Genomic DNA, 46,544 nt, shown 5'->3' on the forward strand with positions numbered 1-46,544 from the left:
GATTCGATCTGGTCCTTGGTGACCCGATCGACGCTGAAGTAACGCGACTCGGGGTGAGCGAAATACAGTCCGCTGACGGCCGCACCCGGCGTCATCGCAAAACTCTCGGTCAGTGAAACGCCCGTTGTGTTTTCTGCATCGAGCAGATCGAACAACGTTCGTTTCTCCGTGTGATCCGGGCACGCCGGATAACCCGCCGCCGGACGAATGCCGCGATAGGCTTCCGCGATCAGTTCCTCTCGCGTCAAGCTTTCTTCGGATCCGTAGCCCCATTCGATCCGAGCCTTCCGGTGCAGCCACTCGGCGAGCGCTTCGGCACATCGATCGGCGACCGCCGATACCATGATCCCGCTGTAGTCGTCGTGTTCGGCGCGGTACTTAGCGGCGAGTTCATCGGCGCCGAGCCCGGCCGTCACGACGAAGCCACCGATGTAGTCTTCGCGTCCGCTGTCGACCGGTGCGATGTAGTCGGCGAGCGATCGATAGTGCTTCTGTCCTTTGCGTTCCCACTGTTGTCGGAGGCAGTGGAATCGCGTTTTCTCCGACGTGCGGCTGTCGTCGTTGTACACGATGATGTCGTCGCCTTCGGACGCCGCCGGGAAGAACCCGTAGACCGCTTTCGCGGCCAACAAATATTCCGCAATGACCTTGTCGAGCATCTTGTTCGCGTTGTCAAACAATTCGCGTGCTTGCTCACCGACGACTTCATCTTTGAGAATCTTCGGATACTTGCCTCGCAGTTCCCATGTCGAGAAGAACGGTGACCAATCGATGTAGTCACGAATCTCAGCGAGATCGATGTCTTCCAAAACCCGCGTGCCGGTGAACTCCGGTTTGTCGACTCGCACCGAATCCCAGTCGGTCGCAAAGCGATTCGCGAACGCGTCCTCATACGAGACGAGTTTCTGCTGCCGGTCACGAAAGCTCGCCGCGAGTTTGGCTTGTTCTTGAACGTTGGCTTCGAGAAAACCTTCCCGCGAATCCTTGCTGAGCAGTTTCTCGACCACTCCAACGCTGCGGCTCGCATCGAGAACATGGATTACTGGCGAGTCGATTACGGGAGCGATACGCACGGCGGTGTGTTTGGCACTGGTGGTCGCCCCGCCGACGAGCAGCGGAATCGAAATGTCGTTTCGTTTCATCTCACGGGCGACGTGTACCATTTCATCAAGGCTAGGCGTGATCAGACCGCTCAGCCCGATCATGTCGACGTTTTGCTTGACCGCTTCTTCGAGGATTTTTTCAGCCGCGACCATCACGCCGAGATCGATGACCTCGTAGTTATTACACTGCAGAACGACGCCGACGATGTTTTTGCCGATGTCGTGCACGTCGCCTTTGACCGTCGCGATCAAGAACTTGCCGCGGGCTTTGAAATCCTGGGTTCCGGCGTCGACCTTTTCCTGTTCCATGAATGGTTCAAGATAAGCGACTGCCTTCTTCATCACGCGAGCGGATTTGACGACCTGCGGCAAGAACATTTTGCCCTGACCAAACAAATCACCGACCACGCTCATCCCAGCCATCAACGGGCCTTCAATGATGTGCAAGCATTTGTCGTAATGCTGGCGTGCTTCTTCGGTGTCGTCGACGATGTACTTGTCGATGCCTTTGATCAGGGCATGCTTCATGCGTTCTTCGATCGACAGCTCACGCCACGCCAAGTCCTCACCGGTTTTCTTCTTACCGCTGCCTTTGACCGTCTCGGCGAATTCCAACATCCGATCGGTCGCGTCATCGCGGCGATTCCAAAGCACGTCCTCGACATATTCCAACAAATCCTTGGGAATTTCTTCGTAGACTTCCAATTGGCCGGCATTGACGATGCCCATGTCCAAACCGGCTTTCACCGCTCGGTACAGAAACGCGCTGTGGATGGCTTCGCGAACTGGATCGTTGCCACGGAAGCTGAAACTGATGTTGCTGACGCCGCCACTGGTCTTTGCACCAGGACATTCTTTCTTGATCCGCTCGACCGCGTTGACGAAATCAACCGCGTAGTTGTTGTGCTCCTCCATCCCGGTCGCAACCGTCAGGATGTTGGGGTCAAAGATGATGTCTTCGGGTGGGAAGTCGACCTTGTTGACCAACAGGTCATACGCTCGTTTGCAAATTCGAACCTTGCTGTCTTCGTCGGCGGCTTGACCTTCTTCGTCAAACGCCATCACCACCGTCGCGGCACCGTATTGGCGCACCAACCTTGCACGACGGAGGAACTCTTCCTCGCCATCTTTCAGAGAGATCGAGTTGACGATCGCTTTGCCCTGCACGTTTTGCAGACCAGCTTCAATGACTTCCCAGCGACTGCTGTCGATCATCACGGGAACCGCGGCCACGACCGAGTCACCTGCGATCAGACGCAGGAATCGCGTCATGGCTTCGACGCCATCGAGCAACGCAACATCGAAGTACACGACGATGATCGTTGCACCGTTCTCGACTAGTTCGCGTGCCACCTCAACCGCTTCGTCGTATTCTTCGTTGCGAATCAAACGAGCGAATTTGCGACTGCCGGTCACGTTGGTGCGTTCGCCGACCATCGTGAAAGGGATTTCAGGCCGCATCACCATCGGCAACTGACCCGACAACCGAGTCCATACCGGACCGCCCTTGTCTTCTTGTTTCGGTTTGCGTCCCTTGACCCGTTCCGTCATCTCACGGATGTGATCGGGAGTGGTTCCGCAGCACCCGCCCAAAATGTTGATCCAACCGTTGTCGGCGTACTCACCAACGATCTCGGCCATTGGTTTGGGGTCCAAGTCAAATGCGCCCATCTCGTTGGGCAATCCAGCGTTGGGGTGGCAACTGATTGGAAGCCCAGTCGCCTTGGACATTTCCTCCACGTGCGGACGCATGATGTCCGGGCCGAGCGCACAGTTCATTCCGACCGACAGCAAGGGGAAGTGCGATAGTGCGGTGACAAAGGCTTCCACACTTTGACCACTCACAAACGTTCGCCCCCCTTTGTCAAACGTCCCCGACACCATCACAGGAACCTTCCGACCGCCCTCGTCAAAGTAACGCTGAATCGCGAACAGGCACGACTTCAGGTTCAACGTGTCGATGGCGGTTTCAGGCAGCAGGATATCCACGCCGGCTTCGCACAACGATTTCACTTGTGCGTAATAGCTGTCGGCCAACTTGTCGAACGTGGTCGCTCGGAAGGCAGCGTCCTCGACATCGGTGCTGATGGCGAGCTGCATCGTTGTCGGCCCGATCGAACCAGCAACAAAGCGAGGTTTGTCGGGTGTCTTTTCAGTCCACTGGTCCGCGGCTTTGCGAGCGCAAGCAACGGCGGCCGCGTTGATCTCGTTGACCAATTCCAGCGGCAAATCAAACTCCACCATCCCGATCGGTGATGCCCCGAACGAGTTGGTTTCAACGATGTCGCTGCCAGCTTCGTAGTACTTCGAGTGGATCTCGGTGATCTTCTCAGGGTGCGTCAGACACAGGATGTCCGAGAAGTTTTTCAAGTCCTTGTGGTGGTCTGCGAACCGGTCCCCGCGCACCGCCGCTTCGTCCAACTCCAGGCGCTGGATCATCGTTCCCATTGCACCGTCAAGCATCAAGATGCGTTCACGGATGAGTTCGGCGAGAAGCTGGTCAGTGGAAGAAGCTTGCAACATGGATGATCCAAAAGCAGGCGGAAGGATGGGAATCAATATGGCTCTGGAAAAGACGAACTTTTCCGGCACCTTTGAACCGCTATCTTCGTCGTCCGCTAACAAACGAGCAACCCGAACGGCGGAGACGACAGCAAATTTCAAATGGGGCAACGAGTGCGACCGGAGCTCGGTGGTTCTCCACCGAAGTGAACGCGGGACCGGCAGTGAACCTCCAGGCCCCCGTTCGCCGCATCCCTTTGCCGCACGAGCAGGACACTCCCACCAGCCTTCAGGTTCCCTTGCGGACGCTACGAGATAGGATGTGCCTCCAGCGTGTCTCGCACGCCAAAAACCTTCTCCACGCCCCATTTCTCTATAGAGAAAATCGACATGTTGATTGACTCGCACCACCACCTTTGGGCCTACGATCCAGAAGAATACGGCTGGATCAGCGACGACATGAGCGTTCTGCGCCAAGACTTCCTCGCCGCACAATTGCGCGAGCTCGCCGCGGAAAGTGGGGTGGATGGCTTCGTCAGCGTTCAGGCTCGTCAGTCGATGCAGGAAACCGATGACCTGTTGAAAATCGCTTCCGAAGAACCCCTGATTCGTGGCGTGGTGGGCTGGATCGGCCTAGCGGATTCCGACATCGAATCGCAGTTGGAGTCGATCTCGGGACGCGACCAGTTTGTCGGCATGCGACATGTTGTCCAGGACGAACCGGACGATCGCTTTCTCGACGGCGAAGCGTTCAACCACGGCGTCTCGCTACTCAGCCAACACAACTTGGTCTATGACATTCTGATCTTCGCCAAACAGCTCCCCGCAGCGATCGATTTCGCAGACCGCCACGCAAGTTTGCCGATGGTGGTCGACCACATTGCCAAACCAACGATCTCAGGCGGCACGATGGATCCCCAGTGGGAACCTCACTTCAAAGAGCTCGCCCGCCGCGAAAACCTGACCTGCAAGTTCTCTGGCGTGGCCACCGAAGTTCGCGACGCGGAATGGAACATCGAAACCATTCGTCCGTACTGGGACGTTGCATTGGAATCGTTCGGGCCGCAGCGTCTGATGTTCGGCAGTGACTGGCCCGTGTGCTTGCTTCGCACCGGCCACAAGCAATGGCTGGACACCGTTCGCGAATTGGCCTCGGAACTGAGCGACGACGAACAAGCCGCCTTCTTCGCCGGCAACGCGATCAAGGCCTACGGGTTGGACGCATAAAGATGTAGCCGGATTCACCAAGAATTCGGAACGTGATGGATGCAATGCCGGATGCCACCGCCGAGGGGGACTCACGGCGGAGACCGCCGTGCTACAGGTTGCTAACCAACACGGCTCCCCCATGCCCGTCCGAATTCTTGGCGAATCCGGCTACGGAGATCTGTAGGCCATGTTCCACATGGCATCCCAACCGATGCTTTGGAACAAAGCGAGGCGTCCCAACAGCATTCGCAAGATCGCAAACAACCGGCCAATCACCACCGCCAGGTACAACCTGGCCTACGATCCCGACATCTCGGGGTTGAGGCTGGGGTCGTTGTACATCTTCATTTGGCGGTACGTCTTGTGACGTTTGCGACCAGCGAAAATGTCATCGATCAACGTTTGCAACGACGCTGACAGATCCGCGTGTTGGACTTGGCAAAGCAACCACCTCGCCTCCACCTTGGATCGGTGCTCGGCATTGACATCCTGCCGTTGCAACTGCTCGGCGTAATGGAACAAACGCAGCGACATAATCGACAACCGGTCGATCGCACTGCCGGGCGTCTCGGTGTTGATCGGAGCGTTCTCAGGAACCACGACATCCGATTGCTGGATGGATTCCGTGATCGCATCGTCCAGCTTTTCAATCCAATCGTTTCGCTGTTGATTCAGCCGATCGATCGACCGTTTGACTTCCGCAATGCGAGCGTCGGTCACGTTTGGATTGCGTGCGACGTCTTCTTCGTGCCACAACTTGAAATTGAAAGCGTGTTGCTGGCACACCCAACCCAGCCAACCCGAATGCGGGTTGGCCACGGGTTCATCGTGCCACCGGCGGACACAATCGATCTGCAATTGCGTCCAGTCTTGGACCGAACCGGTGACCTTTGGAATGCGGCCTGAATCGTCAGCGGGGCCGCTCACCGGATCAAACTTCTTTTTCGTCGATCCAGTTCATCATACGGCGAAGGCCGAGACCGATTTGCTCAACACCGTGCAAACGTTCGCGACGACGGGTCGCCTTGAAGAAAGGAGCACCCGCACGGTTTTCGCTGATCCACTTGCGAGCGAACTCGCCTTGTTGAATCTCTTCGAGAACCTTCTTCATTTCGGCTTTGGTTTCATCGGTGATGATACGTGGACCGGTGACGTAATCGCCGTACTCAGCAGTGTTGCTGATGCTGTATCGCATGTAGCTCAAACCACCTTCGTACAACAAATCAACGATCAGCTTCAGTTCGTGCATGCACTCGAAGTAAGCCATTTCAGGTTGGTAACCAGCTTCCACGAGCGTATCGAAACCGGCCTTCACCAATTCGCTGACACCACCGCACAAGACAACTTGTTCGCCGAACAAGTCAGTTTCGGTTTCTTCTGCGAAAGTGGTTTCGATGACACCACCGCGAGTTCCGCCGATGCCCTTGGCGTATGCTAAACCGATTTGCTTGGTGGTTTCCGAAGCACCTTCGCCCAGTGCGATCAATGCAGGAACACCGCCGCCCTTTTCATACTCGCTGCGGACCAAGTGGCCGGGGCCCTTGGGAGCGACAAGCAGAGTGTCGATGCCCTTGGGAGGATCGATTTGACCAAAGTGAATGTTGAAACCGTGCGAGCACATCAACACGTTGCCTTCGGACAGATTGTCACGAATCGAATCGCGATAGATGTCCGCTTGAACTTCATCGGGAAGCAACACGTTGATGACGTCGGCTGCCTTGGTAGCGTCGGCGATCGACATGGGCTCGAACCCGTGCGAGACGGCCAAGTCGTAGTTCGCACTGCCAGCCCGTTGGCCGATGATGACCTCGCAACCGCTGTCACGCAGGTTTTGAGCTTGGGCGTGTCCTTGCGAACCGTAACCCAAGATCGCGACCTTCTTGCCTTTCAGGTGGGACAGGTCGGCGTCGTTTTCGTAGTAAATGGTGGCTGCCATCAGAAGTCACTCAGAGTGTGTGGGGAAAGATGATTTGGAAGGGGATCGGAACGAATTTGAGGTTAGGCTTGGACGGTTTCAGCAGCAGGCTCACTCGAGGTGACTTGCGAACCACTGCGAACCATTGCGATGCGGCCCGTGCGGACCAATTCGACGATGCCATAGCGATCGATTCGTTCGATGAAAGCCTGGACTTTGTTGGCTCGGCCGCTGATTTCGATCATCACTTCCCCTTCGCCGACATCGACGATTTGTCCACGGAAGATGTCGACCAACTCGCGAATTTCGCTGCGGACACCACCTGCAGGAGCCGTGACTTTGACCAACAGAAGGTCGCGTTCAACGTAATCGTTGGAGCTGATATCCAGCACACGCACGACCGTGACGATTTTTTCGAGCTGTTTGCGGACTTGGTCGAGGACTTGGTCGTCGCCGACAACGACAAACGTCATTCGCGAAAGGGTGGGGTCTTCGGTTTCACCGACAGCCAACGAATCAATGTTGTAGCCGCGGGAAGCGAGCATTCCGGAAATGTGTGCAAGCACTCCGGGCACGTTTTGAACGAGAGCCGAGAGCAAATGACGTTGGTTGGGACTGGCCATGGATGTGCCTGTGAGTCGCCATGTGAGAGCAAAAAAGATCGCCAATCGCGTCGAAGACGCGACAATTACAAGGGAAGGGTCGCGATCAAGAGCGACGCATGATAATTTTGGAGGTTGACGCTGCCAAGGGCTGCGAGACAAACGCTGCAAACTCGCTGCTCGATCCGCCGGGACAGACCGCTTCCAGCCTCCAAATGTTCGCGGACACTTCACCGCCGAGCGGGATTCTGCCGAAACCGGCTCGCCGATCGAACCCGAAGCTCTCGTTATTGTCCCTTCATCACCCACTTTCACTCCTTTTTGCCTCCGAGCGACCCGCCGCATGAGCTTTCGCATCGATTTGCCGGTCTACCGAGGGCCAATCGATCTGCTGCTGTACTTGGTTCGCCGCCAGGAGCTGTCGCTGACGGAGATGTCGCTGGCCAAAGTGGTCGACCAATATGTGGCTCACCTGGATGTGCTCCAGGAGCTCGATTTGGCCGAAGTGGGCGATTTCTTGGAATTGGCCGCCACCCTGGTGGAAATGAAAAGCCAAGCGGTCCTGCCAAAAATCGAGGACGAAACCGCCGAGGAAGCCGTCGAAGACACCCACGAATCTCTGGTCGAGCGACTGCTGCAGTACAAAGAAATTCGCGACGCGGCGGCAGTCCTGGACGAAATGTCCGCTCGCTGGCAAACCCGTTTTGAGCGTGTCGCAGACGACCTTCCCACCCGCCGAAACGATCCGGCCGACCAGCCTATCGTGGAACTGGAAATCTGGGACTTGGTCAGTGCCTTCGGACGGATCATGCGTGAATCCGCCGGGCCGCCGCCAACCGAGGTCATCTACGACGACACCCCCATTCACGTCTACATGCAAAAAATTCACACCGAACTGGCGGTCCAACCCCGCGTTCCGCTGGTCGACTTGGTGCCCCCCGGGCAACACAAATCAGCCTACATCGGTTGGTTCCTCGCCATGCTGGAACTGACGCGGCACCACGGTGCCGCGGTCGACCAAAACGAGGAAGGCGAAATCGAAGTCGTGCGGACCGAAAATTACTCTGACAACTTGAACGTCAACGAAGTCGACAACTACGGCACCGGCTCGATCGACAACAGCAACATGCCGATCCGGATGCGTTGATGGTTGAAAACATCCCCATTCTCTCGCATGTCCATGATGGACTGACGATCGAGGGCTATTCGCGCGCCGCGGTCCAAACCTGCTGGCGAGTCAACGAACTCAAGCTGCTCTTTGATGTCGGGGTCCAACCCTGGGACTTCATGGGCACACCGACCATGTTCATCTCGCACGCGCACCTGGACCACATCGCGGCCCTTCCAGCGTATGTGTCCCGGCGGCGAATGATGAAGATGGATCCGCCGATCATCTACCTGCCCGATTCAGCGGTCGACATGGCGTGGAAGATGTTGCAAACCTTCCGCAGTCTCGATCGTGGCGCGATGCCGTGTGAGTTGATCGGATTGCTGGATGGCGACGAAACCAAAATTGGTCGTGAGTACGTTGTGAAATCCATGAACGTGCATCACACGATCGATGCACTCGGGTTCATCGTCTATCAACGTCGACACAAACTCAAACCCGAGTACCTGGACCTGCCCGGCGAAAAAATTCGCGACCTGAAGATGGCCGGCACCGAAATCACGACCGAGCAACGCGTGCCCGTGTTCGCATACACCGGCGACACGTCACCCAAGGGATTGGACAACAATCCCGAGTTCTATGAGTCCAAGATTCTGATCAGCGAACTCACGTTTGCTGCGCCCGAACATCGCCGATCGAAAATCCATAAACATGGTCACATGCACGTGGATGACTATCGCGAACGAGCGGACAACTTTCAAAACGAATTGATCATCGGGTCTCACGCCAGCACGCGTTACACCGACGTCCAAATCCGACGCTTTGTCAAGAAAGCATTGCCCGGCATGCTGGACGACCGGCTGAAACTTTGGATCTAACATGACGTGCATTCCTCCCGGCGGCTGGCCCCAACCACAGTCGCTGTATGTGCACGTTCCGTTCTGTCGTCATCGTTGCGGTTACTGCAACTTCAGCGTGATCGCTGGTCGCGACGAGCTGCAAGATCAATACATTGATGCCGTCGAGAAAGAACTCAATGGCATCGACAACTCCTTGCGAGAATTGCCGCTGCAAACAATCTTCTTGGGCGGTGGCACGCCAACGCGTTTGTCAGCCGCACATCTGCAACGACTGCATCGCGCGATCTCGAATGCATTCCGGATCACGGATGACGCTGAGATCACCGCGGAAGCCAACCCCGAAGACATCTCGCCCGAGTGCCTGGATGCTTTGCAAGCCATTGGCGTCAATCGAATCAGCCTCGGCGTTCAGTCGTTTGACACCGAAAAACTGCGATGCCTCGAACGCGGCCATGACGAATCCATCGCACTTTCTGCGATCGAATCCGCTCACCAACGAGTCGGCAATGTCTCGATCGATCTGATCTTTGGTGCCCCGAACGAATCTCTCGCGACTTGGCAAAAGGATTTGTCGATCGCGGCAGCCTCCTCGATCTCGCATGTCTCCACCTATGCCCTGACATTCGAAAAAGGCACGTCCTTCTGGTCACGGCGTTCGCGCGGCGATCTATCGGAAACTGATGAGACGCTGGAACTGCAAATGTACGAAGCCGCTCAACAGCAATTTTCAAGCGACGGTTGGCTGCAATACGAGATCAGCAGTTTCGCAAGAGCTGCCACGCGATGCCAACACAACCTGGCTTATTGGGCGGGACGTGGTTGGCACGCCGTTGGTCCCGGAGCAGCACGCTTCGTCGACGGTCGACGCGAAGTCAATCATCGCAGCACGACGACGTATCTCAAACGCATGCTGGCCAGTGGAAATGCAACCGACGAAACCGAGACCATCACGCTGGGACAGTACGCTCGTGAACTGGCGGCGTTTGGCGTGCGTCAACTCGACGGGATCGATCTTTCCACGATTGATGACCGCACTTCAATCAACCTGGAAACCTTGCTTGCGAAAACGCTGACGACACTTCAGTCGATGGAATTGGTCACGCACGAAAACCACCACCTCAGGCTCACCCGTCGCGGCATCTTGTTTGCGGACACCGTCGCAACCGCTCTGCTGTCCGAGCCAGAGTAGAACCGTTGACCTCAACTGTTTGCGTGGCTGGGTCGCTTCGTAGAAACACAGGATGCGAATGAAAGCAACGTCAACATCTTTGCTTCACGCGATGGAAGATCAGGAAGACCGTTTGTTTGAACCTCGGGATGGCCCTGCAGGGAACGTTGCCCGACGGAACAATTGAGGACAATTGTTCTACTCTGTGGAAGCGGCGTTCAACTCTGTTTGCGTTTGCGATACTCCGTCGGCGACATCTTCATGATCCGCTGAAAACTTCGACTGAAGTGTGCGTGGTCGTAGAAGCCGCAACTTTGCGCGATCGTGGTCACACGCTCGTCCGTTTCTCGCAACCATCTCGCCGCGTTCTCCACTCGAACACGAATCAAATACTGTCGTGGTGAAGCGCCAAACGCCAATCGGAATCGCCGCTCAAAATGGCTTGCCGACAACCCTGCCATCTCAGCCAAGTGCCCCGTCGGAATGTCTTCGCGATAGTGAGCGTGGATGTACTGCATCACATTTTCCAACGAGTCCGCGCTGCCCGATTGCATCCGCTCGACTTGACGTGAAAAACCGGCCACACCGATCACACGTCCACGACGATCCTTCAGCGGAATCTTGCTGGTCGTGACCAACCGCGGCGACCCCGCTTCTTCGGGCGCACTTTCGATTCGGTTGATGATCGCTTCCTTCGATTCCATCACCTGCAAATCGTCTTCGCGGTATTCGTCCGCCCGTGTCTTCGGAAAGAAGTCGTGATCGGTCTTTCCGATTGCTTCCGACTCAGACAACACGCCGCAGTACTCACAGCCGCGGCGATTGAGCGCCATGAACCTGCCCTCGCGATCTTTGACGAAAAACGACACATCGGGCATCCAATCGAACAGCTTCAATATCTCCTGCCCGGGAGCCAAGCGAGCGAAAAACGCTTGTCTATTGAGTGTCTTTTTCATGCTGCTTTTTTACACAAGAATAATCGCTTCATGCAAGACAGCCAGCGTTTTCCCAGCGAAACTAGCCTGCGAGATCATTCATTCCCGAGCGGGACCACGCTTCGCTCGCATCCCATCGCCTCTGCTGGATCTTGAATTTGTCCCAGACACCCCGCCGCAACTTCTTGCAAAAATCCGCCGTCACCGCTCTCGCCGCGACCGCTGCCACTCGCACGTTGACCGCCGCGCCACCCAAGGACGAACCTGAGATCATCGGGCACGGTGACTATCGCTATCGCGTGATTCGCGATTGGGCCCAAATCAGCTCACTCCGAACGCCGCTGCTCAACTGTCACGAAATGGTGCAAGACAAAAGCGGTCGGCTGTTCATGATCGGCGACCACACCGACAACAACATCCTCGTCTTTGACAAGTCCGGCAAGCTTCTGGATGCCTGGGGAACCATCTTCCCCGGCGGTCATGGCCTCAGCCTGATGGACGAAGGTGACGAAGAGTTCCTGTTGATCACCGATGGAGGATGGACGCTGGATCGCAACGGCAAAGCGATCCGCAACAACGGCCGCGTGACCAAGATGTCATTGGACGGCCGCATCCTGTTTGACATTGGGCACCCACAAACCATTGGCATCTACAACGCCGGCGATCCGTTCTGTCCAACCGAGACCACAGTCGGTCCCAATGGCGACATCTACGTGGCTGATGGCTACGGCAAAGACTATGTGATTCAGTACAACAGCAACGGCGAATACATTCGCCACTGGGGTGGGCACAACAACGAAGACCCCAACATGAATCTGAAGAACGCCCACGGAGTCGCACTCGACACCCGTGACCCGAATCAACCTTTGATCGTCTGCACCTCACGCAGTGAATGTTGCTTCAAGTACTTCACGCTGGACGGCCAGTACGTGAAGACAGTTTCACTGCCGAACATGCGAGTCTGTCGCCCGGTCATCGACGACCAAAACTTGTACGCAGGAGTCTGCTGGTCCCAACCACGTTCGGGAGGGTCGCCTTGGGCCGGTCACACGGGATTCATGACCATCTTGGAAGGCGACCAAGTCGTTTCCAACCCAGGCGGTTCCGAACCCGAGTATGTCGATGGCGTGCTCCAAAAGTCATACCAACTGGAAAGCCAGCCGATCATGCACGGTCACGATGTTTGCGTCGACGAAGACAAGAACCTGTACGTGTGCCAGTGGAACGCCAACCACACGCCGCCGATCAAACTCGAACGCATTTAGTCTGCGCCGAAGTCTGTCCGCCCGGCCCTCCGGCACCCCTGCACCCTTCCCCACAGTTGCTAGTTCAGCATGTTCGTTTCGATTCGTTCTTTCCTACTTTTGCTTCTCGTTTGGCCGACGGTGAGTTGCACCGTTGCCTTCGCGGCCAACGACATTGATTTCAACCGTGACATCCGCCCGATTCTTTCGGACCGTTGCTACTTCTGCCACGGTCCCGATGAAGCCACTCGGGAAGCGGACCTGCGCTTGGATATCCGCGAAGACGCGGCGTACGTTTTGGAATCGGACGAACTTCTGGATCGTGTTCAAAGCGATGATCCAGACCTCGTGATGCCACCACCGCACGCGAATTTGGAACTGACCGACGAGGAAAAAGATCTACTGAAGCGTTGGATCGAAGAGGGAGCTCCTTACGCGGCACATTGGTCGTTCGAAAAATTGCCTCGCACGGTGGAAATACCGCAGGTCAAACAGACTGAATGGCCCAAGCAAACCATTGACCAATTTGTATTGGCGAAGATCGAAGCAACCGGGCATGAACCCAACCTGGAAGCGGATCCATTGCGATGGTTGCGGCGAGTCACCTTGGACCTGACCGGATTGCCACCGTCGGCGGAAGCCATCCGGAACTTCGAGCAAGCCGTCCAAACCGATCGCGAAAAAGCGTTCGCCGATGCGGTCGATCAATTGCTGCAATCATCCGCGTTCGGCGAACACATGTCGATCGCGTGGCTCGACGTCGCTCGCTACGCCGATTCCTATGGCTATCAAAGCGACAAGCTCAACACCCAGTGGCCCTACCGTGACTGGGTCGTTCGCGCCCTGAACCAAAACCTTCCGTACGACGATTTCTTGACCTGGCAAATCGCCGGCGACTTATTGGATGACCCCACGCGAGACCAGCGACTGGCGACCGCGTTCAATCGCATTCATCGCCTGAACAACGAAGGCGGCGCGGTCTTTGAAGAATGGCGAATTGAGAATGCAGCCGATCGAGTTCACACCTTCAGCACCGCCGTGATGGGACTGACATTGGAATGTGCACGTTGCCACGATCACAAGTACGACCCGATCACCGCTCGTGAATTCTATTCGCTCTCAGCATTCTTCAATTCGATCGACGAGAGCGGCGTTTACGACCGTACCGAGAAAGTCCCTTGCCCGTCGATGCTGCTTCCTACCGAAGAAGAATCCGCGGCACTTGAGCTGGCGCGCACCAAATTGGCCACATCCGAACGCGAATACAAATCCGTTTCCGCGGATGCCAAGAAGCGTTTCCATGCCAGCGAAGCAACCTCCATCACCGCCGACAACATTCCCGACCTGCGACTCGCGTTGGCGTTTGATCAAGGTTTCGACAACGCCGTCAAAGCCATTTATCACCCGTCCGAGTCCGATCGATCTTGGGCGAAGATGTGTGACTTGGTGCCCGTCGAAGACTGTGAGATCGCTCGCCTGAATCCCACGCTCGCCGATGACGAAAAAGCCCGCTCGGCTGCCAAAGACGCTTCCAAAGAAGCGACACCAGAAAACCCCGATCCCCCAAGCAACCGGATGGCATTGAAACTGGATGGCGAACGCGGGGTGACCACACATGACATCGAACCACTTGATCGTTGGACACCATTCACCGTTGTTGTCACGCTCAACGATCCTGAACGCTCGCCCGAACGCAGCCTGATCGTCCATCACACTCGTGGAACCGACTGCGGTTACAACGGATACGACCTGACGATCCAAGACGGTCACCTCGAATCACGCATGGCTCGGGTTTGGCCGGGCAACGCCATCAGCGTTCGCACGGTGAAACCCATCCCAGCGAACCAATGGCATCAAGTCGCGGCTACCTATGACGGATCGTCCCAGGCATCAGGGCTGAAGCTTTTCCTCAACGGTCGCGAACTGGAAACGGTGACACTGCGTGACGAGCTGAAAAAATCATGCAACGTCGTGGTGGATCACGGTGGTGAATTCGTGATCGGCCAACGCTTCCGAGCTCGCGGGTTCGCGGGTGGCTTGATCGATGATGTCCGTCTTTACGAACGCAACCTGACATCGCTTGAACTGCAAGTCTTAGCGACGGGCGAAGCTCGACCCGCTGACGCAGCCACGTTCGCATCCGCATGGGATCCAAACGCTCGCAAAGCGTTTGCTCAACTTCGCCAGGCTCGACATGAATTCGTAATGGCCGAAGAAGTTATCCAAGAGATCCCGATCATGCGTGAGATGGACGAACCTCGCGAAACGCACCTGTTGCTACGCGGGGAATACGATGCCGAAACCGACCAAACCACACGGGTCGAACGAACGGTCTTGAAAGCCATCCCGATTCCATTCCCTGAGAACGCTTCCAAGGATCGCCTCGGGTTGGCCCAATGGATCACGCATCCCGAGCACCCGTTGACCGCTCGCGTTGCCGTCAACCGACTGTGGGGAAACTTCTTCGCCGCCCCGTTGGTCCGCACGCCCGAGAACTTTGGTTTGCAAGGAGACCTGCCGACTCATCCCAAGCTTCTCGATTGGTTGGCTCGCGATTTTGTCGATCACGATTGGGACATCCAACGCCTGTGCCGGAACATCGTGCTCTCGGCGACCTATCGTCAAGACTCCCGCTGCACGCAGGAACAGTTCAATAGCGACCCGACCAATCGATTGCTTGCCCGCGGCCCGTCCTATCGACTCGCCGCCGAACAAATTCGCGACCTCGCCTTGGCCGCTTCTGGATTACTGAATCCCGAAATGGGCGGACCTCCGGTGTCGCCTTATCAACCGGGCCAAGACCTCTGGCGAGAATCCAACGGGATGTCGCCGCCGTATCAACAATCGGTTGGCAAATCGCTGTACCGACGGTCGATGTATTCGGTTTGGAAACGCACCGCACCGCTTCCCAACATGATGGTCTTCGACGCATCGTCCCGTGAAGTCTGCACGGTCAAACGATCGCGAACCAACACGCCGTTGCAAGCACTTGTGCTGCTCAACGATGAACAATTCATCGAAGCCGCTCGGGTACTGGCAACCGCTTTGATGAGCAGCGAGGCACCCGAACAACGAATCGAGAACGCTTTCTTGCAATTGGCCGGACGACGTCCCGATGCAACCGAACTGGAAGAACTGGTCAAACTCTATCAACAAGAGCAAACGTTTTTCAAGCAAGACATCGAGACAGCCAAAAGCTACCTGTCGATCGGTGAACGCGAATTACCCAACGACGTATCCCTCGCCGAACTCGCTGCCACGACCTCACTGTGCCAAGTCATCCTGAACTTGGACGCGACGATTTGGAAACGCTAAACAGGCAGATTACCGAATGTAAGACGGGCACTCTTGCCCGTCAGAGTTGCGGGGGTCGGGCAAGAGTGGCCAACCGGCAACAAAATCAAAACCCGACGCGTGAGCGAGGGACCACATCGAATCCCTCGCTTGTGCATTCGGATTGTCAAAGATCCTTCACCCCGTGGTCCCAAATTTCGAACGAGTTCCTCGGCAAACAATCCTGCCTCTTCCCACCCTTCCACGCCACCACCTGTCTCGCCATCTTTCACGCGAGGGAACCCATCATGACTCCTGATTTCTCACTGCAATCCAAACGCCGTGTCTTTTTGAAGCAAGCCACCTCCACCGTCGGTGCCGCCGCACTCGCGCACTTGCTCGGACGTGACATGGCCTCGGCTGAGACACCCACTGCCGATCTTGGCGGGATGCACTTTGCTCCCAAAGCAAAACGGATCATCTACTTGTTTCAATCCGGCGGCCCTGCCCAACAAGACTTGTTCGATCACAAGCCGATGCTCGAACAAATGCACGGACGTGAATTGCCTCCCGAGGTTCGGGGCGAGCAACGCTTGACCGGCATGTCGGTGAACCAAAGCTCGTTGCCGGTCGCGGCTTCCAAGTTCAAGTTTGCTCAACATGGTCAATCCGGTGCTTGGCTGAGTGAACTGCTGCCGTATCACCGCGACATCGTTGACAATATGTGCTTCATCAAATCGATGCACACCGAAGCAATCAACCATGACCCCGCGATCACGTTCTTTCAAACCGGATCGCAGATCGCTGGCCGGCCATCGCTCGGTTCGTGGATTTCCTACGGCCTAGGCAGCGAAAACGATGACCTTCCCGCCTTCGTGGTGCTGGTCACGAAAGGCCAAGGCGGCCAACCGCTTTACTCACGTTTGTGGGGCAATGGATTTTTGGATTCCAAGTACCAAGGTGTCCAATTCCGGGGCGGTGAAGATCCCGTGCTGTATCTGTCCAACCCCGATGGAATTTCACGCGATCATCGCCGTCAACAGCTCGACTCGATCAACCGCTTGAACTCGCACCAGTATCAACGCGAATTTGATCCGGAGATCCAATCGCGGATCGCTCAGTACGAGATGGCGTTCAAGATGCAAACCAGCGTGCCTGACGCGACAGATTTCTCTGACGAACCGGAGTCGACATTCGAATTGTACGGCGAAGACGCCAAGCAACCGGGAACCTTCGCCGCCAACTGCTTGCTGGCTCGTCGATTGGCACAACGAGACGTTCGGTTCATCCAGCTCTACCATCAAGGCTGGGACCAACACTCCAACCTGCCCAAGGGAATCACTGGCCAAGCCAAGGAAACCGACCAAGCGTCCGCCGCACTGGTGAAGGACCTCAAGCGTCTAGGAATGCTGGATGACACCCTGGTCATCTGGGGCGGCGAATTTGGACGCACGTCGTACTCACAAGGCACGTTGACCCCAGGCAACTATGGCCGCGATCACCATCCGCGTTGCTTCACAACCTGGATGGCTGGCGGCGGAACTCGGCCCGGAATGAGTTACGGAACGACGGATGAGTTCAGTTACAACGTGGCCGAAAATGGTGTCCACGTGCACGACTTCAATGCCACGATCCTGAACCTGATGGGCATCGATCACGAGCGACTGACCTACAAATACCAAGGCCGCCGGTTCCGACTGACCGATGTGCACGGCCACGTCGTTCGCGACATTCTGGCTTGAGATCAAAGGCTCTCTTTGGCAGACGACCGTTGCGACGGTCGACCGCGTGTGACGCTTCGCCACAGCTTTTCGAAGCGATCCGTCCTGCAATAATCATTCGTGATCTTTTGCGTATTGGCCCTTGCGATATTTCCTATCCTGACACAACGTCGTTCGCGAGGTGAATTCACCACGACATCAATCCGAGGATAACTCCCATGATGGACGTTGAGATTCTCAGTCGGCTGCAGTTCGCGGGAACGATCATGTTCCACTATCTGTTCCCGCCCCTGTCGATCGGGCTGGGACTGCAGTTGTTTCTCTGCGAACTCGCCTCCTATCGGACTCGCAATCCGGCTTGGGAAGCCGCCGCTCGGTTTTGGACTCGGGTTTTCGCAGTCAATTTCGCGATGGGTGTGTCCACAGGAATCGTGATGGAATTTGAGTTTGGCACCAACTGGGCTGCTTACTCACGATTCGTTGGGGATGTGTTCGGATCGGCATTGGCCGCCGAAGGCATCTTTGCGTTCTTCTTAGAAAGCGGTTTCTTGGCCGTGCTGGTGTTTGGCTGGGACCGCGTCGGGCCGACCATGCACTTGTTCAGCACCCTGATGGTGTTTCTCGGTTCGATGTTCAGCGCGGTTTGGATTGTGGTCGCCAACAGTTGGCAACAAACGCCAGCGGGATACCACATTGTTTGGCATGACGTGCAAGGCGAGTCCATGCCACGAGCAGAAGTCACTGACTTCTGGGCCATGGTGTTCAATCCTTCCTCGGTGGACCGGCTGACGCATACGTTGATCGGTGCTTTTGTCCTGGGAGCCTTCTTCGTCGCGTCCGTATGCTCCTACTACTTGCTCAAACGGCGACATGAAGATTTTGCTCGTCGCTGTTTGTCGATCGCACTGCCCACCGCTCTGGTGTTCACGATTCTTGCCGCCGCAACCGGGCACGACTCAGCACAAAAATTAGTCGAAACCCAACCCGCCAAACTTGCGGCGATGGAGGCTCACTTCGAGACCACCGACGAACCCACCGGGCTCTATGTTTTCGGTTGGCCAGATGCAGAAAACGAGACCGTGCACTTTGGACTGCAGATCCCCTACCTGCTGAGCCTGATGGCTTTCAACGACCCCATGGAACCTGTGCCGGGAATGGACCAAATCCCCACCGATGAACGGCCTCCGGTCTGGTTGCCATTTCAAACGTTTCACTTGATGGTCGGTTTAGGCACCATGATGATCGGCGTCGCGGGACTGGCCTGTTGGTTCTGGTTTCGCGATTCCTTGCCACAGCGACGTTGGTTGCTGTGGGTCATTGTCTTCATGCCCGTTGCCGCGATGACCGCGAATCAAGCGGGGTGGATCACCGCCGAAGTGGGGCGGCAGCCATGGATTGTTTATCCCTCCGTTCAAGACGGTGTGGAGATGATGGGCTTGAGGACCGCCGATGGACTCAGCGAATCCGTGACTGCCGAACAAGTCCTCAGCTCCATCATTCTGTTTGGAATCATCTACTCGATGCTTTTTGCTGTCTGGGTGTTCGTTCTGAACCATAAGATTCAGCACGGCCCCGAAAGCGTCGAGGCATTGTTGGAACACAAACAAACCACGCGAAAAAATTCGATGTCGGAACAGTTTGAACGGACTGGAAAATCACACGGGGGTGACTTTCTCGAGGAGGACTCGACATGAGTTACGAAACCCTGACGTTTGTTTGGTTTGTGTTGCTCGGCGTGCTGTTGTGCGGCTATGCAATCTTGGATGGTTTTGATCTCGGGGTTGGAATCCTTCATCCGTTTCTTGCAAAGACGGATCAAGAACGCCGACTGGTGATGAACTCCATCGGACCGCTTTGGGACGGGAATGAGGTCTGGCTGGTGACCTTTGGGGGCGCCTTGTTTGCTGCGTTCCCCGTTGCTTACGCCACGGTGTTCAGCAGTTTCTATCTCGCGTTCTACCTGCTTCTGACCTGTTTGATCGGCCGAGCCGTCAGCCTTGAGTTCCGTTCCAAAGTTCACTCGCCAACCTGGCGACGACTGTGGGATTTCGGTTTCTTTCTGTCGTCCATTTCCGCCGCGATGTTGCTAGGCGTCGCCGGCGGAAACGTCATGCAGGGAATGCAACTTGGGCCCAAATATCAATACGAAGGCAGCCTGCTGAGCCAACTGGGGTGGTACCCGTTGATGATCGGCCTGCTGACCGTTTCGCTGTTTGCACTGCACGGTGCAATCTACTTGTATCTCAAAACCGAGCATGAACTTCAGAGCCGAGTCCGATCCGCGATCACACCTCTGTTCTATGTGTTCGCGGGAATGTACTTGCTCGCGACCCTTGCCACTTGGTGGCATGTGCCTCATGCCACGGAGAACATTGCCAACTACCCGATCCTTTGGATCGTTCCCATCCTCAACGCTTTGGCTGTTTTGAACATTCCCCGGGCGATGCACCTGGGCAAACCAGCGTACGCGTTCTTTTCTTCCGCGATGGTGATCTTGGCGTTGGCGTCTCTCTTTAGCGTCGCGATCTATCCCAACTTCATGCTGTCGACGATTGACCCCGCCTACAGCATCACACTGGACAATGCTCGAAGCAGCGAAGGCACGCTGAAGATCATGCTGATCATCGCCGGACTTGGAATGCCCTGCGTGCTTAGCTACACGATTGTGATCTACTGGATTTTCCGAGGGAAAGTCCGAATCGATCCCAATAGTTACTGAGCACGGGTTGGTCTTTCGCGCCGCTCATGCACTCTGGTCGAACAGCAACCCATTGAGCGAACGCCCTTGTCGGGAGGAAACACCAAACATCGATTGCAAATTGGACAACGCTTCCTTGGCCACGTTGTAGGCATCCAGCGCGTCAGCATTTTGACTGTCGTACTTTCCGCCCGTCGCCAATTGAAACAGATCGGCCAACGCGTTTTGCGTTGCACTCAGCGTCGTGCCCGTCAAAGGTGACAACTGAGACGCGCGATACGGCTCTGAAGCCGCGCCATCGGCGGTGATGGTGAAGTTGTCAAAGCTGCCACGAAAACCTTCGGCGAGTTGAAAGCCGATTCGAACACCGTCCTGCTCGAATTCATAACGCCCGTTGACCTTTTCGACTTCTTGACCGTTGATCGCAAATTGCTCGCGTTTAGCTGATGCGCTATAGGTGCTCGGAGAACCAGTGCGACGGGTAGCGGTGGCCTCCGAATCAATATCAAACGCGTCGAAGGCACCGAGATACCCGTCAACAAATGCGAGGTCGATCGAACTGTCACCGATGGAAATCGCAAAGGTATCGGTCGCTGACGTGTAGGTTTCGCCGTTGATGGTTGCCTGCCCGTCTTGTCCGTACGCATTGCCATTGCCGTCACCACCTGTGACAGAAAACTCATCTTCCTCTGAACGCAATGTGATTGGGTCGATCGCACCCGAAAATCCTGGTTCAACATCAAAGCTCATCTCAGCAGAATCGATCGTGATGTCAAATTGGTCGCCGTCGGCGATATAGGTCTGGCCGTTGAAGTTGGCCTCTGCATCAACCCCATAAGCCGCTCCAGTTTCATCTGCTCCTGAAAGATCGAAGCTGCCATCCGAGGTGGTCACTTCGATCGGATCGATCGCTCCCGTGAACCCAGACTGCACGTCAAAGGAGTATGAGCCCAGTGAATCCGCATAGTCGACATGGTTTCCGTCGGCGGTCACCGATTCACCATTGATGGTGAGTTGGGCGTCCGTGCCCGAGACGCTTCCATTGCCGTCACCGCCATCCATATTGAACGATCCCGAAGTCACATCCACTTCGACGATGCCCTTGGACCCTTCGCTCTGACTTTCCAATGTCAAAGTGCTTCCTGATACCCTCGCGACCACTCCTGTGTCACCAGTCTGGTCATTGATTTCATCTCGAAGCGAACTGAGCGATTGAAACGTCGACACTTCGATTTCTGCGGTGCCTAATTCACCAGTGAGGTTGAAGGTGGCGTTGCTTGTTGCGGCCCCAAAAAAACCATCGTAAGTCAGTTGTCCTTTGGTGGCCGTTTGGTCGACGGTGCCACTGAGAGTGTTGGTCGAGCGGGGCTCCGATGAGTTCACCGTGAACCCTTGAATTTGAGTTGCGTTGACTCCGTCCACATCGACGTACTGAGTGATGTCGTCCAATGTCACCTGAATGCTTTCCGATGATCCGACCGTTTGCCCACTGAACTGAAGGGTGTCGCCATCAATTGTCGCAGTCACTCCCGTCGATTCCGTCTCCGCATTGATTCGGTCACGAACATCCGTCAGTGTTTCCCCTTGAACGATCGCGAATTGCTCGCTGCCCAGTTCGCCGGAAAGGGTGAACACGGCGGTGTCGACCACCTTGCCTCCACTGCCTTGATATTGCAACTTGGCGGTGTCTGCAGCAGTGTTGACGGTCCCCGACAAAGTGACCTCGGCGCCGTCTGCGATGCTTTGCAAATCAAACCGAGAGATCTGTGCTGCATTGACGCCTTCAATCGTCGGCCGGAACTGACGAACGACGTTGGACAGCCGGATTTCCGCGTCGTCACCACGCAACTGCGATACAAGACGAAGCTCGTTTCCGTTGACTTCTGCTTTGACACCGGTGAACGCAGAAAGATTGTTGATCTTCTCTGCAAATGAAATCAACGATTCACCCCGAGTGGTTTCCACATTGGCGGTCCCAAGATCTCCCGTCAAATCAAAGTTCGCCGATCCGGATACCAAACCGCCAGTGCTGCCTTGATAGGTCAGTCTCGCAACCGTGGCCACCGAGTCCACTTGCCCTTGAATCGTTTTTGAGACGCCTTTCGGCAAACGACTCAGATCGACATTGTCGACCTGCGACTCGTTCACACCAAAGAGCTGATTGTCACCATAGTTGCGTCCGGTGCGGATTGGACGAACGGTCGCTTCCAACGACTGAGAACTTCGCGATGTCAAACGCAACTTCCCATTCAGCTCGATCGCATTGACTCCAACGTTCTTCGAAGAATTAATTTGTTGAGCCATGCCGGAAATGGAACGTCCCGGTTGAAATTGAATCCGCCGTTCCGAATCGCCAACCTTCACATCGAGGGTGCCGCCACCCTGCAACCGCCCCGCATCGGTGATCATGATTTCGGCGTTGCCAGCCTGTTGGGTGAGCCCACCCGAAAAACGAGCCGATGCATTCGGCGGCAGCGAGAGAATCTCCAAGTCTCGGAGCTGACTGGTATCCAGACCACTCACCACGGCGTTCGCAGATCCGCCCAACGTCAGCGATTGCCCAAGATGCTCACTGATTTCAGCCAGGGCCGTGTCGATGCTACCCTGTAGGTTTGTGAATGAACGACCGGTTCGAGCTGCATCCAATAGCTTTTCGCTGATGCCAGCGACCAGAGAATTCACCCGGTCAGACGTGGTGTCCACGCGACGGAAGAGTGTTTCGGATTCGGCCTGAGTGGATGTCCGGGCACTCAGTTGGAAATTCTCGACGAGGAGAGACCGACTAGCGAAACTCGTTGATGTACTGGAGCTGATTGTCATCGTAGGGGTACTTGGATTGGAACAGCAAACTGCCCATGTCTCCTAAGAAGGAACCCCCCGGCCCCAAAACTGACTTTTGCTGAGCCAGCACCTGAACTCTAGGTCAAAAAACGATCTGAAGCCGCACAAACACGCGATTTTTTCCACCATCAAAATCAAAATGACGCCATCGGGAGGCAATTTCGCCGCTACTTTCGAGCCGCAACCTCTCCTCAGCCCAGCGACTCGACCTGTTGGGGCCGCAACCTTCGACAGGTTAAAGTACCGACCTCCCACGTCGTTTTGGCTCAGACGAACGGTTGCCACTCGACCAGTCCCACCACCAAACCACAAGATTTCGTCATGGAAAAAGTGCTGATCGTCATCGGCGATGCCACCGAATTGTTGGACACGATGTATCCGTACTACCGATTGCAAGAAGCCGGATTCCAACCAGTCGTGACCGCACCCGAAAAGCGTCTCTACCAACTGGTCCTGCACGAGGTGAAACCAGGCTGGACAATCACCAAAGAATGGGAAGGTTACACGCTGGATTGCGACGTTCCCTTTTCCGAGGTGAAGGAAGACGACTACGCGGGCATCTTCTTCTCAGGCGGCCGAGCACCGGAGTACATCCGTTACGACAACGACTTGGTGCGAATCACCCAACACTTCTTTGACACCAACAAACCCATCGCCAGCGTTTGCCATGGAGTCGAGATCCCCGCCTACGCCGATCGAGTTCGCGGACGCCGAATGGCCACGGTTGCGAAGTGCCAATTCGACTTAGAAGTTTGCGGCGGCGTCTTCGTTGATGAACCATGCGTCATCGACGGCAACCTCGTCAGCGGACGCACCTACCGCGACAACGGTTTCTACATCGCGCCCTGGATCCAACAACTCGAAGCCGCTCGCGATTCCAAGAGCTAAGCAGACAGGAATTGGCGGACAGAACCATGAGAACCGTTCGGGCGTGAGCCCCGGTTGCACGTTTTGAAGTTGCGATTGTTCGTTGAATAGCCAACGGCCATCTTCAACATAGCCAGCGGGCAACGCCCCTGGACCAGGAGAGCACGGCCCCATTTTGGCCAATGGCCAAATTCAATTCAGAACATGTGGGTTGATGCTGGCCGTTGGCCAACACATTTCCCATCGTTCTCGATTCCTGGGGCGATGCCCCAGGCTACGATGATGAAGGCTTTTGGCCAACAAAACCGAATGCAAAAGAACAACTCCCAGGTGCACCGCCTGGCAATTTGACCTCCGTCCCCTTTTAGCAGGCGCGTCCCCTTTTAGCGGGCCGTCCCCTTTTAGCGGGCGTGGGCGACTGGGTTCGTTCAACTCATTGGCCGATGCGGTGGAAGTACCACACCTGGCTGGACCAATCCGCGGGTGGATGCAAACGAACCTCAGGGCCCGGAACATAGTCGCCGGCTGAGTTCTGGCCCTGAGCCTCGCGGGTCAGCACACCGTCTTCGGGTGCCCATCCGTTGACCAATCGAAAGCCACCGTTGCCGGCCGGAATGAAGAACCATTGCTGGCTCGTCCAAGCTTCATTGAGGGCCTGCATCCCGACGGTGCTGCCGGGAAGAATTTGACTGGGATCGTCGTTGGGGTCGGGCTGCCGAGTCAGATAATCCGCCCCATCGCCCCACAGGTTGCGAATGCGATAGGCACTCGCATCAATCCGTTCCAATTCCCACTTCAAGCTGGACCACGTCTCGGACTGATCGTCCAAGCGCTCGGCATAAACGTCGGTGCCCGGAACGAACTGGCCATCTGAATTGGGTTGGCCAAAGCGAGCCAAGTAGGACGTTTCCCACTCCCAACCGCTCGTCACCCGGTAAGTGTCAAAAGGCCGATTCAAAAGCGTCGCCTGCATCTCCAAATACGCCAACTTCGGCGAGATCGGAACGACGCCATCGCCGCCTGCGATCGGTGTTGCGAACATCGATGTTCCGGGTGGAATCACCGTGTCCGAGTACCCCGGACGACGATCCGCCAAAGTCAATGTGAAGTCCGTGTCCTGCAACCAAGAGGTCTCATCGGTGTAGTCCCACATCAAGAACGACTTGCACGCAGGTTGCTCGAGCGCGATCTGCAACAGGTTCGAAAACACGCGAGCTTGTCGCTGAAGTTGTTCCTGCGACGGCGGGCTGCCCGATGGATCTTCCGTGTGCACGGCGGCCACATCGCATTCGGTGATGAAGACCTGAAAACCCTCGTTGGCAAACCGCTGAAAGTTTTCGCGGATGCTGTCGTAGTTGGGTTCGTAACGGAGATCGAGCCAGTGGTTTTGAAAACCAACTCCGTCGATTGGAACACCTTGGTCTCGCAGTCGCTTGCACAACGCCAATAACCGATCCGATTTGTCGTTGACCGTTTCGGCGGAGTACTCATTGAGAATCAGCAACGCATTGGGGTCGGCATTATGAGCCCACTCAAACGCTTTCGCGATGTAGTCCGGCCCCATCGCCGCGTACTCTTTGTACGGCACGAAGTTCTCACCTGTACCAAGCCCCATCCGAAGTCCATCGGCATCCATCACATCGCCGTTGTCACCAATGACTTCGTTGACAACGTCCCACACCCAAACACCGCCGGACACACTGCCCGCCATCGTCGAGGTGTACTGCTGCAGAACTTGCTCGACGTCTTCGTTGGGAAGGTTTTGAAACCAAGGCAGTCGAACATTCTCGGTCGGATAGACCAATACATGAGCGTGAACCTGCATTCCGTTCTGAACCGCCCAAGCAACGTTTTGAGTCAGTCCCGAAGTATCGATCGGTTGAGCCGGATCGGTCCAAGGACCAAATGGCATGAACGCCTTTGCCGTCACCGCATTGAACTCCGAACGAGCCAGATCAAGGGCCGGCGTGTCGAGTGAGTCGGTGTCGTACCCGCCCATCACTCCGCCGATGGCGAAGTTGGGTGGAGCCAACTCCTTCAGCCGATCACCCGGAAACACCCCTTGGGCTGACGCCTGCCGGTGGACTCCCAACACAAGCGAAAACAGAACCAAGCACGAAACAAACAACGATCGATGTTTTGAGGAGAACATGATGCGACGGCCACTGGAATCATCCGGAAAATGGAGATCCTTTGGACCTCGCCTTCGCACAGATTGTAGACCGACCCGATCAGGAAGTCTTGGATTCGATCGATGCTCAAAATTTCCAATTCGCTTCGATAAATACCGCGTCATGCAAATCGAATTCAATCGTATCCTGCTCGTACTCGAGCGAACGGTTGAAGACGTAGCCGACCTCCACGCCCCATCCCCGATTGCCGGTCACCAAAGTCTCATAGCCACCAAAGACCCGAAGGCCATTCACGGTCAATTCATCGCTCTGGCCGTCTCGGGCACCACCTTCGCGGGTCACCGCCCACGTGTTGCCGCCGATCGAACCGCCGACAAAGGCCCAGCCTTCCGCCTGGCCTGGATCGACCCACAACCGTCGATTGATTTGCGGTCGCGGCATCATCAAATCAATCTTCCATTGCGGCGTCGGCGTCCAACTCAAACCAAACGCTGGCAACACACCGAGGTCACTGCGATCAAAGTACACCGCCCCCAATGACAGGCTCAGATCGTCGCGGCACTGCCAATTGACCAGTCCCAGCCCAAACAAGCGAAACGCCTTGTCACTCGTTGTGAAATCACTCCGAACAGACGGCGTAGCAATCACAATCGTCGAGACTCGTTCGTTCCACTTCTTACGGTGAAACAACGTGACACCAGTGCTGTAGAGCGTCTCAGGAGCATCCATGCCCGACAGACCGCTGAGATGGTCGGCACGAAAGAATGGACGCACACCGAGCAGGTTGTCGAGACTTCCCAAAGGAATGCCCGTGCTCAGGCGAACCTCCCAAAACGTCTCATCGAGCCCGCCAGTCGTTCCGGGGCCGACGGGAGAGCCACTGCCATCGGTCAGGAAACCGCCCAGCAATTCGCCACCTTGGAAGATTCCACGACGGAAGTTTTCGAGCTCAATCTCGGGCGGATCACCCGCCGACCATTGATTGGGCAGGTACTGCAGCGACACCGGTTGAGATGGCAACGCTTGCGTGACCGGAGGCTGGGCGTGAGCGATCCCAGCGGTGAACCAAAGAAAGCAACCACCCAGATCAAACGATTGCACTCGGCTGACGGTGCGAGATCGATACCGTGTGGCCTCATCCATGAGGTTTCACTCGTTCAGATGGAAATAGGGCTGACAGGAATCGAACCTGCACTCCCGAAGGAACTAGATCCTAAATCTAGCGCGTCTGCCAGTTCCGCCACAGCCCCGTGGCAACCAAACTCCAGTCTGGTCGTGTCTCAGTGCAAACCGTGCACGCATTCGACATGCGAGTCGAACATCGTTGCACGGTTGCTTCTCTCTCTTCTGGCGTTTTGCACTGCGGATTGCAACGCCAAAAATGTCGCAGTCCAGATCAACCGGCGCCGGGTTCACCACCTTCTGCAGCAACCGTTGGCACAACCCAAACCTTGAGGCTGGCGTCGACTTCGCTGTGCAGGTGAATTTTCACGGTGTACAGACCGAGTTCTTTCAAAGGACCTTCCAAACGGATTTGGTCTTGAGCCAAGGTGATGCCGCTGGCCTTGAGAGCATCGACGATTTCGTGAGGTCCGACACTGCCGTACAGATGACCTTCGTCGTTGGCGTTGGCTACAATCGTGATCGACTGCTTGGCCAATTCGTCGGCTTGTTCGCGGTAGCTTTTCAGCTTTTCCAATTCGATCGCACGCAATTTTTCGCGGTGCTTTTCGACCATTCGTTTGTGGTGGTCAGTCGCGATGGTCGCCAAGCCTTGTGGCAACAAGTAGTTCAACGCGTAACCGGATTTGACTTCGACCAAGTCACCTTGGCGTCCGAGGTGTTCCACGTTGTGGATCAACAGCAGTTCGATACCGCCGTTGGGTCCTTTGGGGAGACGCTTGAAGTGGCTATTCGCACGACGAGTCGCTGATTTTGACATGGTTCAGGGTCGAAGAAAAAGGGTTCTGATTCGGGTTGATCGGAGAAAACGCACGCGTCAGGCGGAGGTTTTTGACTTAGAACGGGATATCCGGTTCGTCGTAACCTGGGCCGTTTCCGGTCGGTTGTGAATCATGCGAGGAAGGAGTATTGGAATTGACGTAATTGGAAGGTTGCGAGTCGACCCGAGACGCACCCGAATTGGGTCGAGAGGCAGCGGGTCGTCCGCCTCCACCGCCGCCACCAGAATCACTTCGGCCGCCGATCATCTGCATGCGTTCGCCGATTACTTTGACCTTGGAACGCTTCTGACCGTCTTTTTCCCATGTATCCTGCTTCAGACGGCCTTCGACGAAGATGGGTGAGCCTTTGGAAAGGTATTCACTGGCAACTTCTGCGGTGCGTCCAAACAACGTGATTTCGAAGAACGAGACGTCTTCGACCCACTGTCCATCGGACGCTTTGCGTTTTTCGTTGACTGCGATTGAGAACTCCGCGACGGCCATTCCACTGGGCAAGTAACGCAGTTCAATGTCGCGGGTCAAATTGCCCATCAACATCACGCGGTTAAAACTTGCCATGGTTGAGTCCTCCCGGAATTCAAATCAATCGTGATCAAGCATCAGCGGTTTCAGCAACCGCTTCGCCGGAGTTTTCGGACGATTCTTCTTCAGCACCTTCCGCACCGGTTGGCCCGCTGAAGTGTTCACCACGAGCGTTCGCCAAAATGGGCTCAACCAAGCGTGGGTCCAACTTGATTGTCAGTTCACGGATCACAGGCTCCGCCAATGCGAAAGCTCGCGCCAACTTGGTCAAATTTGGACCTTCCATGCTGAAATAAATCAGGTAGTAGGTGCCCTTTTGGTGCTTGTCGATTGGATAAGCGAGCTTTTGCTCCATCCACATCCGGCTGACTTGCACTTCACCACCGTTTTCGGCGATCAGCTCTTCGAGCTGCTTCGCGACTCCACCGGGGTCGCGTGCGTAGTGGTTGCTATCGAGGATGAAAAGCGTTTCGTAAGTGTTGACTTTTGCCACGGGACAGATCGCGGGAGGTGCGGGAATGGGAAAAAAAGTGACTAAGCGCCGCTGGCGGCATTGTAACGGTTCATTGCTTCCGTCACTCCGTTGGCCACCCAGCAAGCGGTGGCGTCGCAGGAATGCACGATGGCATGTTCCATTTCTTCGAGTTCAGTTTTGTCAAACTTGCCCAAAACATAATCAGACACCTGCCATTTTGCTGGCGGACGTCCGATTCCGATCTTTAGTCTCGCCCATTGCTCGCTGCCTAGGTGACGAATGATGTCGACCAGGCCTTTTTGACCACCAGCAGAACCAGATCGACGCAATCGAACGCGACCGGTTTCGAGGTTCAAGTCATCACAAATGACGAGGATGTCTTCCAAGGAAAGTTTGTAAAAATCAATTGCCTTGCGGACACTTTGCCCACTGGCGTTCATGTAGGTATGCGGGCAAAGCACCAAAACCTTTTCGTTTTCGATGCGACACTCGCTGATTTCTCCCTCAAATTTGGTCGTCGGGGGAGAACCGACAAACCGACGCACCAGGGCGTCGGCGACCATGAATCCGATGTTGTGTCGGGTTTGATCGTATTTCCGACCAGGATTCCCCAAACCGACGACTAATTTCACTCGTCTGCTTCGCCGGAACCCTTGCTGATCACTTCAGGTTCCGCCAAGGCGTCGCCTGCTTCAGCGATTTCTTCATCGCGTCGAGCTTAGATGTGTGCAATCACCGTGTAGCCGTCGGTGATCAATTCCACACCCTCCGGCAGCGTCAGATCATTGGCCGTTTTGTGTTGACCAACCCCCAGTTCGCTGACCTCCAAAACCAAGTGGTCCGGGTTCGATCCAGCCGAGCAACGAATTTCAACTTCGTGAACGTTTTCAAGCAACATGCCACCTTCGCGAACGCCAACGGCTTCACCGTGTTGCACGATCGGCACGCTCAATTCCACTTTTTCCTTCAGGTTGACCCGAATCAGGTCCATGTGCAGCACTTCAATCCCCAAGGGATCCCACTGCATGTCGCTGACCAAAGCGGTCTCTTCAACATCGCCAGCCAATTGAACTGTCTTGCTGTGGTGACGCAGCAGGCCTTTGACCTGAGCCGAAGGAACCGCCAAGTGTTCGTTGGCTTCGCCGTGACCGTACAAAACTGCTGGAACATGACCGTCGCGACGCAAACGGCGAGTGGCGGCCGTGCCGGTGGATTCACGTTTGGTGACTTGAATGACGTCCGTCATAACGGGGACCGACCTGGGCAAAAAAAGTGGGTATGGAAGGGGAAAACCGCTGTGAAATCGTGTTCGCAGCCATCATCGTTGAATCAAAAACGGCACTTTGAGAAGTGCGATTCCGAACACGGGGCGCGGGATTCCTGGCGGAGCAATTTTTCGAAGCACGGCAGTATGCCGATTTCCAGCCTGTCTGCAAGGCCAAAACTACCTGTTTTGCGTCCTCGATCCAGTTGCACTGGCAATGGCATCGTTGATCGCTTCCAGCATCTGACTCAACTCGGCTTGGTCAAACGTTCGGTTTCCCAGGTGCTCTCGCAAAGCAGAGGTCCAGGGAACGGACGTTTTTCCAGGCAATTGCTGCAGCGCAAAAGCTCGATCGCTGGGGATCGTCCAGGAGATTTCGTTTCCATCGACATGAATCGCACGATCCTCCACCGTATCAGCCGGAATGAGGTGAATCGGCATCGCAGCCTCAATCGCCCACCGCTTCGCCCCCGGCGGCGTGCGTTCTTCGTTCAGCAACCAAACCGCCATGGCGGTCCGCCCCGTTTGGGGATGCGTCCAAACCAGATGCCGCATTCGACGATCAACGTGCTGGTTGTTGATCGACATCAACGCGGTGACATCGAAGACGATCAGCGACGTGGTTTGAATCACCACAATCGGCGGATCCATCATCGCTTCGTTTTTGGCCAACACCCGACTGGCGATCATTCCGAGGTCTGCGCCCAGCGATTCGGCTTTCTCTGAGTTGACGATCGTCGGACGCTTGCCAATCCGATACGAATGCCCCATCCCCACTTCACGGAGCTGGTGCTCACTGTTCTCTTGAACGACGGTGGCCATGATTGCCAACCCAAACAGACTGCTGTTCTGACGCACCAAGTCGGTGACGTCTCCAACGTCACCATGGGTCAGCTTGGGCGTGCCCAAAAACAACAGTTGATTGAATCGATCTCGCGGCATCGACTGGGCCACCAAACCAGGCGGCAGTCGCACGACCCCGGAGTCGATGCCCCAAGTCGCTTTGGCCTGCGGTTGCTGGGCCGCGACCGAACGCATGCCAAGCACTGATGGCAGCAGCACGCTCGCGAAAATCAGACCACCCCAAACGGCAAACGCCAAACCAACCTGAAGCAGGCGGGTTTGGCGATGCGAGTCAGATTCCAAAAGGATTCGTTCCATCGGGAAGTCAAAGTGCTCAAGCACTCTTGGTCGTTGGCATTTTGAACAACTCTTGCTTCCCGGTCACGATCGCTTCGTCGATCGTGTAGACCTTGCCGTCTTCTTGTTCGGGCAGGTCGTACATGATGTCCAGCATCACGTCTTCCATGATGCCCCGCAAACCACGAGCCCCGACGCCCTTGTCGACCGCTTTTTGAGCAATCGCGTGCAGGGCTTCTTCGGTGAACTCGAGTTCGCAATTCTCCATCGCGAACAACGCTTGGTACTGCTTGACCAGCGAATTCTTGGGTTCGGTTAGAACTTGAATCAGACCTTCCAAGTCGAGCGGTTGCAGGTAACTGATGACCGGCATCCGACCAACAAGCTCCGGAATCAAACCGAACTTCAGAATGTCTTCGGTTTGGACCTGAGCGACCAATTCACCCGCGGTTTGCTCGTTGCGAACGTTAGCACCTTCACCGAATCCGAGCGTGCGATGACCCAGACGACGGCGAATGATTTCTTCAATCCCGACGAACGTTCCGCCGCAGATGAACAGAATGTTGCTCGTGTCCAACTGGATGTACTGCTGCTCGGGATGCTTGCGTCCGCCTTGCGGTGGAACGTTGGCGACGGTGCCTTCCAGCATTTTCAACAGACTCTGCTGAACGCCTTCGCCCGAGACGTCACGAGTGATCGAGACGTTGCCGTTGGTGCTGCCGATTTTGTCCACTTCGTCGATGTACAAAATCCCACGCTGAGCGGCTTCGACATCGAAGTCGGCTGCGTGCAACAATTTGAGCAACAAGTTCTCGACGTCTTCACCCACGTAACCGGCTTCGGTTAGCGTGGTCGCATCGCCGATTGCAAACGGCACATTCAACATGCGAGCGAGTGAGCGAGCCAGCAGCGTTTTGCCGCTGCCAGTTGGCCCGGCCAACAGGATGTTGCTCTTCTCGATCTCGACTTCGCCGTTGCTGCCATCAGCGCCATTGCTCAGTCGCTTGTAGTGGTTGTGAACAGCCACCGCCAAAACACGTTTGGCAGAGCCTTGTCCGATGACATAGTTGTCCAGGTGCTCAACGATCGACCGCGGCGACGGGATATCGCTGAATAGTGACTTGGACGGACCGCGACGACGTTGTTCCTGGTCCAGAATGGATTGACACAAGTCAATGCACTCGGCACAGATGTAAACGTCTCCGGGGCCTTCGACGAGGGGACCGACGTCACGGTAACTCTTACGACAGAAGCTGCAAAACGCATTCTTCTTCGTCGCTGCGCTGCCGCGGCGAGAGTTCGAAGTTTCCTTGGTGGGCATACACGACTCCTTACTTTTATGAGTCCAACATTGCGAGCTCGTCCCTCGGCGTCGGCGGATGACGATCAATGAGGTTTTCGCGAGCAATCGAGCGTCGACACCGAATTCGGCGTTCACGCTTGATTGTACGCGATTCCTCGCATCCACCGAACATTGAAGGCTCGTTCTCGCAAAAGAACTCGACACATCGAACGGATCGGCCACGACTCGAATGCTTTTCAACACCTTGTGACCCGGATTTGCATCCGAATCAACCCGCGCCGAAGGAACATCCTTGTCCTCGAAGCTCGAGCCACTCGTGGTTTGGTAATGGGTTTCATCTGGTGTCGATGATTGGTATGCCCATGAATTGGGAGGGCGAATCATCAACGGCGTTATTGGGTGACAACAAGATCGGTTGTTTTCGACAGCTCACCATTTTTCCGGTGCCTTGATCGTTCAGGTTCACGATTCGTTCTCGCCCGCCTCGTCGGAACGAAGCGGAGGAAAAGAACCGGGACCGGAATCGGCCTGGGAGGCGGAGGGAACCGGAGGATCAGTTGTCGAAGCGGAAGTTGACCGCGTTGCTGCTTGTATAGTTCGGAATTCCTCTTCGCTGATGTCACCTTTGCGTCGCATTTCTTCCAGGTTTGCGAACACTTCTGGGGTGTCTAGCTGGTCGTCAGTGTTGTAGTCGCGCAACCTTGCCAACACCCAAAATGCGAGTGCAATCAAGATGGCTAGAACCACTAGAGCAATGCCAGCCTGCACGGCCGGTTTTGCAATCACATCTGTCACAACCGAGACTTCGTTCATAAGTGCTGACTTGGAAGTTCGACACCGTCTCGAACTCGCGGACGAGTCCTCGCCGGTGCACTTTGATCATAGGAGTGTCCTGGTCGGACGGTCCACTTGCAATTGTCGCAAAAAACAAGGCTTTCAGGTTTCACGAATCCCGTTTCACGCCCGCTCGCATGCCTGACGCCACCACCGGCACTGCAAAAGGTGCTGCATTGCTAGACGCGGAATTCGCAGGCCTTGTTCACTGTGCCCCTCGACCCGAGCGATCACGGGCCCAGCGAATCCCATTTTCCCCAATGTCTCGGAGACCCGCCGAAGCGACAGCTCGCCCGTGCCGATCGGCGTGTCGTCTCGCCCGACCGTCCCCAGCGGCAATTCGCGAGGCGGCGGGCCCGGCCACCGATGATCGCACAAATAAACGAGCTTCAACCGTTCTGCGTTTCGCTGCAGCCGCGCTCCCAACGGCATCTCCCCCGCCGCAACCATTTCACCCAAATCGGCCGCCAACCCCAATTCGACCGTCGGGGACAACCACTGACACATTCGCTCAAACTCAGCGACGCTTGAAATCGCATGCCCGGTCGCGGGCCGCAGTGCAATCGAAACGCCCCGTTTCTCGGCATACGAAGCCAGCGATTCCAGCCTCGCGGCCAATCGCTCCAAATCCGATTCGCTCAATCCTGGCGAAAATTCGTCTCGTGGCCAGACGCCTGATCCCAACGTCAACACGGTTCCCGGACGCCGTTCGGCCATCCGAATCCAGTGCTGGCACCACTGAACGGTGGTCTGCACCAAATCTTCATCTGGATCGACCAACGACGGCATCGCCGCTTTCTCGCTATCCAGCACAAACGGTGATTCGGTGTCGATCACGACCTGACAACGATGCAATCGAGCTTCATCTAGAAAGCGATCCCAGGAGTCTTTTTCCGCTCCGCTCTCCGCGTTCAATGAAAACACACCGCCAGCGGCCCCCTGCTCCCAGGCAAAAATTCCCCGCCGCGGGCGAACGGCGATGCAGCGGTACCCCATCGACGCCAACGATTCGACCACCGAGATCGGGTCGTGCAACAGCAACCCGCCCGCGTGGTAACCCGGTGTCATCGACATGATGGTAACCTTGCGTCTTGAATCATCGCTCCCTTTCGGTGGCTCCCAAACGGATTCATCTGGCAGTGAACAGACAAACCTCGAAGAATGTGCGAATGGCTCAGCGTCCAACGGGCACTTTGCTCGGTGGACGACAGTCCAACTTCCGAGCAGTCCCGCTCAAAGCTTGGTTGCCGTTCCCGCCCCGCCTTCGCTCCACTCGCTTTCCACTGTAGCTGAATCTCCATGTCAGATTCTCCCACCGCATCGTCCTCCACCGACAACCCGTACGACGTCGGTGATGCGACAACGCCAACCAACGTGGATCCGGGCATCCAAACGACGAACGACGGTCCAATCGATTCGCTCAGTCACCCTTCGTTCATCGGTTTCATCGCGACCCAGTTCTTTGGCGCGTTCAACGACAACCTGTTCAAACAGTTGCTGCTGTTGCTCGCCATCCCCACCGCGGTCGCGGCAACCGTCGCGGATGGGACTGTGATCGAAGGAGCCGCTGCGGTCGAAGTCTCCGGCGAGCTGACGGATGGACGCGCTGCAAAACCAGCCGGCGGAGGTGACTTGCAAGGGATCGCGACGGTGGTCTTCGGGTTGCCATTTGTTCTCTTCGGCGGCTTGGCGGGATACCTGGCGGATCGGTACAGCAAACGCACGATCATTGTGACCAGCAAGGTCGCCGAGATCGTCATCATGGGACTCGGTCTGCTTGCGTTCCTCGCCACGCCGATGATCGGATTCGCCGGACTTTGGATTGTGCTGTTCTTGATGGGCCTGCAAAGCACGTTCTTTGGCCCCGGCAAATACGGCATCATGCCGGAGATGTTGTCAGGCAACCAACTCAACCGCGGCAACGGCTTGGTTTTGATGACCACATTCATCGCGATCATCATCGGCACCGCGGTCGCCGGTCCACTGAAGGATTCGATCGTGCCGGCGGGAGTCCCACAAATGGAAGCCGCCTCCGGTTTGTGGATCGGTTCGCTGGTGTGCGTTGGGATCGCGGTGGTCGGAACGGTCACCAGCTTGCTGATCATTCGTCTGCCTGCCGCGGATCCAACCCTAAAACTCAAAGCTGAATACTTGGCCATCCCGAAAGCGATGCGGACACTTTTGAAAAAAGACACGCCATTGTTGATCGCCTTGCTGGCGTCCTGCGTGTTTTGGTTGATCGCCGGCCTGACCATCCAGGCCGTCAACTCGCTTGGCAAAACCCAACTCGAAATTTCTGACACAAAGACCAGCCTGATGGTGTCCCTGATCAGCGTCGGCATCGCCGCCGGCGGCGCTGCGGCAGGTGCTCTGAGCCGAAAACTGTCCGACAAAGTCGTGATCCAAATCGGCATGTGGGGCGTTGTCGCGTTCTGTGCCGTGCTCGCGATTTCGCTTCCCGGCGGCCGACACCTGCTGGGCTTTGGCGGTTCGATTCCCGTGCTGATCCTGCTCGGTGCATCGGCGGCGTTTTTCGCGATTCCGATTCAAGTGTTCCTACAAGCCCGCCCGCCCGAGGAACTCAAAGGCCGCATGATCGCGGTCATGAACCAAGCCAACTTTTTCGCGATCGTGATGTCAGGCGTGCTGTATCAAATCCTCAACTCGATTCTGACCTCCGCTGATCTGCCGCGAAGCACCGTGTTCGGCGCGATGGCAGTGTTGTTCTTGCCCGTGGCAATCTTTTATTGACCTTCGCTCGAGCGAACGGTTTTGCCAGTCGCCACCGAACCAACCACGCCCGCCAACTGTTGATTTGATCGATTTCACAACCCGACGCGTGAGTTTTGAAGTTGCGCTTTTGCGTGAGGCATTGGTTTTTCATAACCCGACGCGTCAGCGAGGCGAAGTCAACATGGTTTTTCCCTCGCTGACGCGTCGGGTTATGAAAAAGCTGACGCTTCGGGTTTTGAGAAAATCGCAACTTTTTTGAGAAAAGCGCAACTTCAAAACGCGTGAGCGAGGGACCCACAGGCTCGTTGCAATGGCACGCGATCCCTCGCTAACGCTTCGGGTTAGGATTCAATCATTGGCCCGCCCGCCAACTGAAGAGGTCGTGCAGTTTTGAAGTGCGGTGTTGCCAAGCGTTTCTCATCACCCTCCCCCTGGAAGGGTCGAGCGAAGCGAGGGAAGGGTGAAATGAAACGGCACGACCTTTGAAATGGATACGGTGGCCTGCCTTCGGGCACGCGTCCGCCTGTTCAATCCTTTCATCCCACCAGCAATGCCATCGCGGCGAGCCGTTGCAGATTGGACGCCAGCTTGGCGGTCACCATGGGTCGCAAGTGTTCTGCTCCCGTGACGACCTGGTCTCCTTCGACCAACCCGCCATTGGCCATCGCGTAAGCGACCATGCTCTCAACCAAACCCGCGTGATCTGTTTGTCCATCGCAGCAACGAATCAAGTGAGCCGTTGTGTCGTCCAACCGAATGGGTTGGTGACGCAGGTTGGTGACCGTGTCGCCCAGCAAAACCTGCTCTCGCGATAGCGCGGTGGATCGTGGATGCGACGACACTTCACGGCAAACTTTCGTCGGCGATGCACTGACGGACACCAAACCCACGCGAACGAGGTTGAACAGGTCCGCTTGCAAGGTTGCCAACGAACTGGGCTCTTCCGTCTCAACCACCGCACACAGCTCTTGGTAACTCATCGACGCGGGATACTCAGCGACCAAACACGCGATCGCTTGTCGTGTTGTGGGATCTTCCACAGTCCCACTCAGCCCATTGGAACCGGTGATCTGATCGCCGTCGAAATTCGACGTGGTCACAAAGTGCATCGACTCCATCGCGGACGCTTGCATCTGCTCGCTGACGGCAACCGATTCGTGACACAGCAACGTTTGCCGAAACGTTCGCCGCCGAAAGAAGTCCAGGGTTTGGCCGCGGCGAATCTTGGGCAGTGACGCCAGTGCGGACGCAACATCGGGACGAACTTGTTCATAGGTGGAATCGCCCCAATCCGCTTCAGCAATCACCTGCAAGCATTGGGTCCCCGCTTCCGCCGCGAATTCATGGAAGTAGCGGGGCCGGTTGGTGTCTTCGAATTGCTCGTGATAGATGTACGCTTCGTTGGCTTGATCGAGTGCCTTCAGTTCTTCTTCCAAAGCCAACCGGTAGGCAGACCCTTCAGGAACATTCTGCGCGACCGAACGCAGCAGGGCTTTCCCATGCCGAAGTCGTTTGTGCGGGTCCTCGATCCCATCGGCGTGATGTCGCATGATGTCACGAGCCATCTGGCGTTGATGCCAACCTGGGTAGGTGTTGTAGCTGACCAAGGCAATTCCATTGGTGGACAACCGCATCTGACAAATCGCCAGAATCGCTTGCCGTACCTCTTCCGGCACCCAGGAATAAACCCCATGAGCGATGATGTAATCGAAACGGTCTTCATCGCTTTCTGCTTCTGTGACCCAATCCTCGATCCGTCCGTGGTGCAACTGAATGTTGGAAAGACCGAGCTTGCCAATCATCGCGTTGCCCGTTTTCACATGACCGGCGGTCAAATCGATTCCCTCAAAGTGACTGCTCGGCAAAAGTGTTGCCAGCGAAATCAAATTGCCGCCGGGCCCACAAGCCAATTCCAAAACGCGACACGACTCCGGCGGTGGTGCATTCACTCCATGCAGCCGAGCGATCGCGGCCATATTGCCCGGATGAGTCGCCGGGTGAATGAAATCAGGATAAGGGACTTCGTCGTAGTTGCTCATCAACGTTGCAATCGGAGAGAGGGAGGAGGCGTCCTCTGAATCTTTCGCCCCATGAACCAGCATTCATGATGATATGATCGGCGGCCAAGTTTATCACGCGCGACATCGATCGCAGACCACGCTTTCCGATCCAGGGGACACCGTTGAACGAGATTTTTCCACGATTGGTGTGCGGTCTGGGCATCGTGGTGTTCGTGACCTTGGCGTGGTCCATCAGCACCGATCGACGGCGATTTCCCTGGCGAATTGTGATCGGCGGCCTGATGCTGCAATTCACGCTCGCCGTGCTGGTGCTGCAAACCCACCTGGGCCGCAAAACATTCAAATACATCGGTGATGGTTTTCAAACGCTGATGAGTACGGTCGACGCCGGCTCGGGTTTTCTGTTTTCAACCGGCCCCGCCAACCCGCTGGGCGACTCACTGTTGGCAACCTTCGCGTTCGGAGTTCTGCCAACCGTGATTTTCTTCTCCTCGCTGATGAGCGTGCTGTATCACCTCGGTGTGATGCAACGCATCGTTTGGGCGATGGCCTGGGTGATGAAGTTCTCGCTGAAAACCAGCGGCCCCGAAACATTGGCCGCTGCCGCAAATGTCTTCGTCGGTCACACCGAAGCTCCTTTGGTCGTTCGACCTTACCTGTCGAGAATGAGCCGCAGCGAACTGTGCGCGATGATGACCGGCGGATTCGCAACCGTCACAGGAGGCTTGCTGGGTGCGTACGCGAAAATGGGAGTGGACATCAGCCACCTGCTGACCGCATCCATCATCAGTGCCCCCGCCGCCCTGTTGATCGCAAAGGTCATGGTGCCGGATACCGCAGCGGATTTGACCAGCGATAGTGCGGCTCGCAGCTCAACGGACAACGACGAAGCGATGACGCTGAACATCAAGCGGACTCATGTGAACGCAATTGCCGCCGCGGTGGAAGGCGCCAGCGATGGATTGAAGCTGGCTCTCAACGTGGGCGCGATGTTGATCGCATTTCTCGCCCTCATTGCACTGATCGATTTGCTGCTCGGCGGCATCTGCACCACCTTCCGCTGGGTGGACTCCGACAAAGATCCCTTGATCACTCTTGGTGTGATCCTTGGTTACGCCTGTTGGCCACTGGCTTGGCTGCTCGGAATTCCCGCCTCAGAATGCCGAGCGGCGGGCGAACTGATCGGGCTGAAAACCGTCGCCAACGAATTCATCGCCTATCAACAACTTGGCCAACTCGTTCGTGCCGACGAACCACCCATCAGCGAACGCACCGCGACCGTGTTGACCTATGCCCTGGCGGGCTTCAGCAATTTCGCAGCGATTGGAATTCAGGTCGGCGGGATCGGCGGATTGGTCCCCGATCGAAAATCCGACCTGGCTTCCCTTGGACTTCGAGCCATGTTCGGTGGGTTGCTCGCGTGCTGCATGACCGGTGCCATCGCTGGCATGATGCTCTGAACCATCGCCAGTTCCAAATCGAGCGACGCAGAAACGGACATTGAGTTATACTACGGGTTCCTACCGATTGCCCCTCCCGCACTCCGAGTGAACACCTTGAACGTCCGCCGTTTGCATCTCATCCCTGCCCTGATTCTGCTGTTCGTCGCCGCTGCCGTCGTGCCCCAGACCAGCCTGGCAGAAACTCAGAAACTCATTTTGGTCGCCGGCAAACCCTCGCACCCACCCCGAATGCACGAGTTCAATGCAGGCGTGCAACTGCTGGCTGATTCGCTGAAAGACGTCGAAGACCTGGACGTCGAAGTGGTCCTGAACGGATGGCCCAAAGACGAAGCTGTATTCAAGAACGCAGATGCCGTCATCTTTTACATGGACGGTGGCGGACGCCATGAAATCGTGCAGGAAGACGGCCGTCGCCTGAAAATGATTGACGAGTGGGCCAAGAACGGAGTCGGCCTGGGCTTCATGCACTACGGCGTGGAAGTCTTGACCGATCAAGCCGGCGACGAAATGAAACGCTGGATCGGTGGCCACTATGAACACCAGTTTTCATGCAACCCAATCTGGGAACCCACCTTCGCGGTCTTCCCCGATCACCCCGTCACCAACGGTGTCCAACCGTTCCAAGCCAATGACGAGTGGTACTTCAACATGCGTTTCTTGTCAGGAATGCCCGGCAACGAAGCGAAAGAAATTGATGGCCTTCAATTCCAACCGATCCTGTTAGCCAAACCATCCGACGATGTTCGAGATGGCCCCTATGTCTACCCGCGAGGCCCCTACGCGCACATCCAAGCATCCGGCGGCCGGGCCGAAGCGATGATGTGGGTGGTTGAACGTCCCGATGGAGGTCGCGGATTCGGGTTCACCGGCGGTCACTTCCATGACAACTGGGGTATCGAGGACTATCGCAAAGTCGTGCTCAACGCGCTGGTCTGGACCGCGAAAGGCAACATTCCCGAAGACGGCATCCAATCCACCGTCACCAAGGAACAATTGGATCAAAACCTGGACCCCAAGAAACCTCGCAAGAAGAAGTGAGCAGGCAGCCCAGGAACGTTTGAGTTTCATCTCTTAGCCGCTTGGACGCTCGCTTTCCGACCCCTCCCGCTGCACGGGCGGGGTTCTTAAGGCATTGCAAACGCAGCGTTTGAGAACTGCACGACCTCCTGCGTTCAGGAGGGTGATATCAATCTTGCGAGCACGACACTCAAAAACTGCACGCCTCCTCCGGGGAGCGGGAAGACTGTTGTTTTGCCGGAGGTGCCACCAAGCTGTTCCGGCTTGTTCACGCACAAAGAGCTTGATGCCAATTTGTCTGAGTGTCCGAACCGACGCTTAGAACATCACCGGTTTGCCACATTCGCGGCGAACGGGAACGACCTGTCCGGCGTGCATCATCGGATGCGTCCCAATCAGAATCATCATGTCGCCAACGGTCGGGCAAAAAGCTCGCATCTGTTCTGGAGCTGGATCATCGAGTTTGGATTCATCCATCGCTTCGAGAGCCGCCAACGTGTTCGCGCGAACCTTGGTCATCAAGTCCAAGTATTCAGCCAGTGTGTTGAACTTCGATGCGTCATCGCAATCCACATTGTCTTTGTGATGGACCTCTTCAAAGCCTTCGGGCAATTCCGTTTTGAATTCCGGAAACATCCCACCCAGCATCCTCACTTCTGCAACCACCAAGTGCCCGATCTGCCAGGCCAAATGATTGCAACCTTTTCCCGGTCGACGCATCAGATCCGCATCTTCCAAGTCACCGAGATAGCCTCGAAAGACCATGTCGCTCAAGTTCATTGTCGATCGAATCGCATCTTTGACTTGCACTGCAATCACCCTCGTTTGAATGGGAGTTGGCTCTCCGAACTGGACGAGGCTGAATTGAATCGAAACGAAACCCAGCGAGCCGACCGGGTGAGTCTAACCCATCCCACACGTCTCGAAACCGCGGCTCAAGCGAGACAGCTGGCGCCAAATTCCACAAAGACCGAATCCACCAAGGCTGGTGCAAACACGGCAGATGAAGATTCGAAGAATTCGTTGTCGTGCGTGTGATCATGCTCTGACTCGTCATGATGGTCATCTTCATGGTCATGCTCGTCGTCGTGGCCAGCATGATCATGGTCCGCCAGAAGAACGGAAACCACTGCAGAAACAAAACCATCGAGATGCAGCTCGCTGGGTTTGTGCGGCCCCATCTCGTCAGCAAGCGTTGCACTGGAATCTGCAACCGGTGGAGTGAATGCGGTTGCGGATGAACTCGCGGTGATCGCCTCCGAACTTCCAGAGGCCGGACCGGAGAGCGTGTTGATGACTCGCAACGCATCCAATGAAGTGATCTGGTCGTCACCGGTGACGTCGTAGTAATTCCCCTCCTCCAACGCTTCGTCGCCGATGCTGATTTCGGAAGCACTCGCCGCATTCAAGGCGTTGATCACTCGCAAGGCATCCAATGCAGAGACTTCACCATCCCCTGACACATCAGATGGCTGCAGAAGATTAGTGGGGCTGGCGTTGTTGATGGCTTGGAATCCAGCGGTCGATGCGATTTGATACTGCTCCGCCGTGGTGCGAGCTTCAAAAAGCAGCACATAGTTCTGGTTTGCGGACAACGTCGCGGACAACTCGCCCGCACCATCGTATTGGCCGATGGTTTCGAGTTCTTCGTTGAGCACAAAGAACGATTCGGATGGCGTCGCAGCTCCAACCTTGGTCACTCGCAAAGTCGTGTTCGCCGTAGCACGAAACTGATAGGCCACCGGAAGACTGTTGCCCGGAACTATGATTGCGGCGTTACTGAACTCGGGTGCGTTCAGTTGCGTTTGTCCAACCGGCGAACCGTCGTCGTCTAAGATGGTGATCAACGCTTCTGCGTTCGCACCCAGTTTGGCGACATTCGAATCAACTAACCGAACCGTCAACGATTCAAGCCCCTCGTTGGTTGTGTTGTCGACCACATTCACGGTCATCGTCGCCGTGCGTTGACCGGATGCAAAATCAAAGGTGGCTGGAGTGACCGTGTAATCGGAATTCACCGATGCTGTTCCTGAAATCGCCACCGGCACCGAGATGCTTTGAGAAGGCGCCGCCGACAAAGTCGCACGGAGCACCACCGCGCCCTCCGATTCAGGAACGGTGTTTTCGAATGTTGTGATCTGAACCGTCGGTCGAGTGTCCGGCGTCAGTTCCCAACCAATGTCATCCATGATTGCGTAATCGAGTTCGCTGAGCATCCCGTTGAAATGACTGGTCATCGTCGTTGGAACCACGTCGAGAACCGAGCTGGCCAAGTGGCTGCTGCCGTTCATCGGAACGCTTGCCGATCCTGGGAAAACCGCGTTGGCCTCAGGCCCCGTGAATTTTCCGCCGGAAACATAGCGACTGAAGGAAGGCGCTGTCCCGAACCCCAACACATGAGCAAACTCGTGCGACACCAACGCTCGGAAGTCCGCTTGCCCCGACTCACCTGTTCCCACGGCTCCAAAGTTCCAATCCACTTCGCTTCGCGTATCAATGGTGATCGCGCCCACCACCGGTGCAAAATCGCTGGGTGTCGATGCAGCCGCCCCCGTCTCGCCCCGAGTGGTCAGATTGTTGATGAATGCGTTGGCCTGATTGACGCAGGCTTGGTCGGGACAGTTGTACCCCACCCCAAACGAGTTGTAGCCTCCCAAGCCGCGAGTCCGCCCGGTCAGATTATTCCCACGAACGTACACGACGATTTCATTGGCTGCCGCACGAAACGATTGCGGCAACGCGGTGAGAGCCCCAGTCCGCGGATCCAAAACCGCTGGCTGCCACTGAATCTCCGATCGGCTCGGCGGATTGATCGCGGCCAAGGTGTCGTTGAACCGGGATACCACTTCGTCCAACGCTTCCTGCATCACCGCTTTCGCTTGAGGATAGCGAGTCGTAAAAAAATCGCTGCTGTCCAGCGAAAAATCCAACCGAACTCGAAGGACACTTTCGCCCTCGGCTTCGCGTCCAGAACTGTCTCGCGAGGACACGTCTTCCACAGCCGCCATAGCGGACGGCATCGAAACCTCGCCCCAGCCAGCAGGGGCCTGCGGACCAATCATGGGATCGGCAGCCAACAAGCGTCGATGTTCCAAGTTTTCAACGCGAAGGCGTCGGGAAGAGTTCTGCATGCATCCGGCTCGATTAGAAAAGCAGCGCGTCGGTCCTATCTTGGTCCGCCACGCAGATGCATTCTACGGGCCGGCAAAGTCAAAGCGAGACGCGCAAAACGAATTGAGTGGAATCACGGACGCAGATCCCAATCCTTCATCTCGCCTAGAAGTTCCTCTCGCGTCAAGTTGAAATGCAGGGGGGTCAAGGTCACACACCCCTCGCGAAGCTGGGTCACGTCAGTCATCTCCGCAGGCGGTTTGTCGGGTTGTGTCCACAGGGCCCAATAGTAATCACGCCCCCCGGGGTCCTGACGTTTTTCATAACGTCGTCCGTATTGAGCCAAGCCCATCGGCACGACCTTCACTTCGCTTGCCGATTCCGTCGCCGCCGTGGGAACATTCAAATTGAACAGCCCACCACGAGACTCTTCATGGCGAACGATTTCACCGATAACGTTGCGTGCGATCACCGCCGCCGCGTCGAAATCATTGTCGTCTGAATTTTCCAGCGACACGGCGACGCTGGTGACCCCAAAGAACGCACCTTCGATCGCGGCCGCAACCGTGCCGGAATACAGCACGTTGATTCCGGCATTCAACCCGTTGTTGATCCCGCTGACGACCAAATCAATGGGTTCGTCCACGAACAACTCAGCCAAGGAAAGCTTCACGCAATCGGCCGGCGAACCTTCGACCGCCCAAGCCCAATGAACACCATCGCGGTGAATGGATTTTGGAACCAGCGGTGTCAGATAGGTGATCGAATGACCAACACCACTTTGCTCCGTTGCCGGAGCGACTGTGATGACCTCGCCCAAGTGACGCAGTTGTTGACGCAGTGCCGCCAGACCTGGGGCATGAACGCCATCATCATTCGTTAACAGAATTCGCATGAGAAAAGTTTGTCCATCGATGTATGCGGCTCGAACCAATCCGAAGATAGGTTATGAACTGCATGACAACATCGAACAACCCGGACGGTGACGCGCCCACTCGGGTCGCTTCTCGGCAAAGCGTTCTTTCCCCGGTTGATCGTCATACGGTCGACGTAGAACTTCCAACAACTCACTCACCAACGAATCGTCGCCCTTGTCACACGCATCAATCGCCAACTGAGCCAAGTAGTTCCGCAAAACATACTTCGGATTGACCGCATTCATTCGCTGCCGCCGCTGCGAATCATCGGCAGGAAAACCATCGTCCGCCAGGACCCGCGATTGATAGGAACGCATCCAATCCATCAACGCCTGCTGGTACTCTTCCGTGACCTCGTCGGCAACGTAGTGCGCCTCCGATAGATGACCAAGCACGGACGCCAGCTCCAATGCAATCGGTTGCTCTCGCGTCCCTAGCTCAATGTCCGCCAACCGCCGATAGAAAATCGTCATGTCGGTCTCGGCCAATTGCAACAACGTCAACAACGAGTCGACCAACTCGTCATCGGTCTCACTGTCGTACTTGGACAGCCCCAGCTTGCCTGCCATCATCGAGTGCCAGCTTTTTTGAAACTCCTCAACATAAACCGCGATTCCACGTTGCAACGGTTCCGCTTCCTTGACCAACGGAACCAAAGCATTGGCCAGCGCCACCAAGTTCCACTGGGCGATCTGAGGCTGATGTGCGTAGCGATACCTTCGCCCTTGCGCGTCGGTGGTGTTCGGCGTCCAGTCGGGATCGTAATCCTCCAGCCAACCGTATGGGCCGTAGTCAATCGTCAGCCCAAGAATCGACATGTTGTCGGTGTTCATCACACCGTGGACAAAGCCGACTCGCATCCAGTGCACCACCATCTCCGCGGTCGTCCGGCAAACTTCCTCGAACATCGCCGCGATCACGTCGGGACCAATCTCGGCATCTGACCCCGATAGCAAGTGCGGGAACTCTGAACGAATCGTGTGTTCCACTAGCGTTTGCAATGTCTCGGTGTCTTCCCGCGAAGCGAAGATTTCGAAGTTGCCAAACCGGATGAATGAGGGTGCGACTCGGCACACGATCGCACCCAGTTCATGTTCGGGATGCCCGTCGTAGAACATGTCGCGAAGCACCTTCTCACCGGTCAACACCAAACTGAGAGCCCGCGTGGTCGGCACGCCCAAGTGATGCATCGCTTCGCTGCAAAGAAATTCGCGAACGCTCGATCGCAGAACCGCCAAACCATCCGCGGTCCGAGAATACGGCGTCAGCCCAGCCCCTTTGAGCTGCAACGTCCAGTGCTTCTCATCTGCGGTGACCACTTCGCCAAGATTGATTGCCCGGCCGTCCCCCAGTTGCCCGGCCCAGTTTCCAAACTGGTGACCGCCGTAGCACATCGCAAAAGGATCCATGCCCTCGGCCAGAGCGTTGCCGGCCAAAACCTCGGTCAGCTCAGCCGATCCCAACCACTTCGGATCCAAACCGATCAGCTCAGCGACTTCTTTGGCACCGGCCACCCATTTCGGAGCCGAAACCGGCGTCGGTTGCACTCGCGAAAAACCCGCTTGGTGAACTTGGCGAGTGAAATTTCGCGGCTCCGGGTCC

At 56.1% G+C, this 46,544-nt stretch carries 34 protein-coding genes, 1 tRNA gene and 1 pseudogene; 13 read left to right on the top strand and 23 right to left on the bottom strand.

From position 1 onward, the window contains the following. Window positions 1-3,626: methionine synthase (gene metH / locus ACF8AM_RS21210; RefSeq protein WP_392557570.1), on the bottom strand; the 3,626-nt coding region annotated here is incomplete at its 3' end. A gap of 369 nt (window positions 3,627-3,995) precedes the next feature. On the opposite strand from metH, the gene ACF8AM_RS21215 reads away from it, so the two are divergent. Continuing rightward, window positions 3,996-4,832, top strand: coding sequence for an amidohydrolase family protein (locus ACF8AM_RS21215; protein ID WP_392557571.1), 837 nt, complete (start codon window positions 3,996-3,998; stop codon window positions 4,830-4,832). A gap of 279 nt (window positions 4,833-5,111) precedes the next feature. Here the strand turns inward: ACF8AM_RS21215 and ACF8AM_RS21220 are convergent, their stop codons facing one another. From ACF8AM_RS21220 to ilvN, 3 genes are all read right to left on the bottom strand, one after another. Continuing rightward, entirely contained in the window at window positions 5,112-5,741 is a 630-nt protein-coding gene (locus ACF8AM_RS21220) for a DUF4254 domain-containing protein (protein ID WP_392557572.1), read from the bottom strand. Window positions 5,742-5,745: 4 nt separating this feature from the next. After that, complete coding sequence (gene ilvC, locus ACF8AM_RS21225) at window positions 5,746-6,750, bottom strand: ketol-acid reductoisomerase (RefSeq protein ID WP_392557573.1); 1,005 nt, start codon at window positions 6,748-6,750, stop codon at window positions 5,746-5,748. A gap of 62 nt (window positions 6,751-6,812) precedes the next feature. Further along, a complete protein-coding gene (gene ilvN, locus ACF8AM_RS21230) occupies window positions 6,813-7,352 on the bottom strand; it encodes an acetolactate synthase small subunit (protein ID WP_007339870.1) in 540 nt (179 codons plus the stop codon). Between the two features lie 322 nt (window positions 7,353-7,674). Here ilvN and ACF8AM_RS21235 point away from each other — a divergent pair, with 322 nt between their 5' ends. The 3 genes from ACF8AM_RS21235 to hemW are packed head-to-tail and all read left to right on the top strand — an operon-like array spanning window position 7,675 to window position 10,488. Then, window positions 7,675-8,478 carry a segregation and condensation protein A gene (locus tag ACF8AM_RS21235; protein ID WP_392557574.1) on the top strand — a complete coding sequence of 268 codons (804 nt, stop codon included), beginning with the start codon at window positions 7,675-7,677 and terminating at the stop codon, window positions 8,476-8,478. After that, window positions 8,478-9,317, top strand: coding sequence for an MBL fold metallo-hydrolase (locus ACF8AM_RS21240; RefSeq protein ID WP_392557575.1), 840 nt, complete (start codon window positions 8,478-8,480; stop codon window positions 9,315-9,317). Before ACF8AM_RS21235 ends, ACF8AM_RS21240 begins: the two co-directional genes overlap by 1 nt. Before the next feature lies 1 nt (window position 9,318). Then, complete coding sequence (hemW, locus tag ACF8AM_RS21245; RefSeq protein WP_392557576.1) at window positions 9,319-10,488, top strand: radical SAM family heme chaperone HemW; 1,170 nt, start codon at window positions 9,319-9,321, stop codon at window positions 10,486-10,488. Window positions 10,489-10,685: 197 nt separating this feature from the next. Here hemW and ACF8AM_RS21250 read toward each other — a convergent pair whose 3' ends face one another. Continuing rightward, on the bottom strand, window positions 10,686-11,423 hold the full coding sequence (locus ACF8AM_RS21250) for a helix-turn-helix domain-containing protein (RefSeq protein WP_392557577.1): 738 nt from the start codon (window positions 11,421-11,423) through the stop codon (window positions 10,686-10,688). 137 nt (window positions 11,424-11,560) lie between these two features. Between ACF8AM_RS21250 and ACF8AM_RS21255 the strand changes: the two genes are divergently transcribed. From ACF8AM_RS21255 to cydB, 5 genes are all read left to right on the top strand, one after another. After that, window positions 11,561-12,667 (top strand): 6-bladed beta-propeller, encoded by a 1,107-nt coding sequence (locus tag ACF8AM_RS21255; protein ID WP_392557578.1) that lies wholly within the window; start codon window positions 11,561-11,563, stop codon window positions 12,665-12,667. Window positions 12,668-12,736: 69 nt separating this feature from the next. Next, window positions 12,737-15,961, top strand: a complete 3,225-nt coding sequence (locus tag ACF8AM_RS21260; RefSeq protein WP_392557579.1) for a DUF1553 domain-containing protein — start codon at window positions 12,737-12,739, stop codon at window positions 15,959-15,961. A 266-nt stretch (window positions 15,962-16,227) separates the two neighbouring features. Further along, a complete protein-coding gene (locus ACF8AM_RS21265) occupies window positions 16,228-17,661 on the top strand; it encodes a DUF1501 domain-containing protein (RefSeq protein WP_392557580.1) in 1,434 nt (477 codons plus the stop codon). Window positions 17,662-17,858: 197 nt separating this feature from the next. After that, entirely contained in the window at window positions 17,859-19,334 is a 1,476-nt protein-coding gene (locus ACF8AM_RS21270) for a cytochrome ubiquinol oxidase subunit I (RefSeq protein ID WP_392557581.1), read from the top strand. Further along, window positions 19,331-20,359: a cytochrome d ubiquinol oxidase subunit II gene (cydB, locus tag ACF8AM_RS21275; RefSeq protein ID WP_392557582.1), complete on the top strand. Its 1,029-nt coding sequence runs from the start codon at window positions 19,331-19,333 to the stop codon at window positions 20,357-20,359. Before ACF8AM_RS21270 ends, cydB begins: the two co-directional genes overlap by 4 nt. A gap of 24 nt (window positions 20,360-20,383) precedes the next feature. On the opposite strand, the gene ACF8AM_RS21280 is transcribed toward cydB, so the two are convergent. Beyond that, the gene (locus ACF8AM_RS21280) at window positions 20,384-23,020 is read right to left on the bottom strand and encodes a flagellin hook IN motif-containing protein (RefSeq protein WP_392557583.1); all 2,637 of its coding nucleotides are present in this window, start codon (window positions 23,018-23,020) and stop codon (window positions 20,384-20,386) included. A 420-nt stretch (window positions 23,021-23,440) separates the two neighbouring features. Here ACF8AM_RS21280 and ACF8AM_RS21285 point away from each other — a divergent pair, with 420 nt between their 5' ends. Beyond that, complete coding sequence (locus ACF8AM_RS21285) at window positions 23,441-24,067, top strand: DJ-1/PfpI family protein (RefSeq protein ID WP_392557584.1); 627 nt, start codon at window positions 23,441-23,443, stop codon at window positions 24,065-24,067. 412 nt (window positions 24,068-24,479) lie between these two features. On the opposite strand, the gene ACF8AM_RS21290 is transcribed toward ACF8AM_RS21285, so the two are convergent. The 12 genes and pseudogenes from ACF8AM_RS21290 to ACF8AM_RS21345 all read right to left on the bottom strand — a co-directional run bounded on the left by ACF8AM_RS21290 (window position 24,480) and on the right by ACF8AM_RS21345 (window position 34,754). Then, a complete protein-coding gene (locus ACF8AM_RS21290) occupies window positions 24,480-26,198 on the bottom strand; it encodes an endo-1,4-beta-xylanase (RefSeq protein WP_392557585.1) in 1,719 nt (572 codons plus the stop codon). Window positions 26,199-26,304: 106 nt separating this feature from the next. Beyond that, window positions 26,305-27,321: a DUF6268 family outer membrane beta-barrel protein gene (locus ACF8AM_RS21295; RefSeq protein WP_392557586.1), complete on the bottom strand. Its 1,017-nt coding sequence runs from the start codon at window positions 27,319-27,321 to the stop codon at window positions 26,305-26,307. A 25-nt stretch (window positions 27,322-27,346) separates the two neighbouring features. Beyond that, window positions 27,347-27,428, bottom strand: a tRNA-Leu gene (locus ACF8AM_RS21300). Window positions 27,429-27,574: 146 nt separating this feature from the next. Continuing rightward, the gene (rplI, locus tag ACF8AM_RS21305; protein WP_392557587.1) at window positions 27,575-28,120 is read right to left on the bottom strand and encodes a 50S ribosomal protein L9; all 546 of its coding nucleotides are present in this window, start codon (window positions 28,118-28,120) and stop codon (window positions 27,575-27,577) included. Window positions 28,121-28,196: 76 nt separating this feature from the next. After that, window positions 28,197-28,700, bottom strand: coding sequence for a single-stranded DNA-binding protein (locus tag ACF8AM_RS21310; RefSeq protein ID WP_392557588.1), 504 nt, complete (start codon window positions 28,698-28,700; stop codon window positions 28,197-28,199). Window positions 28,701-28,734: 34 nt separating this feature from the next. Further along, the gene (rpsF, locus tag ACF8AM_RS21315; RefSeq protein ID WP_392557589.1) at window positions 28,735-29,157 is read right to left on the bottom strand and encodes a 30S ribosomal protein S6; all 423 of its coding nucleotides are present in this window, start codon (window positions 29,155-29,157) and stop codon (window positions 28,735-28,737) included. Window positions 29,158-29,198: 41 nt separating this feature from the next. Continuing rightward, window positions 29,199-29,771: an aminoacyl-tRNA hydrolase gene (gene pth / locus ACF8AM_RS21320; RefSeq protein ID WP_392557590.1), complete on the bottom strand. Its 573-nt coding sequence runs from the start codon at window positions 29,769-29,771 to the stop codon at window positions 29,199-29,201. Then, window positions 29,768-30,385, bottom strand: a pseudogene (locus ACF8AM_RS21325) (50S ribosomal protein L25). Before ACF8AM_RS21325 ends, pth begins: the two are co-directional and overlap by 4 nt. 198 nt (window positions 30,386-30,583) lie before the next feature. After that, window positions 30,584-31,564 carry a pyruvate kinase gene (locus ACF8AM_RS21330; RefSeq protein ID WP_392557591.1) on the bottom strand — a complete coding sequence of 327 codons (981 nt, stop codon included), beginning with the start codon at window positions 31,562-31,564 and terminating at the stop codon, window positions 30,584-30,586. Between the two features lie 16 nt (window positions 31,565-31,580). Continuing rightward, window positions 31,581-32,864: an ATP-dependent Clp protease ATP-binding subunit ClpX gene (clpX, locus tag ACF8AM_RS21335; RefSeq protein WP_392557592.1), complete on the bottom strand. Its 1,284-nt coding sequence runs from the start codon at window positions 32,862-32,864 to the stop codon at window positions 31,581-31,583. Window positions 32,865-33,308: 444 nt separating this feature from the next. Next, window positions 33,309-33,659 carry a hypothetical protein gene (locus ACF8AM_RS21340; protein WP_392557593.1) on the bottom strand — a complete coding sequence of 117 codons (351 nt, stop codon included), beginning with the start codon at window positions 33,657-33,659 and terminating at the stop codon, window positions 33,309-33,311. 144 nt (window positions 33,660-33,803) lie between these two features. Beyond that, window positions 33,804-34,754 carry a sugar phosphate isomerase/epimerase family protein gene (locus ACF8AM_RS21345; RefSeq protein WP_392557594.1) on the bottom strand — a complete coding sequence of 317 codons (951 nt, stop codon included), beginning with the start codon at window positions 34,752-34,754 and terminating at the stop codon, window positions 33,804-33,806. Between the two features lie 225 nt (window positions 34,755-34,979). Here ACF8AM_RS21345 and ACF8AM_RS21350 point away from each other — a divergent pair, with 225 nt between their 5' ends. Next, complete coding sequence (locus ACF8AM_RS21350; RefSeq protein WP_392557595.1) at window positions 34,980-36,431, top strand: MFS transporter; 1,452 nt, start codon at window positions 34,980-34,982, stop codon at window positions 36,429-36,431. Window positions 36,432-36,949: 518 nt separating this feature from the next. On the opposite strand, the gene ACF8AM_RS21355 is transcribed toward ACF8AM_RS21350, so the two are convergent. Further along, window positions 36,950-38,452: a methyltransferase regulatory domain-containing protein gene (locus ACF8AM_RS21355; protein WP_392557596.1), complete on the bottom strand. Its 1,503-nt coding sequence runs from the start codon at window positions 38,450-38,452 to the stop codon at window positions 36,950-36,952. Between the two features lie 143 nt (window positions 38,453-38,595). On the opposite strand from ACF8AM_RS21355, the gene ACF8AM_RS21360 reads away from it, so the two are divergent. Then, the gene (locus tag ACF8AM_RS21360) at window positions 38,596-39,894 is read left to right on the top strand and encodes a NupC/NupG family nucleoside CNT transporter (RefSeq protein ID WP_392557597.1); all 1,299 of its coding nucleotides are present in this window, start codon (window positions 38,596-38,598) and stop codon (window positions 39,892-39,894) included. An 87-nt stretch (window positions 39,895-39,981) separates the two neighbouring features. Continuing rightward, window positions 39,982-40,935, top strand: coding sequence for a ThuA domain-containing protein (locus ACF8AM_RS21365; protein ID WP_392557598.1), 954 nt, complete (start codon window positions 39,982-39,984; stop codon window positions 40,933-40,935). Window positions 40,936-41,232: 297 nt separating this feature from the next. On the opposite strand, the gene ACF8AM_RS21370 is transcribed toward ACF8AM_RS21365, so the two are convergent. The 4 genes from ACF8AM_RS21370 to ACF8AM_RS21385 form a co-directional block, all read right to left on the bottom strand. Further along, entirely contained in the window at window positions 41,233-41,694 is a 462-nt protein-coding gene (locus tag ACF8AM_RS21370) for a DinB family protein (RefSeq protein WP_392557599.1), read from the bottom strand. A 155-nt stretch (window positions 41,695-41,849) separates the two neighbouring features. Next, a complete protein-coding gene (locus tag ACF8AM_RS21375; RefSeq protein ID WP_392557600.1) occupies window positions 41,850-44,045 on the bottom strand; it encodes a dockerin type I domain-containing protein in 2,196 nt (731 codons plus the stop codon). A gap of 113 nt (window positions 44,046-44,158) precedes the next feature. Next, complete coding sequence (gene surE / locus ACF8AM_RS21380) at window positions 44,159-44,920, bottom strand: 5'/3'-nucleotidase SurE (RefSeq protein WP_392557601.1); 762 nt, start codon at window positions 44,918-44,920, stop codon at window positions 44,159-44,161. Between the two features lie 51 nt (window positions 44,921-44,971). Further along, a partial coding sequence (locus ACF8AM_RS21385) for a YdiU family protein (RefSeq protein ID WP_392557602.1) occupies window positions 44,972-46,544 on the bottom strand: 1,573 nt, incomplete at its 5' end.

Origin of the sequence: Rhodopirellula sp. JB055 (genome assembly GCF_043100905.1) — a bacterium.
In the GTDB taxonomy this organism is placed as follows: Bacteria; Planctomycetota; Planctomycetia; order Pirellulales; family Pirellulaceae; genus Rhodopirellula.

Coding starts and splice junctions, on each gene's coding strand:
- ACF8AM_RS21215 (WP_392557571.1), top strand. CDS start 3,996: ATGTTGATTGACTCGCACCACCACCTTTGGGCCTACGATCCAGAAGAA.
- ilvC (WP_392557573.1), bottom strand. CDS start 6,750: ATGGCAGCCACCATTTACTACGAAAACGACGCCGACCTGTCCCACCTG.
- ilvN (WP_007339870.1), bottom strand. CDS start 7,352: ATGGCCAGTCCCAACCAACGTCATTTGCTCTCGGCTCTCGTTCAAAAC.
- ACF8AM_RS21235 (WP_392557574.1), top strand. CDS start 7,675: ATGAGCTTTCGCATCGATTTGCCGGTCTACCGAGGGCCAATCGATCTG.
- ACF8AM_RS21240 (WP_392557575.1), top strand. CDS start 8,478: ATGGTTGAAAACATCCCCATTCTCTCGCATGTCCATGATGGACTGACG.
- hemW (WP_392557576.1), top strand. CDS start 9,319: ATGACGTGCATTCCTCCCGGCGGCTGGCCCCAACCACAGTCGCTGTAT.
- ACF8AM_RS21250 (WP_392557577.1), bottom strand. CDS start 11,423: ATGAAAAAGACACTCAATAGACAAGCGTTTTTCGCTCGCTTGGCTCCC.
- ACF8AM_RS21260 (WP_392557579.1), top strand. CDS start 12,737: ATGTTCGTTTCGATTCGTTCTTTCCTACTTTTGCTTCTCGTTTGGCCG.
- ACF8AM_RS21265 (WP_392557580.1), top strand. CDS start 16,228: ATGACTCCTGATTTCTCACTGCAATCCAAACGCCGTGTCTTTTTGAAG.
- ACF8AM_RS21270 (WP_392557581.1), top strand. CDS start 17,859: ATGATGGACGTTGAGATTCTCAGTCGGCTGCAGTTCGCGGGAACGATC.
- cydB (WP_392557582.1), top strand. CDS start 19,331: ATGAGTTACGAAACCCTGACGTTTGTTTGGTTTGTGTTGCTCGGCGTG.
- ACF8AM_RS21290 (WP_392557585.1), bottom strand. CDS start 26,198: ATGTTCTCCTCAAAACATCGATCGTTGTTTGTTTCGTGCTTGGTTCTG.
- ACF8AM_RS21295 (WP_392557586.1), bottom strand. CDS start 27,321: ATGGATGAGGCCACACGGTATCGATCTCGCACCGTCAGCCGAGTGCAA.
- rplI (WP_392557587.1), bottom strand. CDS start 28,120: ATGTCAAAATCAGCGACTCGTCGTGCGAATAGCCACTTCAAGCGTCTC.
- ACF8AM_RS21310 (WP_392557588.1), bottom strand. CDS start 28,700: ATGGCAAGTTTTAACCGCGTGATGTTGATGGGCAATTTGACCCGCGAC.
- ACF8AM_RS21330 (WP_392557591.1), bottom strand. CDS start 31,564: ATGGAACGAATCCTTTTGGAATCTGACTCGCATCGCCAAACCCGCCTG.
- clpX (WP_392557592.1), bottom strand. CDS start 32,864: ATGCCCACCAAGGAAACTTCGAACTCTCGCCGCGGCAGCGCAGCGACG.
- ACF8AM_RS21340 (WP_392557593.1), bottom strand. CDS start 33,659: ATGAACGAAGTCTCGGTTGTGACAGATGTGATTGCAAAACCGGCCGTG.
- ACF8AM_RS21345 (WP_392557594.1), bottom strand. CDS start 34,754: ATGTCGATGACACCGGGTTACCACGCGGGCGGGTTGCTGTTGCACGAC.
- ACF8AM_RS21350 (WP_392557595.1), top strand. CDS start 34,980: ATGTCAGATTCTCCCACCGCATCGTCCTCCACCGACAACCCGTACGAC.
- ACF8AM_RS21355 (WP_392557596.1), bottom strand. CDS start 38,452: ATGAGCAACTACGACGAAGTCCCTTATCCTGATTTCATTCACCCGGCG.
- ACF8AM_RS21370 (WP_392557599.1), bottom strand. CDS start 41,694: ATGAACTTGAGCGACATGGTCTTTCGAGGCTATCTCGGTGACTTGGAA.
- ACF8AM_RS21375 (WP_392557600.1), bottom strand. CDS start 44,045: ATGCAGAACTCTTCCCGACGCCTTCGCGTTGAAAACTTGGAACATCGA.
- surE (WP_392557601.1), bottom strand. CDS start 44,920: ATGCGAATTCTGTTAACGAATGATGATGGCGTTCATGCCCCAGGTCTG.